This is a genomic window from Actinokineospora sp. UV203 (assembly GCF_056323665.1).
In genome coordinates this window covers 2,949,853-3,007,523 of the sequence record NZ_CM150484.1, presented here as the reverse complement: position 1 = coordinate 3,007,523, position 57,671 = coordinate 2,949,853, and the positions used below count along the sequence as shown (strand labels likewise).

Sequence of the window (57,671 nt, the reverse complement as noted above, 5' to 3'; positions counted from 1 at the left end):
CTGGGGGATCTGGGGCGGCGGGAGGAGGCGCTGGCCGCGATCACCGAAGCGGTCACCATGCGGCGTCAACTCGCCGCGGACCGCCCGGACGCGTTCCTGCCCGACCTCGCCACGAGCCTGAACAACCTGTCGAACCACCTGGGGGATCTGGGGCGGCGGGAAGAGGCGCTGGCCGCGATCACCGAAGCGGTCACCATGCGGCGTCAACTCGCCGCGGACCGCCCGGACGCGTTCCTGCCCAACCTTGCGACGAGCCTGAACAACCTGTCGAACCACCTGGGGGGTCTGGGTCGGCGGGAAGAGGCGCTGGCCGCGATCACCGAAGCGATCACCACCTACCGTCAACTCGCCTCGGACCGCCCGGACGCGTTCCTGCCCGACCTCGCCACGAGCCTGAACAACCTGTCAAACCACCTGGGGGACATGGGGCGGCGGGAGGAGGCGCTGGTCGCGATCACCGAAGCGGTCACCACCTGCCGTCAACTCGCCGTGGACCGCCCGGACGCGTTCCTCCCGGACCTCGCGATGAGCCTGAACAACCTGTCGATCCGTCTGGGGGGTCTGGGTCGGCGGGAAGAGGCGCTGGCCCCGATCACCGAAGCGATCACCATGCGGCGTCAACTTGCCGTGGACCGCCCGGACGCGTTCCTGCCCGACCTCGCGGCGAGCCTGAACAACCTGTCGGTCCGTCTGGGGGATCTGGGGCGGCGGGAGGACGCGCTGGCCGCGATCACCGACGCGGTCTCCATCCGGCGTCAACTTGCCGTGGACCGCCCGGACGCGTTCCTGCCCGACCTCGCGATGAGCCTGAACAACCTGTCGGTCGATCTGGGGGGTCTGGGGCGGCGGGAGGAGGCGCTGGCCGCGATCACCGAAGCCGTCACCACCTGCCGTCAACTCGCCTCGGACCGCCCGGACGCGTTCCTGCCGGACCTCGCCACGAGCCTGAGCAACCTGTCGAATCACCTGGGGGATCTGGGGCGGCGGGAGGAGGCGCTGGCCGCGATCACCGAAGCGGTCACCATGCGGCGTCAACTCGCCGCGGACCGCCCGGACGCGTTCCTGCCCGACCTCGCGACGAGCCTGAACAACCTGTCGAACCACCTGGGGGATCTGGGGCGGCGGGAGGAGGCGCTGACCGCGATCACCGAAGCGATCACCATCGGGCGTCAACTCGCCGCGAAGCATCCAGCGGTTCATCAACCTGAACTGGACCGATCGCTGGCTGTACGCGAATGGCTGCAAAAGATGTGACGCTCTGCGGAAGGCGCTTCAGGCGCTGGTACGCACGCTCATCGGCAGAACAGGACGTTCGCGTCATGGCACTTTGCGGGAGCCGACCGGGGTGATCCCGATGGCCGACCCATGTCCGCGGAAAGCGCGGACCGGGTCGGCCGTCCTTGTTCTGGAGGCGACCCCCAGACCCCCCACGGTGCGATCGGTGACTGTTCCAGCCATGCGGAAGTCAGCGAGTCTGAGGGTCGTTCGCTGTCATGGGCGCATCGCTGGACCGCGCCCTGTTCGAGGCGACAACACCATCCGCCGCAGAGGACATCGAGAAACGCGCACACGCCGGGATCGACACGTTCCTCCGCGCCTACCGATAGCGAAGGCCCTGTCATCGGCGCGTCTGAACAAGGAGGAAGCGATGCGGAGTGAGGCCATGGGGCAGCTGGATGTCCTGGTCGGATCGTGGCGGACGACAATGCGGAACGCGTGGTTCCTGGAGCCCGCCGACCAGGAGGTAGCAGGTTCGGCGACGGGCGAGTGGCTCCGCGACGCGTTTGTGGTCTTTCGCTGGACGATGGAGGGCGATGTCGGAAAAGCCACGAGTGAGATGGTCTTGGTTCTCGGTCGCAGCGACGCGCAGGACGCCTACACAGCCCTCTACCACGACGAACGAGGTGTCAGCCGGGTCTTCGCCATGACCTTCGACGGCTCGCAGTGGACCCTGAGTCGCGAGGACCCCGACATGTTCCAGCGGTTCATCGCCGACGTCGGGCCCGACCGGATCACTGGCCGCTGGGAGGCGTCCGAGGATCAGGGATCGAGCTGGCGCAAGGACTTCGACCTCATCTTCGAGCGGGCGTAGCAGCGCTGGGTGCGTCTCCCACCGCGGCGGTCATCTTGTCAGCCGAAGCTGTCGTGGTCGGCCAGGACTTCGCCGATCACACGTTGGTTGATGGCGGCCCGTTCGTGGTCGTTGTCGATGCACGCGGCAAGAGTCAGCAGGGCCTTCCACAGCGCCCAGCCCCGAGCGCGTGCCCAGGTGCCCTTGTCCAGGTCGACCACTTCTCGGAATGCCTGCCTGCCTGCACCGGAGAACATCGTCCAGGCGATCACCAGGTCGCAGGCCGGGTCGCCGACACCACACGTGCCGAAGTCGATGACGGCCCTCAGCTTTCCCGCTGCGACCAGGAGGTTTCCGGAGGCGATGTCGCCGTGGAACCACACCGGCGCCTCAGTGCGCTCGGTGGCCAGGGCGTCCTCCCAGACAACGGCGGCCCGAGCTGTGTCGACGTGGCCGGTGAGTGCGTTCAGGCAACGCCGGGTCTCCTCGTCATAGTGGGCAGGCGAGGCACCCCGGTGCCAGCTGTGCGCCCCGGCGAGCGGGCCATCGGTGGTGTCGCAGCGCTGGAGGACGCGAAGAAACTCGGCCACCGAGATCGCGAACTGCGACATGTCGTCGATGCGTGTCCGATCGGCCGTCTGGCCAGGTACCCAACCGCGCACGGACCACGGGAAGGGATATCCCTCGCCGGGGACGCCCTCAGCCAGGATGACGGGGATTGTGATCGGCAGTGCGGGCGCGAGCCGGGGCAACCAGTGGTTCTCCTTCGCCACAGCCGGGACGTAACCGGCGGCGGTGGGCAGCCGCACCGTCATGTCGTCTCCGAGGCGGTAGGTCCGGTTGTCCCAGCCGTCAACTTCGACCGGGGTCACCGCCAGGTTGCTCCACTGCGGAAACTGGGCGGCGATCAGACGCTTCACGAGAGCCGCATCGATTCCAGCGCGGCCGTCCGCAGGAGCTGAACCCATGCCGCGATCATCGCGTTCCGACCTCGCTTACGACATCGAGTTATCCGCCGGACAAGGAGCCGGCTGGCTTACGTGAATTGAGGCCGGGTGGCCGAGGGCTCTCACAGCTGCCGGACGCGCAGTACGCCGGTCAGCATCGGGAGCGTGAACTCGGCGCTGGTGGTCTCCGGTCGGCTCGCGAGGAAAGCGCGTATCCGGCCGAGGGTGGCCACTTGTTCCTGTTCCGGCATGACCAGCACCCCAGCGCGCGTCGCGATTGTCGCGACGAGGGAGTCAGCGGTGCGACGCTGCCCGTGTGGGAACTCGGCCTGCTCCGGCGAGCCGAACCGGGCGACGAGGCCGCCGTCGGGAACGTGCAGGCCTGCTGTCGCGGTGCGCCAGCTGCTGAGCGTGTCACGCGGGCCGATGGCCGCGCTTCCGCTGACCCGCTCGAGTTCGGCAACCCAGTCGACCCGGTCGTCCATGACGTTCCACAAGCCGGCCAGGATGCCGCCAGGCGCCAGGACCCTGGCTATCTCGGGCCCCGCGACGGCCAGGTCGAACCAGTGCAGGGCGTTCCCGGCCAGCACGGCATCCACGGACGCGTCCGGCAGCGGTATCGCCTCGGCATTACCCGGCAGGGCACGGATAGCAGGCAGCGCGCGTCGCAGCTCGGTCAGCATCGCCGGGTCGGGCTCGACCGCGATGACGTCGGCGCCCAGCGCGACCAGCGTGCCAGTCAGCTTGCCGGTTCCGGCCCCGAGGTCGAGCACTCGCGGGCCGGGCGCGGGCTCCAACGCCCACCGCACCGCGTCCGGCGCGTAGTCCGGGCGGTGCTCGGCGTAGGCGACCGCCGCCACGCCGAACGAGGAGGCATGACGTAGCCGCGCGTCCTGTTCCATACGGTCGACGCTACTGATCCGCGAGTACAGCCGTGATGAGATCAGCGGCCCGATCAACGCCGTGCCCAGTTCATCACTGAATCGCCGATCAATATCGGAATCGTTGGATTGGGCTTCCAGCCGGGCTGTGAGAAGAGCGGTGTTGTTGTCGGACGGTCAAGCGCCGGCGGTGGTTCGTGGTCAGTTGACCAGCTCCGTCGGTCGACAGGAGGGATCACCGAGATCCGTCGCTGGTAGCCGACGGGTTCACCAACTGGGAGATCGCAGGCCAACTGGGGATCGCGCAGCGCGCCGTCGACACCCACGTCCGGGGCATCCCGACCAAGTCGGATTTCACGAGGCGAGCCCAGATCGCCACACGCGTCGCCGACCGCCGCCCGGACTCCGATGAGGACTCGAGGCCGCGGCGCGAGGCCTCGCACACCGACTCAGGCGCTGGGCACGATCTCCGCTCCGCGCAGGACGAGTAGGTCCACGACGAAGCAGGCGGGCTCGCCATCGACCGTGCGCCCGAGCCAGGTCGGGTATGCGCCGTCGCCCCAGCCGGAGGTGAACTGGAGGAGACCCGCGCCGGTCGCCGGGTCGATGATCTCGGCGGGCAGGTCCGCGATCCCATCCCAGTCGGACACCGCCTGCTCGGACAGCTCCGCCAGCGCGGGGCCTGCGGCGACGTCGAAGAAACACGCCATGCCGCTGTCGACACCAAAACCGTGGAACTCGCCGTCACCGAGCATGAGCGGGTCGGCGGACGCGGTCAGCGCGGGCTCCCAGGACGCGACCGGCGCGTCGACCACGGTCAGCCGCGCCGCCGCGACCCTGGTGTGGTCGGGCTGGTCGACGAACCGGATCACCGCCAGGTCCACCGGGTAATTGCCGGGTGCGAGGACGGTCATGAACGGCTTCACCCCGTCGAGCCAACCCGGATCGGCTGCCGCCAGTTGCCCGGACACCAGCCGTGTTACCCCAGCGCGATGGACGTCCGTGATCACGGTGCTATCGCTGTCCGGCAGTGCATAGCGCACGCCGGGCGTGAAGAACGCGGCTGGATCGCCGGGAGGCAGGGGAACCGGCGGCCGCCACGGTGGCGCCGTTGCCGGATCTACGACCGCATCGACCTGCCGCACGCCGACCGGGCCGAGGCCGAACAGGCTCGACCACTCGCCGAACGGCGGGACCGGAACCACGAGCGTGGCGGGGTCGCCCTGGGCTTGTGTCGCCCGCATCCCGCCACCGTCGCCGTTCGGGGCGACCTCATGCTCCACCCGGCCGGAGCGGCAGTTCCGGATGTGTTCCTGGCCCGCGCGCCGGTCGAACTCGGCCTGCTCCGCCGAGTGGTAGGTCCAAAGCCGGACGTCGGTGACGAACAACCCTCCCTCCGGGATCAGCCGGCACTCCGTGTCGTGCACGCGCCTGCCCTGCTCATCGAATCGCCACGCGCGCACGTACCGCTGCGCTCCCGCCCATTCGACCAGGGCCAGCGCACGGTCGCCGACCGCCGCCACGGCGGCCACCGCGAACTGATCTCCCGCTACGTGGCGACGCCGCGCCTCCTCGACACCGATGCGTCCTACGAGCGCCCTTGCGCCCGGGTCGTACCCCTCGCAGTAGACGAGGTCCACAGTGATCTCTTCAGGCATGACACCGACGGTAACAACATGACACGACAGTTCAATTTCGGCTCAGAGGGTGAGGACGACCTTGCCGCGGGCGTGGCCTTCCTCGATGTAGCGAATGGCATTCGCGGCCTCGCCCAAGGGATATGAGCGGTCGATGACCGCGGTGAGGTCGCCCGCCTCGATGTGTGCGGCCAGCACGTCAAGGTCGGCGCTGGTCTCCTTGGAGATGAAGCCGCGCAGGCGTTGGCCGACGAACGGGGACAGCAGGGCCGCGCGCAGGGAGCGGCCGATGCCGCCGGTCCACTTGCCTGCCGCTTCGCCGCCGACGATGACCAGTGTTCCCTTGGGCTTGAGGACGGGCCGCAGGCGCGACAGCGGGCGGTTGCCCGCGATGTCGAGGATGAGGTCGTAGCGGCGGGGGCCTTCGGTGAAGTCCTCGCGGGTGTAGTCGATGACGTGGTCGGCGCCGATCGAGCGGACCAGGTCGGTCTTCGTGGTGCTGCAGACGCCGGTCACCTCGGCGCCGAAGGCCTTGGCCAGCTGCACGGCGAACGTGCCCACTCCGCCTGCCGCGCCGATCACCAGAACATGGTGTCCCGCCTTGACTTCACCCGCGTCGCGCAGGACCTGCAGCGCGGTCCAGCCGGAGATGGGGACCGCGGCCGCCTGGTCGAAGGTGAGGCTCGCGGGTTTGAGCGCCAGACGGTCCTCGCGGGCGGTCGCGTACTCGGCGAAGGAGCCCTCGCAGGCGCCGAAGACCTCGTCGCCCGGCTTGAGCCGGGTGACGTTCTTGCCGACCGCCTCGACCCGACCGGCGACGTCCCGTCCGCGGGTGGGCACCTTCGGCTTGCGTAAGCCGAAGCCGAGAATCCTGAGCAGATAAGGCATCCCGGTCATCAGGTGCCACACGCCCGGGTCGACACCGGCGGCGCGCACGGCGAGGAGCACCTCGTTGTCACCCGCCACCGGACGGTCGATGTCGCGCAGTGCCAACACATCCGCTGAGCCGTAGGTGTCCTGAACGATCGCCTTCATGGCGTTTCTCCTTCTGGGTACTGGAACACGTCGTCGAGCGGGACGCCGAACACCTTGGCGATCTGGAAAGCCATCTCAAGGGACGGCGAGTAGCGGCTCTGTTCGATGGCGATGACGGTCTGGCGGGTGACGCCGACGCGCTTGGCCAGCTCGGCCTGCGTCATCTCCCCGTGCGCGAAGCGCAGGGCGCGGATCGCGTTGGTGACCTTGGTCGACTTCACCATGTCTGGAAACCCTGGCGGTAGGCGGCGAGCTTGGCCATGGACCCGAGGATCGCGGACAGCACGAACCCGAGCTGGATCGCGTTGGCGATCCAGAAGTGGTTCCACTCGGCCATCGACATGACCAGCGCGGCCACCGCGCCGATGACAACGAACGACGTGCCGATGTGGTCGCCGAACCGGGCGATCTCGCGGTCGCGCTGGTCCTTCTGGTCGGCACCGTCACGCGACGCCGTCGAGACGACGATGTTCAGCACGATCGTCGCCAGGATCGCGCCGCCGATGGTCCACAGCATCGTCGATATGTAGGGCACGTCGGCGAGTGGAATGTCGCCCGCCCGCCCGAGAACGGTGGTCAGGTAGACCGCGTACGCGGCGACCGTGACCACCAGCATGATCCACGCGCGTTTCTCTTCGAACGCCACAGCAGCTCCCGATGTAAAGCAAAGTTGACATGAATGAACGTAAAGCAGAACTGACTCCATGTCAAAATTTCTTTACTTCGATCCGGTTCACTCGCCCCTGGCCGGGTGGGTCAGCCGGACGTATGCTCGCGCGGTCGGGGCCCATTGTCGGGATGCCCGGGAGCTGCCATGAGACGTCTCGCGTTCGTTCTTTCGACTATCGCGCTGCTGGTCGGCGCCGCGCCGGCCGCCCTGGCCGACGCGCCGGTCCGGGTGCGGGTGCTGACCTGTTCGGACGGCACGACGTTCACCGGCGAGCAGGTCCGCTTCGGCGCCGGCGCGCCTCCCCGGACCTGGCAGAACGTCGTCACCGGCGAGGACCCGGTCGCGTTCGTCTTCTTCGCCTCCGCCGTCACCGCGCCCGACGGGACCGTGGTCGAGAACGTGACCTGGGACCACAGCCAGGGGGTCGACCGAAACCGTGACCTGGTGACATGCGGGTTCGTCATCCCCGAAGGTCCGTTCACCGGCTACGCGGCCGATTTCGTCGGCTACTTCATCGGGGCGTGAGCCCTACTCGCAGCCGACTCCGTCCTTGTCGTGGTCCAGGCCGTAGATGTCGCTGCCGATGACCTGGACCGGTCCGCGCACATAGGCCGGGCCGTTGCCGCTGCCGCCCGCGCAGTCCACGTCGGAGGAGACGGGGACGCAGCCGGAGTAGTTCTTGTCGCAGGTGCTCGCCGCGGTCGTGGGCGCGGGCTTGGGCGGTGCGGGCGCGACGGTCGTGGTGCGCCGGGTCGTGGTGACCGGCGCCTTCGTCGGAGCCGGAACCGGAGGCGGCGGGGGAGCGGCCTCGGTGGTGACCGGGGGAGGAGTCGTAGTAGTCGTCGAGGTGGTGGTCGTCGTCGTTGTCGTTGTGGTGCTTGAGGTTGTGGTCGTGGTGAGCACCGTGTCGCTCGCCGTGGGGGCGTCCTCGCCGCTGCCCGCGATGACGGCGATGAGGGTGATCACGCCGAGGACGCCGCCGACGACCCACCCCACGCCGTGGTTCGACTTGGCCTTGTTCGGCATGGGAGCGCGCATCGGCGGAACGGCGGGAGACGCCGGATCGAGCGGGCGCGTCGGCGCGACCGGGACCCGCGGCGTGGTGCGGGTTGTCGGGGCCAGTGGGACGCCGTCGGTGTGGCGCGGGAGGTGGAGCTCCAGTTCGATGCCACGCTTGCCGAGGTGGACCAGGGCTTCGCAGCCGGGGCGCGCGCCGCGCGCGGACACGGACCGCAGGAACGGCGCGTACCGCTGCGACATCGCGTAGGTCAGCTCGCCGACGCGCGAGCCGTCCAGTCGCACCTCGATGGCCTGGTGGCCTTGGTACTTCCCGGATCCGATGGTGCACCAGGCCAGCTCGACTGCGACCCGCCGCGGCACGTCGCCGTGCACCGGGTAGCGCGCAAGGATGTGCTGGTGGTGTTCCTCGCGGGTGACGGTCACGGGCACGGCGGGCTCGAACATGTGCAGGCCTGCCGACGAGTTCTCGATCAAAGCGGTCGCCTCTTCGGGCCGAAGGTGCGCGCGGACAGGCCGCGCCTCGTGGTGTGCGCCGGGGGCGCCCCCGCCTGCCCTTGCTTCGCGGTCAGGGCAACGAATCCGTGCCCGGCCGACGGTTGTTCATCGGTCAACGAACCGATTCGTTACGGTCAGTCCGTGAATGGACACTGACCGATGCGCGACACGAGGAATCGGGATGGAGTCGGGATGCGGATTGTGGTCACCACGACCGGAACGGCCGAGGACGCCGACCGGCTGGCCGACGGTGTGGTCGGGGAGCGACTCGCGGCCTGCGTGCAGATCGTCGGGCCGGTGCGCAGTGTGTACCGCTGGGAGGGTGCGGTCCAGCACGACCAGGAATGGCAGTGCTGGATCAAGACCGCGGCCGACCGCGTCGACGCGCTCACCGAGTGGATCAAGGCCCACCATCCGTACGACGTTCCCGAAGTAGTCACCCTGCCGGTGCTCGGAGGCAGCGCCGACTACCTGTCCTGGGTCGCCGCCGAGACCCGTCCGGGATGACCGAAACGGCCGGGCCTCCTTGGCGGAGGCCCGGCCGTCCTGGTGCGGCTGCGTTATCGGGGCTTCGGGAGCCAGACCGTCCAGTCGTACCAGTCGGTGCCCGGTGCCGGTGCGGGAGCCGGAGCGGGCGCGGGTGCGGGGGCAGGCGCCGGAGCGGGAGCCGGGGCTGGTGCGGGGGCAGGCGCCGGTGCCGGTGCGGGAGTCGGGGCTGGTGCGGGAGCCGGTGCGGGGGCGGGCGCCGGTGCGGGGGCAGGTCCCGGGGCGGGCGCGGGTGCGGGAGCCGGGGCACCGGGGACGCCGGGCGCCGGTGCGGGGGCAGGCGGCGGGGCTGGGAGCTGGGGGTTGGGGAGTCCACCGCCCGGCGTGCCGGGGACCGGGGGGCTGATCGGCAGCTGCGGGCTGCCCGGGTTCTGCGTCGCCGCCACGGGGGACGGGGCGGGCAGCGCCAGGACGCCGGGGTCGGACTTGCGGGAGTCGGGCTTCGCCGGGACCTGCGGAATCGCGGTGACCCCGTTGGCGTACGTGGCGGCCCAGGTCAGCACTGTGTTGACGTACTCCTGGGAGTGGTTGTACCGGAAGACGGCCTTCGCGGCCTGGCTCGGGTCGGACAGGTCCATCCCGCCCGAACAGAGGTAGCGGCCCGCGGACACCGCCGCGTCGTAGACGTTGTGGGGGTCGGCGAGACCGTCGCCGGTGGCGTCGGCGCCGTAGCGCGCCCAGGTCGCCGGGATGAACTGCATCGGGCCGACGGCCCGGTCCCAGGTCCGGTCGCCGTCGTGGGCGCCGCCGTCGGTGTCGCGGATCGCGGCGAATCCGTTGCCGTTCAACGCCGGTCCGAGAATGGGGGAGACCGTCTTGCCGTCGCTGTCGACCTGTCCGCCGCGGGCGTGGCCGGACTCGATCCGCCCGATGCTCGCCAGCAGCGACCACGTCATGCGGCAGCCCAGCTGCGTGGTCGACAGCAGCGACTCGGCGCGCAGGTACGCGCGAAGCACGCTCTCGGGGACTGCGGCGCCACCGACGGGCAGGGCGGCGAGGACGTCGAGCGGCACGACGGGCGCGGTGGGCGCGGCGGTCGTTGACGAGGGCAGCTTGCCGTTGACGGCGTACTCCTCGTCGGCCGCGAACGGGCCGACCGGCGTGACCGGCGCGATGTCACCGGACTTCCCGGCATCCTTTGTGGACAGTGGGGAGGTGCCGTCACTCGCGACCATGGCCAGCAGGACGGCCAGCGGGGTCGCCGCGGTCGCCAGTCCGGCCATCCGGTGTGGCCGCCGCGGCTTGCGCTGCTTCGCGGTCGTCACGGCTGGGGGCTTGCGATGCCTCGCCATCGAACACACCTTCCACGACGCCCGGTGACACCTGTCACCTGTGGGTAAGGAGACAGTGCCCGATGGCGAAGGGAAAATCACGAGGACTTGTCGCGCCCCCTGAATAGTTGGCGCTTGGGGAACAGGCCCTGGACCCGTGACTGTCGCGGACTGACAAAACTGGGCTAAGGCCGAATTTTCTCCGTCATGACCAGTTCACCCGACCGGAACCCGCGTGCGCACTTCACGACCGACAATGTGGACGTCTTGAGCACTGGGTGCTCCCCGGTGAGGCTGCCGACCAGCAGCTCGAGGTCCGGGTTGTGGCCGATCACGAGCACGGTCCTCACGTCGTCGAGTGAGCCCAGCAGGTCCAAAATCGCCTCGGCGCCCTCGCCGTAGAGCTGCTCCTCGAACCGGGCTTCCGGGACCGCGGGCAGCTCGGCGGAGACCAGGTCCCACGTCTGGCGCGTCCGGGTCGCGGGTGAGACCAGGGCGAGGTCGATGTCCGGGATGTGCTCGGCGAGCCAGCGGCCCACGGCGGGCGCGTCCGTCCGGCCGCGGTCGGCCAGTGGCCTGCGGTAGTCGGGCACACCCTCCGGCCATGCGGACTTCGCGTGTCGCAGGATCACCAGGCGCGGCATCGAGCCTCCTCGTCGTCTGGTCCTATCGAACCAGTCGGACTAGCGGGAGGGTGCGACCGCCCCGGTGGCGCCCTTCCTCATCCTCAGACCTGGCAGGGATTGTCCGTGTCCTGCTGGGGGTTCCGCGAGTGGCTCGCGTCACGTATGGTTCGGCGAAAGTGAAGTTGATTCACATACGCGGGAGTAGACGGATGCGGGCCACTCGCCGATCGATCATCGCCACCACGCTGGCAGCCCTCGCCGGAGCCCTCCTCGTCGGCGGGCTGCCCACCGCGCAGGCCGAACCGACGACTTACCTGGTCGGGCGGGGTATCTCCGACGTCACCGGGCCGGCGGCCGAGAACGGCATGATGGGGTACTCGAAGTTCGACCAGAAGACCACGGGCATCCACCAGCGCCAGCGCTCCCGCGCGTTCATCACCGTTGACCAGGCCACCGGCAAGCGCGTCGCCTACGTGAATGCCGACCTCGGCATGATCTTCCGCGCGGTCCAGGAAGGCGTGCTGGGCAAGCTGAAGTCCCGCTACGGCGACCTCTACACCCAGCAGAACGTCCTGCTCTCAGCCACCCACACGCACGCCGGGCCGGGTGGCTACTCGCACAACCTGGCGTACAACCTCGCCATCCTGGGCTTCCAGAAGCAGACCTTCGACGCGACTGTCGACGGCATCGTGGAGTCGGTGGTCGAGGCGCACGACGACCTCAAGCCCGGGACCATCAGCATCGGCCGAGGCGAGCTGACGAACGCGAGCGTGAACCGGTCGCGGGTGGCGTTCGAACAGAACCCGGAGTCGGACAAGGCCCAGTTCCCCAACGCGATCGACCCGTCGATGACGGTGCTGCGGTTCAAGCAGGGCGCGGCGGACGTCGGCGCGATCAGCTGGTTCGCCACCCACAACACGTCGATGACGAACATGAACACGCTGATCAGCGTGGACAACAAGGGGTACGCGGCTTATCAGTGGGAGCACGACCAGAAGGGCGTGCGGTACCTGGACAACCGCCCCGGCTTCGTCGCCGCGTTCCCCAACACCAACGCGGGCGACATGTCGCCGAACCTGAACCTGCGGCCCGGCTCCGGCCCCACCGAGGACGAGTTCGAGAACACCCGCATCATCGGCGAACGCCAGAACACCAAGGCGAACGAGATCTTCGACGGCCCGCAGACCCCGGTCAGCGGCGGAATCGACTACCGCATGCGGTTCGTCGACATGTCCGCGGTGCCGGTCGATGCCCGCTACACCACCCACGGCCGGCCCAGCCGCACCTGCCCCGGCGTGGTCGGCGCGTCGACCCTCGCGGGCAGCATCGAGGACGGGCCGGGGCTGCCCTTGGTCAGCGAGGGCATGGTCAACCCGATCGCCGCGCTGCTGGAACCGCTGGACGTCGAGGTCCCGCAGTGGGTCAAGGACTGCCAGTACCCGAAGGCGACCGCCGTCCCCACGGGCCTGGTGGAGGCGACACCGAATGTGCTGCCGCTGCAGATCGTGAAGCTGGGGCAGTTCCACCTGATCGCCGTGCCCGCGGAGGTCACCGTCGTCTCCGGGCTGCGGATGCGGCGCACGGTCGCCGAGGAGTTGGGTGTGCCGCTGGAGAACGTGCTGATCCAGGGCTACGCCAACGACTACAGCCAGTACGTGACAACGCCGGAGGAGTACGACAAGCAGCAGTACGAGGGCGGCTCCACCCTGTTCGGCCGCGACACTCTTCCCGCCTACCAGCAGGAGTTCGCCAAGCTCGCCCAGTCCCTCCGTTCCGCCGCGGCGTTGTCTCCGGGCGCCACCCCGACGAAGCCGCTCCTCGCCGAACTGAACCTGCAGACCGGTGTGGTGTTCGACGACAAGGGACTGTTCCAGAGCTTCGGGCAGGTGCTGACCGAGCCCGCGGCGGCCTACGAGCGCGGGCAGACCGTGACCACGAAGTTCGTGACCGGCCACCCGAAGAACAACCTCCGCCGCAACGGCACGTACCTGGAGGTCCAGCGCGAGACCGGCGGCCAGTGGAAACGAACCGCCGACGACGGCGACTGGTCGACCCGGTACCACTGGGCACGAGTCGGCCTGGCGAACTCGGAGGCGACGATCACTTGGACGATCCCGCCGAACACGCCGCCGGGGCGCTACCGGATCGTCCACCACGGTGACTGGAAGAGCGGCTGGACCGGCGAGATCACCCCGTTCACGGGCGCTTCGCGAACGTTCACGGTGAACTGAGCAGCAGGTCAGCGCGGGTTCGGGCCGGTCAGAGGGGGAGCGGCCGGGACCGCGGGCCGCGCCAGTTGCTGCGACTTCCAGAACTCCCGGGCGACCACCACGACCACCACCGTGTCCAACACCGCGAACACCGCCAAGCCCACCGAAGCCGTGCGCACCGCGCGGATGGCTTCGTAGGCGACGAGGGTGCTCAAGACCAGGCACGCCAACGGGTACACGCGGACCGCGCGCCGGTGCAGGGCGTAGGCCAAGGCGAGTTTCACGACGCCGTGCAGGAGCAGAAACACCACCGCGAACGTGCGGCCGCCCTCGGCCGCGCGGGTCAGGTCGTCGGCGATGGCGCCGCTGTGGTCGCCCAGCAGGTCGCGGCTGACGACCGCGTTGGCGATGCCGCTGATCACCGCGGGCGGCACCGCGGCCAGCAGCAGCGCACCCAGCACCTGCATGGCCCCGTCGAGGCTCTTGGCCAGCACGGCCAGGCTGAACAGGGCGGACCTGGTTCGCGTCACCCCATCAGCATGCCGTCGGTCGCGCTCTTGTGTCAGCTCAATCGACCCTTTGCTCAAGCACTTGCCCCGGCCAGTCGCCCACGGTGAACGTGCCCGACGGGGTGAACCCGTTGCGCGCGTAGTACTCGACCAGCCGACCGCCGCCGCCCGCCCAGCAGTCGACGCGCAGCAGGCCGATGCCGAGGGCGCGGGTCCGCGCGCGGACGAAGTCGAGCAGGTCGGAGCCGATGCCGCGGCCCGCGAGCCTGCGGGAGGTGATCAGGAACCGGATGTAGATCTCCGGCTCGTCGACCGGCGGAATCCACTCCGGGGGTTCGCCCAGCACCAAAGCGCCCGCGGGCACGCCGTCGGCCTCGGCCATCCACAGCAGCCCGCTCTCGGCCATCGACCGCACCCGCGCCACCCGCTCGGGCTGCGCCGACCACGGCTCGCTGCCCCACTGTTCGCTCTGGCCGCGCTCGACCATCCACGCCACCGCCTCGTCGAGGAAGGCGAGCATGGTGTCGGCGTCGGCGGGACCGCCGGGTCGGATCACCGCGACTCCTTTCGCTGGATGCTGTGCCGCGTCGGGGGAGCGGTCGTCGGGTCCTCGGGCCAGCGGTGCTTCGGATACCGCCCCCGCAGCTCCGCGCGCACCTGCGGGTAGCCGGTCGTCCAGAACCCGGCGAGGTCCCCCGTCACCGCGGTCGGCCTGCCCGCGGGCGACAGCAGCCGCAGGACGACGGGGACCCGCCCGTCGATCACCGTCGGGCTCTCGGTCCAGCCGAACACCTCCTGCACCTTCACCGGAAGCGCGGGCTGGTCGCCGCTGTAGTCGACCCGGACCTTCGAGCCCGACGGCACCTCGATCCGTTCCGGCACCAGCTCCTCCAGCCGGGTCGCCGCGGGCCAAGGCAGCAGGGTCCGCAGCGCGGCGGTCATGTCGATGCGACGCAGGTCGGCGCGGTTGCGGGCGTTGCCGATCCAGGTCTCGGCGGCGGCGAGCAGGGCGTTGTCGTCCACCGCGGGCCACGGGTCACCCAGCGTCCGACGCAGCAGGTCGAGCCGGGATCGCAACGCCAGGGCGCGGTCGTCGAAGCGCACCAGGCTGAGCCCCTGTTTGCGCAGCCCGTCCTGAATCGCGGCGCGCACGTCCTGCGCGGGCGGGTTCGCCAGCGGCCGCTCGTGCAGCACGATCGCGCCCAGGCGGCGGACCCGGCGTACCACCACGTCGTCGGCCCACACCACCTCGTCCACAGTGGACACCAACGCCGGTGCCGCGGTGACCGCGAGTTCCTCGTCGGCCCGTGCGGCGAGCCGGACGCGGCCGTGCGCGCTGCCCGGCACCCGGTCCGCCACCGCGACGGCGAGCCACTCCGGGTCGCCGAGCCCGCTGCCGGGCGGCAACTCGACGGCCGTGCCGCCCGCCATCAGGTACACGGCCGAGTCCTTGCCCCGCCTGCGGGCCAGCCGCTCGGGATGCGCGAGGGCGATGATCAGCGCCGGGTCCACCCGGCCGGACGACTTGCCCTCCACCAGCCGCGCGAGTCTGCCCGCTTCGCGGCGCCAGCGCTGCGACTTCGGTGTGCCGTCCCGAAGTGCGCGCAGACTGCTGTCCAGGTCGGTGCCGGCGGCGAGCGTGTCGTCGTCGAGCACGGCCACCACCTCGGCGGTCTCCCGCGCGCCGAACTGGGCCGCGCCGTCCAGCAGCGCTCGCGCGATCCGCGGGTGCAGGCCGAGCCGGGCGATCGACGTGCCGCGGGGCGTGACGGTCTCCCCGTCCAAGGCGCCCAACGCGCGCAACGTCTCCTGCGCCGCCGCCAGCGGACCCACCGGCGGCGCGTCCCACCAGCGCAGACCGCTCCCGTCCGGCGTGCCCCAACACGCGAGCTCCAAGGCCAGCCGGGTCAGGTCGGCGTTGCGGATCTCCGGCTCCGGGTAGCGCGGCAGCGTCGCGTGCTCGTGTTCCGGCCAGCACCGGTACACCCGCCCGGGCGCCTCACGGCCCGCCCGCCCGGCCCGCTGGTCGGCCACCGCCGCGGACACCCGCACCGTGATCAGACCCGCCATCCCGCGCCGGTGGTCCACCCGCGACACCCGGGACTGACCGGCGTCGACCACCACGCGCACCCCGGGGACCGTCAGACTCGACTCCGCGACCGCCGTCGACAGCACGACGCGGCGCCGCGGACCCGGCTTGAGGGCCGCGTCCTGTTCGGCGGTGGCCAGCCTGCCGTGCAGCGGGAGGACGTCCGCGTCGATGCCCGCGAGCGCGCCCGCGACCCGGCGGATCTCCGCCGCGCCGGGCAGGAACACCAGCACGTCACCATCCACTTCGGACAACGCCGTGCGGACCGCCCGCGCCACACACGCCTCGACGCGCTCCCCGCGCAGCGGCGGCATATACCGGTAGTCCACGGGAAACGTGCGCGCGTCCACCCGGATGATTGGGGCGTCACCGAGCAGCGCCGCCAGCTTCTCCTCGGCGACCGTCGCGCTCGTCGCCAGCAGCCGCAGGTCCGGCCGCAGCCCGTCGCGCGCGTCGAGCAGCAGCGCCAAGAGCAGGTCGGCGTCCAAGTGGCGCTCGTGGCACTCGTCGAGCAGCACGGTGTCCACACCGGACAGTTCGGGGTCGGACTGCAGGCGCCGCACCAGAAGCCCCGAGGTGACGACCTCGATCCGGGTGTCCTTCGACGTCTTCCGGTCGCCGCGGACCGCGTAGCCCACCGTGCGCCCCACCGGCTCACCCAGCAGGGCCGCCATCCGCGCGGCGGCGGCCCGCGCGGCCAGCCTGCGCGGCTCGGCGACGACCACCGTGCCGCCCGACTCGGCCAGGGCGAGCGGCACCAGGGTCGTCTTGCCGGTCCCCGGCGGCGCGACAAGCACCGCCGTGCCGTGAAGATCAACCAATCGGGTGATCTCCGGCAGGGCGGCGCGCACGGGCAGGTCCGGCAGCGTGGCCATACGCCCAGCTTCTCAGGTTGCACTCAGCGTGCGCAGGTAGCCTCCGCACTGTGACCAAGGCGTCCGCTCTGGACGGTATCGGCACTTTGCTCCGACTCGGGCTCGCCGCGGTGTGGCTGGTCTCCGGCTGGATCAAGGTCAGTGATCCCAACCAGACCTTCATCGCGGTTCAGGCCTACGACCTGCTGCCCAGCGCAATGGTGAGTGTCGTCGCCGCGGCGATGCCGTTCCTCGAGCTCGCGCTCGGCGTGCTGCTGCTCGTCGGGCTCGGCACGCGGCTGTCGGCGGCGCTGTCGATGCTGGTGCTGCTGGCGTTCATCGCCGCCGTGGCGCAGTCGTGGGCGCGTGGACTGAGCATCGACTGCGGCTGCTTCGGCGGTGGCGGTCCGGTGGCCGAGGGGCAGACGAAGTACCCGCAGGAGATCGCCCGGGACATCGGTTTCCTGGCGTTGGCGGTGTGGCTGGCGATCCGGCCCAGGACGTGGTTCTCCGTCGACGGCCGGTTCGGCGCGCGGAGCAGTGTGGAAGAGACGAGTTAGGAAGGTCGGACAGGTGGGTGGAGCGGAGCGCAGCGCTCGCAAGCGCAAGCAGCAGGGGACCGCCCCGGCGGCGGGCGCCAAGGCGGTAGCGGCGGCGAGAAGCGGCGGCGGCGACCGGAACAAGATCATCCTCGCGGTCGTGGCCGTGCTGGTCATCGCGGGCGCGGTCATCGGCGGGGTGATCTACACGAACAACCAGAAGAACGCCACCAAGGACAAGGCGATCGCCGTCCAGACGGTCCAGCTCGACGTCCCGGTGAAGCGGGCAGGCGGTGTCGTGGAGGTCGGCAAGGACGGGGCCAAGGCGACCCTCGACATCTACGAGGACTTCCTCTGCCCGGCGTGCGCGTCGTTCGAGGAGGCCTTCGGGCCCAAAATCGAGGAAAAGGTCAAGGACGGCACCCTCAAGGTCCGCTTCCACCTGCTCAACCTGCTGAACAACAGGTCCGACCCGGAGGGCTACTCCACCGACTCGGCCAACGCCGCGCTGCTCGCCGCCGACGAGGGCAAGTTCCTCTCGTTCCACAAGAGCCTGTTCAAAGACCAGCCCGCCGAGGGCGCCCGCGGGTGGACCAAGGACCAGCTGATCGAACTGGGCAAAGCCGTGGGCGTCACCTCGCAGGCGTTCGTCGACGGCGTCCGCTCGGGCAAGTACGACTCGCTGGTCAGCGAGGAGTACCAGAAGGCGCGCGCCGACGAGGCCCTGCAGCAGGAGTTCAACGGTCAGAAGGGTTTCGGCACCCCGACCATGGCCTCCGGCGGCAAGGCGATCGACACCGAAGACCCGAACTGGCTGACAAAGCTGACCGGCTGACCTAGCCCATCCCAGGCAGCGGCGCGTCGCCCTCGGTCCAGCGGACCAGGCGGCGCGCCTTGCCCGTCTCGGTGCGCGGCACGCTGCCCGGCTTGAGAACGCGGACGTCACACCCGATCCCCAGCCGCTCCCGCAGCGCCGCACCCAGATCAGCGCCCAGCGTCGACTCGGCCGACTCGACCATGGGCTCCACCGCGACCCGCAGCTCCGGCCGCGCGGCCTGGCGCCGGTCTTCGATGATCAGGTAGTGCGGGCTGACCCGGTCGTCGGCGAGCAGGACGGCCTCCACCTCGGTGGGGAAGACGTTGACCCCGCGCACGACCAACATGTCGTCGGTCCGGCCGAGAAGCTTCGACATCCGGCGCAGCGTCCTGGGGGAGTCCTTGACCGGCCCGGCCAGGGTGGCGACGTCACCGGTCCGGTAGCGCAGCAGCGGCATCCCGGTTTTGGTAAGCGTGGTGAACACCAACTCGCCCGGCGTCCCGTCCGGCACCGGGTTGCCGTCGCCGTCGAGGCACTCGACGAAGAAATGGTCCTCGGCGACGTTCAACATCCCCCCGGAATCCAGCGACTCAGCCGCCACACCCGGCCCGATGATCTCCGAAAGCCCATAGATGTCGAGCGCACGGATCCCCAGCAGGCGCTCGATCTGGACCCGCATCTCGTTCGTCCAGGGCTCCGCACCGTGCACGCCGACCCTGAGGCTCGTCGGCTCCACACCGGCGGCCACCATGGCCTCCCCGAGGTGGATCGCGTAGGAGGGGGTGCAGGTCAGGACGTCGGGGCGCAGGTCCTGGATCAGCCGGATCTGCCGGTCGGTCATCCCACCGGACACGGGCACGACCGTCGCGCCGAGCCGAATGCCGCCGTGGTGCACCCCGATACCCCCGGTGAACAACCCATACCCGTAGGCGTTGTGCACCACGCTGCGCCGGGTGGCGCCCGCGCCGCCCAGCGCCCGAGCCATCACGTCAGCCCAGATGCCCAGGTCAGCGGCGGTATAGGGGATCAGCGTGGGGCGGCCGCCGGTGCCCGAGGACCCGTGGACGCAGACGATCTCCTCGGCCTCCACCGCCCGCAACCCGTGCGGGTAGTGCTCCCAGAGGTCCCGCTTGCGCACGGTCGGCAACCTGGGCAGATCGTCGAGCCCGACCTCGGCCCCACCGCGCACCCCACAGTCCCGCAGCCGCTGGGCCTGCACACCACCCGCGGCCAGGAGCCGGTCGACCAGGTCCCCGAGCCGCCGCTGTTGCAGCTCCCGTCGACGGTCGAGGGTCATGCCTTCGGCATCTGCGTCCACCATAGGGACGACGCTGTCCAGTACGGTCACGATCACCGGTCTAACATCCCGGCCGCCCTGTGGGAAGACCCCCGATTTCAACCGGGGGAAACCTGTGGGGTAATCTGTTCACACACGCCAGGGAGCCCCCTCCCGAACGTGACTGACCTGGGGCTGTGGCGCAGCTGGTAGCGCATCACACTGGCAGTGTGAGGGTCAGGGGTTCGAGTCCCCTCAGCTCCACAAGTGAATTGCTTTCAAGTTCGCCCGCTGACCTGTGAGAACAGGACCGGCGGGCGATCTTGTTTGTGCATCCCAAGTGGACGGTGGTGCACCTAAGTGGAGCAAAACTGGAGCACCGTCATGATCGGTGCGAAATAGGGTCACGGTTCTGCTCCAGGAGCTGGTCGCCGTCCGGGTGATGTTTCGGTAGGGATCTTCGGGCGGTCGCAGACCAGGGTGGGGTCGTGCCGGGTGGTGTTTGCGCACCGCACCCTGGTTCGTGCCGCAGCCAGCGTTCACAGCGGTGTCGCCGATAGATTATTCGGGGCTCGGTATCGAAATGTGCCGTCCGGCAGATGCCAAAGGCTACTGGCCCTGACCGGAAACTGGCGGAGGCACGTTCTACCAACTCGATGGCGCGACCGTCGCGGCCGGGCAGGGCGGTCGATGGAGGCCGCGCGATCGCTACCGACCGCGCGCTCCAGTGGATGGTCGAAGGTGTACTGATGTGTCACGCCAATTGAACGCTGGTGGGCGGGGACGCGTCCCTGCCCACCAGCCTGAGCGGCGCCAATCCTCCCATGTGGGTTCGGTGGAACCAAAGCTGTTCGCGAGTTGGCCCGACGCCCGCCAGCGCGGCGGCATGACCACGGAGCACGCCTGGCGCGCTGGATCCGCTGCACCGGGCGAGCCGGCTGACACGTGTGCCATGGGGGGTCTGGTCATCCCGCGAGGACCCGGCGGTCAGGGGTCTCGCCGCCGAGCTCAAAGCGCAGACCGTGTCGATGGGTGCGGGCGGCGCCGAGCTGGTCTACCGGCGCCAGGTGCTTCCGGAAGTGCTCACGTTCCTCGGCAAGGACGACCTACGAGTCGGCGACGGGGTATTGACACGGACGCTGACGACGAAGAGGTCGGATCTATAAGGGCAACGATTTCGAAGAGACGCTTGCAACTCGGACCCGACACGGATATACATCTCCTCGATACATCAGATGTTTCCGGGAGGATGTCGCGTGAAGCTGCTTCGAGTGGGACCGGCCGGGGAGGAACGGCCCGCTGTCCTGGACGGGTCGGGTGGGCTGCTCGACCTGTCCGGGATCGTCTCCGACATCGACGGGGAGTTCCTCGCCGATGGCGGCGTCGACCGCGTCCGTGCCGCCGCCAGGGCCGGGGGATTGTCGGTGCTGCCGCGGGGTCTGAGGATCGGCGCTCCAGTCGCGCGGCCGGGGAAGATCGTGTGTGTCGGGCTGAACTACTCCGACCACGCCGAGGAGACCGGCGCGGAGAAGCCTACCGAACCGGTGCTGTTCATGAAGGCGCCCAACACGGTGATCGGACCCGACGACCAGGTCCTGGTCCCGCGCGCCAGCGCCAAGACCGACTGGGAAGTCGAACTCGCGGTCGTCATCGGCGAGACCGCCCGCTATCTGACCGGCCACGCGGATGCCCTGGCCCGCGTGGCCGGTTACGCCATCTCCAACGACGTCTCCGAGCGCGAGTTCCAGCTCGAACGCGGCGGCCAGTGGGACAAGGGCAAGTCCTGCGAGACGTTCAACCCGCTGGGTCCGTGGCTGGTCACCGCCGACGAGGTCGGCGATCCCCAGTCGCTGGGCATGCGCCTGTGGGTCAACGGCACGCTGAGGCAGGACGGCAACAGCAAGAACATGATCTTCGCCGTGGCCGAGATCGTCCGGTACGTCTCCCAGTTCATGGTCCTCGAACCCGGCGATGTGATCAACACGGGCACGCCTGCCGGTGTCGCGCTCGGTCTGCCCGACCCGAAGCCGTACCTGCGCGCGGGCGACGTGGTCGAGGTCGAGATCGACGGACTCGGGCGGCAGCGCCAGGAAGTGGGCCAGGCATGACCGCGAGAATCACCAGCTTGCGCACGCACGACATCCGGTTCCCGACCTCGTTGGAGCTTGACGGCTCGGACGCGATGAACCCCGATCCGGACTACTCCGCGGCCTACGTCGTCATCGGCACCGACGCGCCGGACGGCCTGGAGGGCCACGGGTTCGCCTTCACCATCGGCCGGGGCAACGACATCCAGACCGCCGCCATCCGCGCACTGGAGTCCTATGTGGTCGGGCAGCGGCTCGACAACATGCTCGATGACCTCGGTGCCGTGTGGAAGGCCATGGTGCACGACTCGCAGCTGCGCTGGCTGGGCCCGGAGAAGGGCGTCATGCACATGGCGGTCTCCGCGGTGATCAACGCGCTGTGGGACCTCAAGGCCAAGCGGGCGGGCAAGCCGGTGTGGGAGGTGCTGGCCGATTCGACCCCCGAGCAGCTGGTGGACCTGGTCGACTTCCGTTACCTGACCGACGCGCTCACCCGCGACGAGGCGCTGCAGATACTGCGCGCCGCCGAGCCCGGCCGCGCGGAGCGCAAGGCGAAGCTGCTGGCCGAGGGCTACCCGGCTTACACGACCTCGCCCGGCTGGCTCGGCTACGACGACGCCAAGCTGCGCAGGCTCTGCGCGGAGGCCGTGGCCGACGGGTTCACCCAGATCAAGCTGAAGGTCGGCGCCGACCTGGGCGACGACGTCCGCCGCATGCGCATCGCCCGGGAGACCGTCGGCCCGGACATCCGCATCGCGATCGACGCCAACCAACGCTGGGACGTCGGCGCGGCCGTCACCTGGGTCCAGGCGCTCGCCGAGTTCGACCCGTGGTGGGTCGAGGAGCCGACGAGCCCGGACGACGTGCTCGGCCACGCGACCATCGCCCGCGCCATCGCGCCGGTCAGGGTCGCCACCGGCGAGCACGTGCAGAACCGGGTGGTCTTCAAGCAACTCCTGCAATCCGGGGCGATCTCGTTCCTGCAGCTCGACGCGGCCCGGGTCGCCGGGGTGAACGAGAACGTCGCCATCCTGCTGCTCGCCGCCAAGTTCGGTGTGCCGGTCTGCCCGCACGCCGGCGGGGTCGGGCTGTGCGAGCTGGTCCAGCACCTGTCGATGTTCGACTTCGTCGCGGTGTCCGGTTCGCTGCAGGACCGGGTGATCGAGTACGTCGACCACCTGCATGAGCACTTCGTCGACCCGGTCCGGATCGAGGACGGGCACTACGTCACCCCGACGGCACCCGGATTCGGGGCGACGATGCACCCTCGGACACTGGTCCGGTTCGCCTACCCCGACGGTCCCGTATGGACAGACCAGCTGCGGAGGAGCGCCTCATGAGCGATGAACTGGCGGGCCTGCGGGCCATCGTCACCGGCGGCGGCTCCGGCATCGGCCTGGCCGCAGCGCACCTGCTCGCGAAGCGCGGCGCCACCGTCGCCTGTCTTGACCTCGACCCCTCGGGTGTCCCGGAGCCGCTGCTCGGACTGCGGGGCGACGTCGCGGACTCCGCGTCAGTCGACACCGCGGTCGCCGAAGCCGCGCGTGTGCTGGGCGGCATCGACATCGTGGTCAACAACGCCGGCATCGGCGCGCAGGGCACCGTCGAGTCCAACACCGACGACGAGTGGCGGCGGGTCTTCGAGGTCAACGTCCTCGGCATCGTCCGGGTCAGCCGGGCCGCCCTGCCGCATCTGCGCAGGTCGACCGCTGCGGCGATCGTCAACACCTGCTCGATCGCGGCGACCGCAGGCCTGCCCAACCGGGCGCTGTACAGCGCCAGCAAGGGCGCGGTGCAGTCGCTGACCCTGGCGATGGCGGCCGACCACGTCGCGGAGGGCATCCGCGTCAACTGTGTCAACCCGGGCACCGCGGACACCCCGTGGGTGCGCAGGCTGCTCGACGCCGCCGACGACCCGGACGGTGAACTGCGGGCGCTCCAAGCCCGCCAACCGATGGGCCGACTGGTCAGCGCCGACGAGGTCGCCGCCGCCATCGCCTATCTCGCCAGTCCCCTCGCCGCCTCGACCACGGGCACCGTGCTCGCCGTCGACGGTGGCATGCACGGTCTGCGGCTGCGCCCGAAGAGTCAGCCCACCCCTAACCACCTGAGATAGAGGAACACCATGAAGATCACGTCTACCACGCTCGGTGCCGTCGCCGCGGCCGCTCTCGTGCTCGGCCTGAGCGCGTGCAGCAAGGATTCCACGGGTGCGCCCGCCGCTCCCGCCGAAGGCGGTGGCATCGGCGTCGACCTGCCGCGCGCGGACTCCGACTTCTGGAACGCCTACGGCGGCTACATCCCGGCCAAGGCGAAGGACCTCGGGCTGACGCTGACCGCGACCACCAACTCCACCAACGACGTGCAGAAGCTCATCGGCAACGTCGACAACCTGACCGCCCAGGGCGCCAAGGCCCTGGTCATCGCCCCGCAGGACACCGGCGCCATCGGCCCCAAGCTCGACGAACTCGCGGGCAAGGGCATCCCGGTCATCAGCGTCGACACCCGGCCGGACGCGGGCAAGTTCTACATGGTCGTGCGCGCCGACAACCGCGCCTACGGCACCAAGGCGTGCGAGTTCCTCGGCGAGAAGCTCGGCGGCAAGGGCAAGGTCATCGAGTTCCAGGGCGCCCTGTCCTCGATCAACGGCCGCGACCGGTCCGAGGCGTTCAAGGAGTGCATGACCAAGAAGTTCCCGGGCATCACCGTGTTCGAGGAGCCGACGGAGTGGGAGGGCACCAAGGCGCAGGCCGCCCTGGAGACCCGGCTGTCGACCGACCCGGACATCAAGGGCGTCTACATGCAGGCGGGCGGGGTCTTCCTCGACCCGACGCTGCAGGTGCTCAAGCAGCGCGGCCTGCTGGTCCCGCCGACCGACCCCAAACACATCTTCATCGTCTCCAACGACGGCATCGCCCAGGAGTTCGACGCGATCCGCAAGGGCGAGATCGACGCGACCGTGTCGCAGCCCGCGGACCTCTACGCCGAGTTCGGCCTCTACTGGGCCAAGCAGGCGATGAGCGGCGTGACGCCCAAGGTCGGCCCGACCGACCACGGCAGCACCGTCATCGAGGTCCCGGGTGGATTCGAGGACCAGATCCCCGCGCCCCTGGTGACCAAGGACAACGTGGACGACCCTGCACTCTGGGGCAACAAGAAGTAGCGGGGACAGGACAAGAGGAGTCCGTGATGGACGGTGCGCAGGCACCACCGGTCGTCGAGGCGGTCGGGATCGCCAAGCGGTTTGGCCCGACGGTCGCGCTCGCCGACGGGAACCTGTCGGTGCGGGCAGGGGAGACCCACGCTCTGGTCGGCCGCAACGGCGCGGGCAAGTCGACCCTGGTCGGCGTGCTCACCGGGCTGCACCGGCCGGACGCGGGGGAGGTCCGGTTCGCCGGGGAATCCGCGCCCGCGCCGGGCGACCGGGCCGCGTGGCGGGAGCGGGTGGCGTGCGTCTACCAGCGGCCCTCGGTGGTGAAGGAGCTGACTGTCGCGGAGAACCTCTTCCTCGGCAGGCAGCCGCGCGGCCGGTTCGGCCTGCTCTCCCCGGGCAGGCTGCGCCGCGAGGCGGCCGACCTGTTGGAGGCGTGGGCGGTGCCGGTCTCCCCGGACCTGGCCGCCCGCGACCTCACCGTCGAGCAGCGCCAGTTGGTCGAGATCGCCGGGGCGCTCTCGCTGGGCGCGCGGTTCGTCATCCTCGACGAGCCGACCGCCCAGCTGGAGGCCAAGGCGATCCACCGGCTGTTCGACCGGCTGCGCGATCTGCGGGAGCAGGGGGTGACGTTCCTGTTCATCTCCCACCACCTGCCCGAGATCTACGAGATCTGCCAGCGGGTGACGGTCTTCCGCGACGCCCGGCACATCGTCACCGCGCCGGTGGCCGAGCTCGGCCACGACAAGCTGGTCGAGGCGATGATCGGCGAGGCCCGCGGCCTGGTCCAGGCCGGGGTGGACCGGCCGGCGGTGGCCGCGGACGCGGAGAAAGTCCTGGAATTGACCGGGGTCGGTGTCCCGGGGTTCGTGCAGTCGGTCGACCTTTCGGTGCGCCGCGGCGAGATTGTGGGCGTCGCGGGCTCGGCGGCCAGCGGCAAGCGGCAACTGGCCGAGGCGATCGCCGGGCTGCGGGCCCGCACCGGCGAGATCCGGGTGACCGGCCGCGCGATCAAGGCCGGTCAGGTGCCCGCTGCGCTGCGCGGTGGTGTCGGCTACCTGCCGGGCGACCGCAACGTCGACGGATTCGTGCCCGGTCTGTCGGTCGCGGAGAACGCGACGATGACCATCGCGGGCAAGCTCGGGCCCGGGGGTCTCGTGCTGCCGAAGGTCCGCGACGGCCGGGCGAGCACGATGATCGCCGAACTCGACGTGCACACCGCGGGCCCGCACCAGCCGGTCGGCGAGCTGTCCGGCGGCAACGCGCAGAAAGTCGTCATGGCGCGGGCGCTGGCGTCGGACCCGGAGGTGCTGGTGCTCGTGCAGCCCACCGCCGGGGTCGACGTGCGGTCGAAGGAATCGCTGCTGGGGGCGGTGGACGAGCAGACCCGGTCGCGGCGCGGCGCACTGCTGGTGTCCGACGAGCTCGATGACCTGCGGGTGTGCGACCGGGTCGTGGTCATGGTCGGTGGGCGCGTCGTGGGCGAGCACCCCAGGGGTTGGAACGAGGCCGAACTGGTGGCCGAGATCGAAGGAATTGGTGAGTCCGGTGTCTGAGTCCACCTTGGTGTCCACTGAGGCTCCCCCGCGGCCGACACCGCCGGGCAGGCCCGCGAACCGGCTGCGCTTGGCGCGGCTGCGTGACTTCGCGCTGATCCCGCCGATCATCGCGCTGCTGGTCTACGGGTACACACTCAAGCCCGACATCTTCCTCACCCACTCGTACCTGGTCGACTCGGTGCTGAAGTACCAGGCCGTGCTGGCGATGGTGGTGCTGGCCGAGGCGCTGGTGCTCATCGTCGGGAAGTTCGACCTGTCGCTGGAGTCGATCGTCGGCATCGCGCCCGCGGTCGCGATCTTCCTGGTCGTCGGCAACACCTCCGTGCTGGGCGCGCCATGGCCGACCTGGACCGTGCTGCCGGTCGCACTGGTGTTCGGCGGGCTGATCGGGGCGTTCAACGGGCTGCTGATCGTGCGGTTCAAGCTGTCGGCGTTCATCGTCACACTGGCGATGCTGATCTTCCTGCGCGGACTGCAGCTGACCCTGGTCGGCGGCGCGACCATCTCGAACCTGGCCAAGCGGGTGCCGGTGATCGACTACCTGGGCAACGTCCGCATCCTGACCCTGCCGCTGTCCATCTGGATCGTGGTCGTGCTGTTCGCCGTCGGCATCGTCGTGCTCGGCTACACCCGGGTCGGCCGCTCGCTCTACGCCGTCGGCGGCAACCCCGACGCGGCGCGGGCCGCGGGCATCCGGGTGGAGCGGGTCATCTGGATGACGCTGATCGTGGCAGGCCTGCTCGCCGCGCTCGCCGGGCTGATGATGTCGGCGCAGCTGGCGTCGGTCGCGGCCAACCAGGGCGAGGGCATGATCTTCATGGTGTTCGCCGCGGCGGTCATCGGCGGCATCAGCCTCGACGGCGGCAAGGGCTCGCTCTTCGGCGCGCTGTGCGGCGTGGTGCTGCTCGGCCTGATCCGCAGCGTGCTGACCCTGGCCCAGGTGGCGCCCGACCAGATCGAGGCCGTCTACGGCTTGGTCATCCTCGTCGCGCTCGTCCTGGCGCGGCTGACCAGCGGAAAGGCACAGGACTAGCGGTGGAGCGAATCGCCCTGCACACCCGGCTCAAGCCCGGCGCCGAAGCGGAGTACGAGCGGGTCCACGCGGTGATCCCGGCCGACCTGGACGCCGCCCTGCGCGACGCGGGAGTCCACACCTGGCGCATCTGGCGCGACGGGCTCGCCCTGTTCCACGTGGTCGAGGTCGAGGACTACCAGGCGATGCGGCGGGCACTGGCCGACCATCCGGCGAACGTGCCGTGGCAGGCGCGGATGGCCTCGCTGCTGGACGTGCCGGACGACTATTCCGGTGGCGACCGCGGGGTCTCGCTGGTGTGGGAGCTGCCGTGAAGTCGGCGCGGCTGGGCGGTTCTAAGGTCGAGGTGACCGGCCTCGGCTTCGGCGGGGCGGGCATCGGCAACCTGTTCACCGCCGTGTCCGACTCCGACGCGCGGGGTGCGGTGGACGCGGCGTGGGCGGCGGGGGTGCGGTATTTCGACACGGCGCCGCACTACGGCCTAGGACTGTCCGAGCGGCGGTTGGGAGCCGCTCTGGGCGACCGCCCGCGGTCGGAGTACGTCATCTCGACCAAGGTCGGCCGGATCCTGGAGCCCGCGGCGGGCAGCCGCGACGACGAGGGCTTCGACGTGCCCGCGGACTACCGCAGGCGCTGGGACTTCAGCGCCGACGGCGTGCACCGGTCCATTGAGGACAGTCTGGTTCGGCTCGGGATCGATCGGATCGACATCGTCCTGCTGCACGATCCCGACAACCATTGGGCGCAGGCGGCGGGCGAGGCCTACCCTGCCTTGCACGACCTGCGCTCGCAGGGGGTCGTCGGCGCTATCGGCGTGGGTATGAACCAGTGGGAACTGCCCGCGCGGTTCGTCGCCGAGACCGACATCGATGTGGTGATGCTCGCAGGCCGGTACACGTTGCTCGACCGGTCGGCGGCCCCGAAACTGCTCCCGTTGTGTGTCAACCGGGGGGTCTCGGTGATCGCGGCCGGTGTGTTCAACAGTGGTGTGCTGGCCACCGACACACCCGGCGCGACCTACGACTACGCACCGGTTCCCGAGCCGATCCGGGCCCGCGCCGCCCGGATGGCCGAGATCTGCCGGGCGCGCGGGGTGCGTCTGCCGCAGGCGGCGATCGCCTTCGCCGCCCGGCACCCGGCGGTCGCCTCGGTCATCGTCGGCGCCCGGTCGGCGGACCAGTTCGCCCGCAACGCTTCCCTCTACACCACCCCGGTGCCCGCCGACCTGTGGGACGACCTGCCATGACCGTCGACGCGCACCACCACTTGTGGGACCCGGCCGTGCGGACCTACCCCTGGATGATCGGGCCCGCGCTCGATCCGATTCGCCGGGCGTACACAGTGGACGATCTCGCGGCCGTCATGGCGGGGCCGACCGTGCTGGTGCAGACGGTGCCGTCCGTGGCGGAGACCGCGGAGTTTTTGGCGGTGGCTCGCGGTTCGGATGGCTTGATCGCGGGTGTGGTCGGGTGGGTGGACTTGGCGGGCGAGCTGGTGGTGCCCACCGACGACCTGCTGGTCGGCGTGCGCCACCAGGTCGAGGACGAACCCGACCTGCGGTGGCTGCTGCGGCCCGCGGTGCTGGCGTCGTTGCGGGCGTTGGGAATGCCGTACGACTTGCTGGTCCGAGGGCCGCAGCGGGGGGCCGCATTAGAGTGCGTGCGAGAGCTGGACACGGTCTCGTTCGTGCTCGACCACGCCGGGAAGCCGGAGATCGCCGCGGGGGAGTGGGAGCCCTGGGCCTCGTGGATCGGTGAGATGGCCGCGTGCCCGAACGTGGTGTGCAAGCTGTCCGGGCTCACCACACAGGCGCCGTGGGCGGGGTGGACGGTGGCGCAGGTGCTGCCTTATGCCGCCCGCGTGCTTGAGGTGTTCGGGGCACAGCGGGTGATGTTCGGCTCCGACTGGCCGGTGTGCGACCTGGCGGGCGGCTACCCGGGCGTGCGGGCGGTGACGGACGCCGCGCTCGCGGGTTGTGCGGCCCACGAGCGCGCGGCTGTCCTGGGTGGGACAGCCCGGCGCGTCTACGGGCTCAGCGAATGAACTCGGGAAAGCCCACGGTGTGTCGTCAGTCCTGTTCGAGGGCGTATTCCGCCGACCCCAGGGCGTTGCGGAGCCACTGCTCCACCCCGGCCACGTGCACCGTCGCCCACGCCCTGGCGACCTCCGGCTGGCGGGACGCGATGGCCTCGCAGATGGCGTCGTGTTGTTCGCGGGTGCGGCGGACCGCGCCCTCCTGCGTCAGGCCCCGCCAGATGCGGGCGCGGGCGGTCGGGCCGGACAGGCCGTCGATGAGGGAGCACAGGACCGTGTTGCCCGAGCCGGCGGCGATACGGCTGTGGAACTTGAGGTCGTTCGCGACCAGCGCCTCGACCGTCGGGTCCTCGTCGAGTTCGTCGAGGATCGCGCGGAGTTCGGCGATGTCGGCGTCGGTCATGGTCTTGGCGGCCATGGCTGTCGCGGCGGGTTCCAGGATGCGGCGGACTTCGAGGAACTGCAGGACGGTGTCGTCCTGGTGGAAGTCGACCATGAACCCCAAGGTGTCGAGCAGCAGGTCGGGCTCGAGGCTGGTGACGTACGTGCCGTCACCCTGGCGCACGTGCAGGACCCTGATCAGCGACAGCGCCTTGACGGCCTCCCGCAGGGAACTGCGGGACAGGCCGAGGCGCTCGGCGAGGTCGGCTTCCTTCGGCAGGCGGGAGCCGGGGCCGAGTTCGCCGTCGACGATCATCGCCTTGATTTTTTCGATGGCTTCGTCGGTGACTGGCACGGCAACTCCTCCTACGGACATCCGATGTTTCGTAGGATAGCCGCGAGTGGCCTGAGATGTGGAAAGGTTCGCCGATGAGGGTCGCCCTCTTCATCACCTGCTTCAACGACACGCTGTTCCCCGCGACCGGCCAAGCCGTCGTCCGCGTGCTGGAACGGCTGGGGCACGAGGTGGTGTTCCCGCAGGCCCAGACGTGTTGCGGGCAGATGCACTTCAATACCGGCTACCAGCGTGAGTGCGTGCCGCTGGTCCGGTCTTTCATCGACACCTTCGCCGACGCCGACGTCGTGGTGGCCCCCTCCGCGTCTTGTGTGGGGATGGTCCGGGACTTCTACGGGCGTGTCGCGGAGGTGGCGGGGGACCGCGGGCTGGCGGACGCGGTGGCCGAGACGGTGCCGCGGGTGCACGAGTTCACCGAGTTCCTCGTGGACATCGCCGGGGTGACCGACGTCGGCGCCTACTTCCCGCACCGGGTGACCTACCACCCGACCTGCCACGGCCTGCGGCTGCTGAAGCTCGGCGACCGGCCCCAAGCCCTCCTGCGCGCCGTGGAGGGCATCGAGTTGGTGGACTTGCCGGGTGCGACCGAGTGCTGCGGGTTCGGCGGCACGTTCGCGCTGAAGAACTCCGACGTCTCGGTGGACATGGGCGCCGACAAGGTCGCCCATGTGCTGGCCACGGGCGCGGAGGTGCTGACGGCGGCGGACAACTCGTGCCTGATGCACGTCGGCGGCATGCTGTCCCGCTCGCGATCCTCGGTTCGCGTCATGCACCTCGCGGAGATTCTGGCTGGTGAGCGCGCATGACCGGGACTTGGCTGGGCATGCCGCCGTTCCCCGTGGCGGCCCGTGCGGCCCTCGGCGACACCCAGTTGCGCGCCAACCTGCGCAACGCGACCGGGACGATCCGCGGCAAGCGGGCGGCCGTGGTCGCCGAACGCGCGGACTGGGAGGCGCTGCGGGTCGCGGGGAAAGAGATCAAAGACCGGACCCTGCACAACCTCGACACCTACCTCGAGGAGCTCGAACGCAACGTCACCGCGGCAGGCGGTGTCGTGCACTGGGCGCGGGACGCGGCTGAGGCGAACCGGATCGTGATCGACCGGGTCCGGGCGGCGGAGGCCGACGAGGTGGTCAAGGTGAAGTCCATGGCCACCCAGGAGATCGAGCTCAACGAGGCGCTGGCGGAGGCCGGGATCGCCGCCTACGAGACCGACCTCGCCGAGCTGATCGTGCAACTGGGACACGACCGGCCGTCGCACATCCTGGTGCCCGCCATCCACCGCAACCGCTCGGAGATCAGGGACATCTTCCTCCGCGAGATGCCCGGCGTGACCGACGCGCTCACCGACGACCCAGCCGAGCTGGCCGCCGCGGCCCGCGCGCACCTGCGGCGCAAGTTCCTCACCGCCAAGGTCGCCGTCTCCGGCGCCAACTTCGCCGTCGCCGACTCCGGCACCCTCGTCGTGGTGGAGTCCGAAGGCAACGGCCGGATGTGCCTGACCCTGCCCCAGGTGCTGATCAGCGTGGTCGGGATCGAGAAGCTGGTCCCGACCTGGCAGGACCTCGAAGTGATGCTGCAGCTGCTGCCACGCTCGTCGACCGGCGAGCGGATGAACCCGTACACCTCGACCTGGACCGGCGTGACACCCGGCGACGGGCCGCGGGAGTTCCACCTGATCCTGCTCGACAACGGCCGCACCGACGCCCTCGCCGACGACATCGGCCGACAGGCGCTGCGGTGCATCCGGTGCTCGGCGTGCCTCAACGTCTGCCCGGTCTACGAGCGGACCGGTGGCCACGCCTACGGCTCGGTGTATCCCGGCCCCATCGGGGCCATCCTCACGCCGCAGCTGCGAGGCGTCACCGCGGACGAAGTCTCGCCGACCCTGCCGTTCGCCTCGACCCTGTGTGGCGCCTGCTATGAGGTCTGCCCGGTGCTGATCGACATCCCGCAGGCACTCGTCCATCTCCGCGCGAAAGTTGTGGACGCCAAGCGCGGCAAGCCTTCCGTTGAACGGGCCGCCATGCGGGTGGCGCAGTGGATCTTCGCCGACGCGCGCAGGCTGCGCGTCGCCCAGCGCTTGGGCGCTGTCGGCGGCCGAGTGCTGGGCCCCCGGGGCCGCATCGGCAGGCTTCCCGGGCCGCTGAGGGGCTGGACGGGCACCCGCGACACCGCGACCCCGCCCCGGCGGTCGTTCCGATCCTGGTGGGAGTCCCGATGACCGCGCGCGACGAGATCCTGGGCCGCATCCGCTCCGCGTTGTCCACTGTGGACAAGGCGGAGACAGTCGTGTCCCGGGACTACGAGCAGGCGATCGAGGGCGACCTCATCGAGCTGTTCGCCGAACGGGTGGCCGACTACCGGGCGACCGTCGTCCGCACCAAGCCCGACGCGCTCCCCGACGCCATCGCCGAGCAGCTCGCCCACTTCGGCATCACCTCGGTCGTCACGCCCGCCGACCTGCCGACGCACTGGGTTCCGCGGGCGGTAGTGGACTCCCCGCCACTGTCGGTGCCCGCCCTCGACACCACCGACGGCGTCGTCACCGCCTGCGCGGTCGGCATCGCCGAGACCGGCACCATCGTGCTCGACGCGGGCGCGGGGCAGGGCAGGCGCGCCCTCACCCTGGTTCCGGACTTCCACTTGTGTGTGGTGCGAGCGGACCAGATCGTCGGCACCGTCCCCGAGGCGATCGCCCGCCTCGACGGCACCCGGCCCCTGACGTGGATCAGCGGCCCGTCGGCCACCAGCGACATCGAGTTGAACCGGGTCGAGGGCGTCCACGGTCCCCGCACCCTGGTCGTCCTCATCGTCGGCTAACTCAACGCGGGGTTGACAGGGTCGTCCACGCGGTGGGTGAACCAAATGATGTAACCGGAGAACGGAAGTGCTCGGTGGTTCGGTCCCGAATGGACGGCGAGCCCGCACCCAAGGTGTCGGGCACTATGTCGGGTTCCTCGCCGACCAAGATCGCGCGGTCCTGGACCCATCGGTACCGGTCGATGTGCTCGATCATCTCGACGTTGTAGTCGGTAGTCAGGAACGTCTCGCGCGCACCGCCGTCCGGCATCGGCAGGTAGCCGACGAAGTCGGGGTCACACGTACTGGCCGCGCTTGAGCTCGGGGTCTCGTGCCAGTAGTGGTCGACGTCTCAGTCCTCGCGCCGATCACGAGGTCGTAGAGGCCTTCCTCGATGATTTCCTGGAAGCATGAAGTCGGCCAGCAGGAACTCGTCCATGTTGCGCAGCGTCGCTCACCGGCACGTGTGCCGTCCGGGCGTGTTTGACCACTCTCGTTTGAGGGAGCGTTGGTGGTCGAAGTCGAAGTCCTCCAACGACTTTCGTGACGGGAACCGGGCGCCGCGGATGCCGAGGTCGGCGGCCGCGGGCAGTCCGACCCGGTAGACATTGTCCTCCACCTGAGTCCAAAACCTGCGGGGGTCGTTGTCACCGACCAGGGAATCCAGTTCCGACACGATGTCCTCGACCAGCTGGTCAAGGCCGGCGCCGTCGGTGGTGCGGTAGTCCTCGGGGCAGGTGGACACGCCACCGCCGTCGGTCCACCGGATGCCCTCGGTGTCCTTGATAGCGGTGAGGGTGAGCTCACCGTCGGCCTCGTCCATGGTGACGATCAGCTCGGTGGCGCCGGGGAACGGTCCGGACACCCAGTAGGCGACCCGCGGCAGGCGAGCGCGGCGCATCGCCACTGCCGCGGTGTCGCCGAGGTCGTGGGCGGCGCCTGCGACCGCACCAGGTCGAGGAACTCGCCTACCGCCCGCGCTCCTCCTTCGACTTCGGCGAACACGCCCGCCGAGTCGTTGCCCACGTGCCCCGCCAGGCCGAGAGTGCGGGCCAGCCCGTGGACAAAGGGCCGGAAGCCGACCCCCTGCACCACGCCGCTGACCCGCACCGCCATTCGACCTGTCGCTCCACTCGATCAGTGTCCGCCCGCCGAGCCACCAGGTCGACCCGAAAGCGCGGCGGTGATTCCCGACGCCGGGTGAAGCGGTGCTTGCCCGGAATCTGGTTACTTCCTTCGCGTGGTCACCGCAGGGTGAGGCCGAACAGGTGCATACGGCTTTGGCTGGGCAGGCGAACGGAGGTCAGTTGCTTGGTCCCCGTGACCGAGATCGTCTGGTGGAGCAGCCGGACCCGCAGCGAGTGGTCGCCTGCCGCCCCGTGGCGGTGGGTCGTCTGCACGGCGACGAGTTCACCGTAGTCGGCGGCCCGTCCCCAATCGGACAGGTTCAGGGTGGCCGTTGTGGTGGTGCCATCGGAGTAGGTGAAGGTCACCGTGCCGGAGGCGTTGCCTTGGGTGGCGACCGCGAGAACGTGCAGTTGGGTGTACGTGCCCGCGGGAACCTGGATCGTCTGTCCATTCGGGACGATGTTGTTCTTTTGGCCGTCGGCGTAGCCGGGCATCGTCCAGTTGACACCACCCGAGACGAACAAGCCTGGGGTGGGCATTTCCTCGGCCGGGAAGGTGTAGCCCGAGGTGTCGAGGTCGCCGTCGGTGGGAGCGGACTGCCATGAGATGCCGTCGTTGTTCAGCAGCGACCCGATGGACAGCGGCGTGCCGCCTGCCGCGGGCGGCAGACCCCAGGATGCCTTGGTCGGCGTGGCCACCGGCGCGATCACCAGGGCCGGGTTCGTGCCCGAGGTCGTGATCAGGGCCTCCTGCCCCGCGGCCAGGGTGATCTCCAGGTCGCCGTCGGGCCGCTGCGTCCACGCGATCGGGCCAGGTGTCTGCCCGGCCGGTTGCACGCTGTACGGCCCCGGCATCCCGCCTGGCCGCACCCGGCACGGCTCACCGGCCCGGCTGCGGACCCTGATGAACTCCGTGACACCCGCGCGGCGGCGGGCGCTGATCTGGAACGCGCCCTCGGTGACGACGTTGTGGAGAGTCACGTCGGCCCACGCGGTCGGCACGGCCGGGAACACCCGGATCACGTCGCCCCAGCTTTGCACGAGCATGTCGTGCATGGTCTGCGCGCCCGCGAGCGGCGTCTCGATCACCGGGCCGGTCTCGGCGTACATGGTGTTCTGCTTGACGTAGCCGCTGATCAGCTTGTTCAGCTGGGTCAGGGCCGAGTTCCCGTTGCCCAGCAAGGCATACATCGATCCGGAACCGGTGAAGCTGTAGCCCTGCAGCGCGCCGGTCAGGCTCTGCCAGTGGGCCACCGATTTGATCAGCAGGTCCCGGTTGGCGGGCACGGTCACGTCCAGCTCGTAGAGCGGGTAGAACCACAGCAGATGCGAGAAGTGCCGGTGCGAGGACGTGAGTTGCTTGTCCTTGCCGATCCACAGCCCCTGGCTGGCGTCCTGCGGCGGCGGGGTGAGGTGGGTGAGCACGTCCTGCCACTTGGCCGCCAGCGGATCGTTGACGCCGAGGCGGTCGGCGGCGGCGAGCAGGGTGCGGCAGCCCCAGTGGATCAGGGCTAGGTCGTAGTTGCAGTCGCTGGTGTTGGCGTACTCCGGCGAGTACGTGGTGGGCAGGTGGTAGACGCCCGAGGTGTCCTTGGTGAGGAAGTGCAGATAGAAGTTGATCGCCTTGCGCAGCCGGGGGAACAGGATGTCCCGAAGCAGGTCCTCGTCCATGGTGTGCCGGTACGCCAGCCACACGTTGTGCAGCGCCCAGGTCAGGTTGCCCGCCTCGCATACCGGCGAGGTGGTGCCGGGCACGGAGGCGACCGCCGTTTTGAGGTCCTCCTGGCTGGTCCGGGCGAGCACCAGCGAGTCGCCGCGGTAGGCCGCAGGAGTGTTCGCGATCAGGCTCGCCTCGTTGGCCGTGATCGCGGCCCGCAGCGAGTCCAGCTCGGTGTGGTCGGTGGCGTTGATCAGCCAGTACTCCAACTGCACATTGAGGTTCCACCACACCGCGGGCCACGGCGTCGGCTCCAGCCACGGGCCGGTCGTGGCGATGGTCGGCCGGTCGGCGCGGGTGGCGCTGGCGACCTTGTAGAGCTGCGTCCAGTAGAAGCTCATCAGCTTGGTGTCGGGAACGGACACGAAACTGCGCGGGTAGAAGGCGTTCCACCACGAGCGGTGGTCGACGGCGAGCTGGTCGAGAGTGCCCGTCGCGGCCATGGTCGCCGCGGCGGTGGTGCTCGCCGAGTGGTCGGTGGCACTGTGCGCGACGGTGCACAGCAGGGTCGCGGTGACGCCGTCGGCCTCGGTGCGCCGGGTCCAGCGGGTCTCGGTGCGGCCGCCGCAGGCCAGGTCCTGCACGCAGGTGCCGCCGGTGGCGTTCGTGGTGGTGACGGCAGCGGGATTCGACAGCAGGTCGGCCGGTCGCTGCGTCGGGTAGAACTGCTCGCGGGGGCTGACCGCGGCCTGCGAGGTGAACGTCCACGTCGCGGTCTCGGTGCCGCTCACCGGCACGGCCGCGACTGCCAGCAAGTCCTTGCGGGCGTGGACGAACGCCCGGATCGACAGCACGCCGCTGGTGGTCGTCACGAAGCCGCTCAGCTCAGCGTTCCACAGCGAGAGCCGCAGATCGACACCGGTCACGGTTCCCGTCGTCTGCAGGGTCACGTACCCGATCGGCAGCCGGGCACCGCCCCACAGCGGCCCGCCCGGGGTCTGGTGGTCACGCACCCGGCTGTCCCCGAGGACAAATGCGAGCCGGTTGGTGCCCGACCGCTGGTACACGCTCGCGCCCAGCCCGCCATTGCCAAGGAACGGCCCTTCATAGAAGGACTTGGGAACCGATTGCCACACCAGGTCGAGGGCGCCGAGGAAGTCCCTCCACCCGGTGCCCGCGGCCAGCCGGTCGTCGAGCACGGCCCCGGCGGCGAACGCCGGTGTGGCGCCTGACATCGCTATCGGCAGCGCGGCGGCGCCTGCCGCGGCAAGCGACCAGGAGAGGATCGAGCGGCGCGAGATCTGGTTTGACATGGCGACTCCGTCGCATTCATCCAATGTTCACGGGGGTGAACATGGTATTGACGTGAACTGAGCGGAGTGAGTGTTAAATAGATCGGACCTTTTCGCAAGGGTCAGTTTGGCCCGGGAAGTAGTCCGGCTCTCTGCGGCGATCCGACGGTGTGCGCAATGTTGCGCGAAACAGTCACCGGAGGAACATTCCCTTGCGGTGCTCCCGCGCAGACTAGTGCCTACCGCCGCGGCGGCGCCAACAAGCGGTGGAGCCGCTCCTGGCCCGCGCGTGGTGGCCCCCGACGGGTGCGCGGGCCACCACGCGATGATGCTTAAATTTGCTTATGTGATGTTGACTACTGCTTATTAGATGGCGAGTATGTGCATTTACGAGCATCTGTTGCTTCCTTGTTTCCCTGCGAACCAAGGAAGCGTCGTGTCGGACATCTCGCGAAGGTCCCTGTTCGGCGGTGCTCTCGCCACCGGCGCGGTCGCCTTGGGGGTGGGGTCCTTCCCCGCCGCCGCCACCGCCCAGGCCCGCGGGCTGCGCGGTCGACCCAGGTGCGTGCGGGCACCGCCGAGCCGCTCGCCGCCGGGCTCGACGTGCCGACTCCTCCCCGCAGTGCGCGTCCCGATGTTCCTCGACAGCTACGGCCAATGTGAGCAGCACCTGACGCAGCGACTCCGCGACGGCATCCTTGTGGATGGCCCGGACCTGGTCGGCGGCCATGTCGAGGTACTGCCGCAGGACGCCGTCGAAGACCACGGACCGTTCCCGCCACTTTGCGTACTCCCGGTAACTTCCCCAGAGTTCCTTGCATCTTTACCAGATTCGGACGCGAACTCCGGGTGGATGGACCTGCCGTGAGGGTACAACGGTCCGGAGTTCCGGCAACTCCAGTTAGATCTGTCTCATGTGGACCCAGAATTTTTGGGTTCGCGAGCGACGGGCACCGTCGCGAGGTCGCTTTCGTCGATCCATTCGATGGTGGCGACGATGTGCGCGCCGAGCTTCGCCTGTCGGGCCTCGTTGACCGCACGGTTGCGTGCATGCACGACCAGGGTGGGCCACGGTTGGGCAAAGTCGAGTGCGGTTTCGTCGCTTGGATGTTCGGCCGAGTACATCGGACCGTCGGGCTCGACTCGCCAGAGCTCGAAGTAGAGCGTCACCTGGTTGTGGTTGGCCAAGTCGTCGATGACATTGACGAGTCGGGTGGATGGACAAGCCGGCCGGCCGTCGTGAGCGCTTGTCTGAAGGTCGGCGGTCAGCCATGGCAGCACGGGGTGCCTGGCGCCGAGATCGGTCAGCGTGCGTCGCAATACGACGGGCTCGGACCAGTCAGGTGGGTCATGCCGGGCGAGGCCGGCCTGGTAGGCGCGTTGCACGGCTGGCAGGGCGTGGTGGACTCGTCGGCGGCCGAGCGCGCCGGCTGCCCATTCCCGCACGGTGTTGTGCTCGCTGTCGAGCAGTTCGGTCAGTGCCTGGTTGGCGCGGTGATCGTCGAGTTCTTCGACGATGTCGATGGCGCACAGTTGTCCGTACCGGTTCAGTGTCGGCAAGGCACGCAGCAGCGGTGCGACGATGTCGGTGTCGCGGCCTCGGTGGATCAGCTCTGCCTGAGCGTCTTCGGCCTGGTCGGCCGGGTGGGCGCCGAGTTGGCGGATCAGCTGCCGAAGTTCGTCGGCCTCGCCACTGTCGATGACGTGTCTCCGTTCTGCTTGTCCGGCGTGTTCAGTGCCGGCGGCGGTATGCGTCGCGGCACCATTATCGGTCCGGCGTCGAGCATGTTTCACGCGTTATCGTCGGCTCGCACGCTGGTGCGGTCAGGTGTCGGTGTCCGTCGTGGAGTCGACGTAGGCTGCGATGCCCGGGTGGTCGACGGTGGCGGTGTAGCGGTAGGCGCCGGCGATGGACAGGCCGAACAGGTCGCACAAGACGCGTGCGTCACCGCCGGTGGCCTGTGCTTCGTCCATGATGCGGTCCTGTCGGACAAGTTGTGGGTTCATGCCGAGGCGTTTGTGGATCCAGTACAGGGTGGCCGCGCCGGTGTGGGTGGCGATCCGGTAGTGGATGAACAGGTGCGGGTTGACCGTGTTGGGCCAGCGCGTCTCGCGGTGGTCGAGGTATGCCCGCAGCCGTCGGCGCACTGGTTGCGCGAGGGGAATGATTCGGTCGCCGAGGTGAAGCCGGCCGTCTCGGATGTCGGTGAGGAGCAGCGCGCAGAGTTGCCCGGAGCTCAGCGCGTGGAAGGCGATCATCGCTGCCATCGCGGCGGTGGTGACGTCATCGGAGTTGAGCGCGGCATCCAGCACGGTGAGGTCGACCGCCTGGGGCGCGGGTTTGTCCAGCCGCGGGCCGCGAATTCTGTTGGCCGGGTTGCAGAAGATCACCTTCTGGCCTTTGAGGACTGTGAAGATCGAACGCAGGCCCTGCAGCGCAATGGATCGTGGGACACCGCTGGCGGGCAGGGCGTCCAGGACATCGTCTCGGGTGATCTCGCGCAGCGAATCATGCTCGCGCGCCCAGGTGCGCAGGATCGGCAGCGCGAACCCGAGCTGGCTGCGCATTGTCTTGGGCGATCGGGGATGACGGCGTGGCGGTGTGGTGCTGCCGTGCAGCATCACACCGTACCAACCCGGCAAGTGAATATCTTTCAATTTCGCCCGCTGACCTGTGAGAACAGGACCGGCGGGCGATCTTGTTTGTCCGTCCCAAGGGGACAGTAGGCACCGAACTGGAGCACCGTCATGATCGGCGCGAAATAGGGTCAGGACTTTGCTCCAGGAGTAGTCGCCCGACCGGGTGCTCTAGGCACGCTTCTTTGGATGACCGCGTCTTCAAACCATGCGTCCAACTCGCATGGCCCGGGTCATCAGTTTGGAGCTAGTCGCGCGTGTCTTGCCTGGAGAAGGGCGCTTGCTCCACCACTTGCGTCGCCGCGCAGCCCAGGTAACAAGCGAAACACGTCGCGCGAAGCGGCGTGGGATGAATTATCCGTACGGGCCTGATTGAACGCTTGGACTAACGACGGTGCCGCCTCCACACCTGTCGACCGTTTGCTAGTAGCCGCGAGGCGCGTCGACTCGGACTTTCGAAGGGCTCAGATTGGCTGCCGTAGTAGTCGTCGGTGTGGAGGGCTGCCGGCAGTGGCGTCAGACATGCGCGGGGATGATTTGCGCTTCATGTAGGACGAGCAGGTCCACGACGAAGCAGGCGATCTCGCCCTTCGCTGTGCGGCCGATCCAGGTCGGGTAGGCGCCGTCGCCCCACCCGGAGTGGAACTGGACGAGGCTCGCTCCCGTTGCCGGGTCGATGATTTCGGCGTCCAGATCCGCTGTCCCGTCCCAGTTGGACATGGCTTGGTCGAATTGCTCGGCCAGTGCGGGGCCGGCGGTGACGTCGAAGAAACATGCCGTGCCGCTGTCGACACCGAAACCGTGGAACTCGCCGTCCCCGAGCAGCAACGGGTCGGCGGACGCGGTCAGGGCGGGCTCCCATGAGGCGACCGGTGCGTCGATCACGGCCAGGCGTGCCGCCGCCACCCTGGTGTGGTCGGGTTGGTCGACGAACTGGATCACCGCCAGGTCCACGGGGTAGACGCCGGGGGCGAGGACGGTGGTGAACGGTTTCACTCCGTCGAGCCAGCCGGGGTCGGCGGCCGCTAACTGCCCGGACACCAATCGTGCCAGCCCGGCGCGGTGGGTGCTGGTGATCACGGTTCCGGCACTGTTCGGCAGCGAGTATCGCGTGCCGGGCCTGAAGAACGCCGTCAGATCGCCGGGAAGCAGGGGAATCGGAGGTCCCCACGGTGGAGCAGTGGCCGGACCGACGACCTCGTCGACCTGTCGCACGTCGATCGCGCCGAGGCCGAACAGGCTCGACCATTCGCCGAATGCCGGGACGGCGACGACGAGCGTCGCCGGGTCGACCTGGGTTTGCATCGCCCGCATCCCGCCGCCATCGCCCGCAGGTGCGTCCTCGTGCTCCACTCGGCCGGAGCGCAGGTTGCGGATGCGCTGTTGTCCTGCGCGGCGGTCGAACTCGGCCTGCTCGGCCGTGTGGTAGGTCCAGTGCCGGATATCGGTGACGAACAATCCGCCTTCCGGCACCAGGCGGCCTTCCGCGTGGTGTACGCGCCTGCCCTGCTCGTCGAAGCGCCATGCGCGCACGAATCGCTGCGTTCCCGCCCACTCGACCAGGGCCAGGACACGCCCGTCGCCCGCCGCCGCGGCGGCCACGGCGAACTGCTCTCCCGCCGCGTGTCGACGCCGCGCCTCCACGACACCGATGCGTCCGACCAGGGGGCTTGACCCCGGATGTTGGACACGGGGTTATGCGGCTTGATTCAGCGTAGCCGGTGTCGGGTGGCGGCTGTTCTCGTAGTCGATCGGGGACATCTGTCCGAGGTGGGAGTGGCGTCGTCGGGTGTTGTAGCGGTGCAGCCAGCCGAAGGCGGCCAGCCGCGCATCGCGTTCGCTGGCCCAGTTCTGTGCGCCTTGCAGGGTTTCGCGTTTGAACGAGGCGTTGAGGCTTTCCGCGGCGGCGTTGTCCGCCGAGCTGCCGACCGCGCCCATGGACTGGATCACCCCGGCCTGATGGCAGGCCTCGGCGAAGGCCCGAGAGGTGTATTGGGCTCCGTGGTCGGCGTGGAAGATCGCCCCGGCCAGGCTGCCCCGGGTGCGCTGGGCCGCCCGTAGTGCGTCGATGACCAGCTCGGTGCGCATGTGATCGGCGATGGCCCACCCGGCCAGCCTGCGCGAGCACAGGTCCATCACGGTCGCCAGGTAGCAGAACGTGCCGTCGGCGATCGGTAGGTAGGTGATGTCGCCGACGTACCTGGTGTTCGGCGTTTCGGCGGTGAAGTCCCGTCCGAGCAGGTCCGGCGCCTTGGCCACGGCGGGGTCGCCGATGGTGGTGCGATGTCGGCGGCGCAGCCGCAGACCGGCCAGGCCGATACCGCGCATGACCCGGGCGACCCGCTTGTGGTTGACCTGGTGCCCTGCCTCGCGCAACTCGGCGGTGACCCGGGGGACACCGTAGGTGCCCGCCGAGTCACGGTGAATCGTGCGGATGCGCGCGGCCAACCGATCGTCGGCGGTGGCGCGGGCCGCGCGGTCGGGCGCGGTGGCTTTCCAGTGGTAATAGCTGGACCGGGCGATCCCGATGACCTGACATAACCGCTTCACGCCGTAAAGGCGCTGATGGTCGGCGACGAACTGGAAGCGGTTCACCAGCGCGTCTCCCCGGCGAAATACTTGGCCGCCTTGCGCAGGATGTCGCGTTCCTCCTCCAGTTCGCGGATCCGCTTGCGCAGCAAGGTGTTCTCGTTGTCCGCCGAACCCGACGGCGACACCGTCGCCGTCGCCGGTGCTCCGGTGCGCTGCCCGTCATCGAGCCGAATCCAGCTGCGCAGCGTCTCGTGGTTGATCCCGAGGTCCTCGGCCACGGACTTGATCGTCGCGCCCGGCCGAGACCGGTACAACGCGACCGCCTCGGCCTTGAACTCCGGCGGATAGTGCTTCATCACCATCTGTGCGGGACTCCTGTCCACCCGGACCGTCAGGATCCAAGTGTCCAACATCCGGGGTCAAGGCCCCAGCGCCCGTGCGGCAGGGTCATACCCCTCGCAGTAGACGAGGTCCACAGTGATCCGTTCAGGCATGGCGCCAACAGTAACCACCCGCCACGACAGCCGGATCGAATCGGGGATCCTGTCCCATTCCGCACGTTTCCTCATGTCGGCCAGCGGCGCTGGGGTGTACGCGGGGGGCGGTTGATTCGGTGATTGGTCCGCCCTGGTGAATGTCGGTGGGGGTCGTCACAACCGGGTCACATGGATTGGGCCGTTCGGCGGAAGCGAGACCTTGGTGTGATCTGGTTTGGTCTGTTCTGACACGTGCGGCGGTCGGTTGATCACCACCCGGCGGCGGCGTGCGGAACTGGGGAGTTCACACATGCGTTCGTCGCGTCCGCGCGGCTTGTTTTCGCGCGCCTTGATCGTGTTTTTGTTGCTGGCGATGGTGTTGGTGGGTGTGCCAGCGGGGCCGCCGATCAGCAACGGGCAGTGGCCTGGGTTGGCGGGTTTCCTTGGCTGGCTTGGTGATTTGTTGCCCGAGCCCGCTCAGGCGCAGGCGGCTCCTGCTGCCCCGGTGGTCGTTGCCGCTCAGCCGCAGCCGCCGAAGGAACCGGCGAAGCGGGTCAAGGAGTTGGCGGAGCGGCGCACGGCGCATGCCCGTGTGTGGGCGATGTCGGACGGCACGTTCGAGGCTGAGGTGGCTTCGGAGCCGGAGGCGTATCGCGACAGCACGGGTGTGTGGCGTGAGATCGACACCACCGTGCGCGAGCAGGCCCACGATGGGTTCCGGTTTGCCAGTGACCGCAACGGTTTCGTCTCCCGATTCGGTGACAAGTCGGACAGGTTGGTGCGGTTCGAGTTCGCGGGCCGTCATGTCGCGATGGGTGTGGTGTCGGAGTCGAAGGCCTTGTCCCCGAAGGTCGACGGCTCGAAGGTCACCTACCCGGGTGTGTTCGATGCCGCGGATGTCTTGTACCAGGTGACTGGTGAGGCGTTGAAGGAATCGATCGTCCTGGCGCGGGCGCCGAAGGACGCCACGTACCGGTTCACGTTGCAGGTGGGTGGTGTGACGGCGCGGGCGCAGTCGGATGGGTCGATCGGGTTCTTCGGCAACGAGAACGTTGATGGTCCGCCACTGTTCGTGATGCCGCGGCCGTTCATGATCGACTCGCGGGATGATGTGAAGTCGCCGCACGGCAAGGTGTTCTCCGACAAGGTCACCCAGACCGTGGAGCAGCAGGGCGCGAACATCACGATCACGGTGAAGGCCGATGCGGGGTGGCTGGCGGCGAAGGAGCGCCAGTTCCCGGTGGTGATCGACCCGACGATCAAGGTGGAGCCGACCCCGACGACGGGGCAGGACGCGCAGATCTGGTCGGACACCCCGACCCGCGCGGATGGTCTGGATTACCGGTTGTCGGTGGGCACGGACCCGTGGGGCAAGGCCCGGTCGTTGCTGAAGTTCGACACCTCGGTCGTCCCTGCGGGCACTTCGCTGTCGAGCGCGAAGGTGAAGGTGTACTACGACAACGAACTGCACACCAGCGCGAACAATGTGACCGTGGAGGCTCGGCGGGTGACGCAGTCGTGGGCTGAGGACACGGTCACCTGGAACTCGATCAACACCGCGTTCGCTGAGGCCGGGTTGTCCACTGTGGTCAAGGCGGCGAACACCGCGCATGTGTGGCACGAGTTGGATGTGCGCAACATCGCCCAGTCGTGGGTGTCGGGTTCGCAACCGAACCACGGTGTGATGCTCAAAGCCATTGATGAAACCCTTGGCAGGGGTGGGGCGGTGTATCAGGGTGCGGAGTACGCCTACAACGGTGAGACCGCGAACCGCCCGAAACTGCTGCTCGCCTACGGGCGCCCGAGCATTGATTTGCAGCCGCCGTCGATGTTCACCGCGACCGGCGCCGAGCTCTCCTGGCCGTCCTATGTGGATCCGAACCCGTCGGACCCGAATGATGACATTGTCGAGTTGCAGGTGCACCGCACGGTGTATCAGACGTTCACCCCGTCGCGGTACACGCTGATCGCACCGTTGGCCCCGACTGTGACGTCGTATGCGGACACGACGGCGAAGCCGACCCCGTCGGATTCGCCGGACCCGTATGGCAACGCCTACTACTACATGGTCGCGGCGAAGACCCGTGACGGGCAGCTGATCCCCGGCCCGACCCAGTTGGCGCGGTTGCCGAAGGCCGGGTTGGTGACGAAGGTGTTCACCGGCAGTGCCGCGGACACCACCCTCGCCTCCAACCAGGCCACAACGAACCTCGACAGCTTCGGTGGTCAGCCGTGGATGATGGTGGGCAACAACTCCACCACCTACGGCAACACCCGCGCCGTGGCCCGCTTCGACGGCATCCACACCGCGCTCCCGGCGGGGGCACGGATCCTCGACGCCGATTTCACCATGTGGGGCTTCTACTCCTCCGGCTCCGGTGTCACCTTCGACGCGCACGCGTTGACGAAGGGGTTCGTGGAGAACCAGGCCACCTGGAGCCGGGCGTCGACCGCGACGGCGTGGACCGCGCCGGGCGGTGACTTCGGCCCCGCCCTGGACAACGTGGTCGGCATCTCCAACGATCCGCGCATGCACATCTGGGAGAACTCCGCGGTCGTGCAGGGCTGGGTGGACAACCCCGCTTCGAACCACGGGTACCTCATCAAGGTCCGCAGCGAAGCCGGCACCGCCAAGCAGCGGGTGTTGTTGCTCAACGGTGAAGCCCCGGAACCGCTGCTGCGCCCGAGCTTGACCGTCACCTACACCGCCCCGACCGCGGAGCTGACCTATTACGCGGCGGAGACCCCGCAGGTGCGGATGGTCTCCGGTGAGCAGCAGATCGTGCCGGTGTCGATCACCAACACCACCACCAGCACCTGGTCCGCGGCCACCGAGACGTTGTCCTACAAGTGGACCCTCCCGGACGGCACCGACGTCACCGGGGCGAACCGGTTGGACACGGCGCTGCCGTCGGATGTGGCGCCGGGGCAGACCGTGACGGTGCAGGCGAACGTGAAGACCACGCTGCAGAACACCGAGGGCAACAAACGTGAGGCCCAGGTCGTCAACTGGGATCTGCGGAACAAGAGCACCGGAACCTGGATGTCCGCCATGGGTGGGCCGCCGGCGTTGCCGCAGAACGTGTCGGTGGAGGACCCGACGTCGGATCAGATCGGGTTGGAGAAGTTCTATGCCTACACAGGAAAAGCCACCGGCGCGGGCAGCAACCTGTTGGTCAACCAGTACGCGGGTAACGCGGTCTTCTCCTACGACGCGTTCTCCAACCCCGGCCGCGGCCTGACCACGTTCCTCCGGTTGACCTACAACTCCCTCGACACCACGACGACGACGACCGGCTACGGCTGGTCGGTGGCTGCTGCGGGCCTCGTCAGGTTGGGCACGTCGTTGGAGTTGCACCCGAAGGGCCAGGACTACCCGACCCGGGTCACCCTCCCGGACGGTGACGGCACCAGCCACGTGTTCATCCTCGACAAGCACGGCTCCACGGACCCCGCGCAGTGGACATACACCAGCCCCAAGGGTGTGCACCTGTACCTGCAGCGCGACAACGGGTCCGATCTGTCGCGCAAGTGGAAGATGACCCGCCCCGATCGCACCGAGTTCTGGTTCGACGACGAGGGCTGGCTCACCGCGGTGCGGGACCGCAACGGCAACGAGCAGACCTTCACCTACACGCTGCGCAAGTCCAACAACCAGCCGCGCAAGTTCCTCGCCTACGTCACCGACCCGGCCGGGCGGCAGTCGATGACCTTGGACTACTACACCAAGGCCGACACGCAGAACCCGAAGATCATCGACCAGGTGAAGTCCATCAAGGACATCTCCGGCCGCACCCTGACCTTCGCCTACAGCGACAAGGGCCTGCTCGTCGACCTGGTCGACGGCGCCGGGTCATCGCAGCCGAAGGCGTTCCATTTCGACTACGACGCCACCCAGGGCAACAGGAACGTCAAACTGGTCAAGGTCACCGACCCGCGCGGCAACCCCACCAACCTGTCTTACTTCACCGCACCGGTGGACCCCAAGGACAAGTGGAAGCTGCAGACCATCACCGACCGCCTCGGGTATGCCACCAACTTCTCCTATGTGGACCCCGACGGCCCGCAGGGCGGTGACATCGAGACCACCGTCACCGACGCGGAGAACCACACCACCAAGTACCGGATGGACGGGTTCGGCCGCCCGTACAAGTCGACCAACGCCAAGAACGAGACCACCACCCTGGCGTGGGACGGTGACCATAACGTCACCTCGCTGACCGAGGCCAACGGGGCGGTCTCCACCTGGACCTATGACCAGAACACCGGTTTCCCGTTGCAGATCCGTGACGCCGAAGCGGTCGCCAACAACACCCCGGCCACGATCCTCGGGTACCAAACTTCACTGAATGGGCATGTCGGGGAACTGACGTCGAAGACCAGCCCCGAGGGCCGCAAGTGGGTGTTCGGTTACGACCCCAAGGGCAACCTGACCACGGTCACCGACCCCAAGGGCGTGCCCACCACGGCAGTGCCGGACGACTACCAGAGCGTCTACGCCTACGACGGTGTCGGCCAGATGACTACGGCGACCGACGCGAACGGCAACATCACTACTTTCGGTGACTTCGACGCCACCGGGTCGCCGAAACGCACCACCGACGCCTACAACAAGTCCTCCACGATGGTCATGGACGCCCGCGGCCTACCGACGTCGGTGACCGACGCCCGCGGCAAGACCACGACCGCCACCTACGACACCTTCGGCCGCCCATTGGAGACTCGGGCGCCGAAGGATCAGGCGGCAGGGGAGTACATCCTCACCCCGGCCCCGGTCTACGACGCGAACGACAACGTCACCCAGGTCACCGTGGCCAACGGTGCGGTGTCGACCGCGGTGTACGACAAGGCCGACCAGGTCACCTCCGCGACCGCGCCGAAGGACACCCCGACCGGCCCGGTGCGGACGACGGCGCTGACCTACGACAAGGTCGGCAACCTGCTCACCGACACCCGACCCCTGGGCACGCTGACCACAGGTGACCCGAACGATTACATCACCCGCAACACCTACGACCCGATCTACCAGCTCACCGAGACCGTCAACGCCGCCAGCCACAAGATCACCTACAGCTACGACAACGTCGGCAACGTCATCACCGTGGTGGACCCGCGCAAGAACGCCACGGCCGACGCGAACGACTACACCACGAAGGTCACTTACGACCGCAACCACCGAGCCCGCACAACCACCGATGCGCAGGGGAACGTCACGAAGGTCGACTTCGACCGGGACAATAACACTGTCGCCACCACTGACGCCGAGAACAACGTGACCACCCTCGTATATGACGAGCGGTCGACGCTGATCGAGGCGCGTGTCCCGCACAAGACGGGTGTCACTCGGACGACCCGGTTCGAGTACGACGAGGTCGGGAACAAGACCAAGACAGTCACCCCGCGCGGGGTCGAGACCACCGACGACCCGGACGACTTCGTCGCCCAAACGGTGTACGACAAGCTCAACCGGCCGATCGAGCAGTTGACCCCGTTCGACAAGGACGACCCGGTCATCAAGACCCCGGACAAGACCACCTACACCTACGACGAGGTCGGGCGGATGACGGAGACGTCCACGCCGCCGTCCGGATCGCAGACCAACCGGATCGTCACCAAGACCGACTACTTCGACAACGGGTGGGTGCGCTCGTCGACAGACCCGTGGGACATCGCCACCACCTACGACTACAACCCCGTGGGTCAGCAGACCCGCCGCACGCTGAGCAGCGCGGGTGGTTCGTCGAACCGGACCATGACGTGGGACTACTTCCCCGACGGCAAACTCAAGTCCCGCTCCGATGACGGTGTCCCGGTCGGTAAATCGGTCGCGCTCAACGACAACGCCGACACCGCGAACACCACGATCATCGGCACCTGGGACATCCGCACCATCGGCACCGGATACAACGCGTTCAACCACCGCTCCACCCCTGCCGGCGACGGGTCGGCCAAGTTCATCTGGACCCCCGTGCTGCCCGCCGAGGGCACCTACGAGGTGTTCGTCAAATACGCCGCAGGCATCTCCACCGATGCGGCCACCAACGCCCCCTACACCGTCGACACCGGCACCACCCAGACCACGGTCGCGGTGGACCAGAAAACCAACGGCGGCACCTGGGTCAGCCTCGGCTCCCACCAACTGCCCGCGGGCAACACCGCCCGGGTCACCCTGACCAACCAGGCCAACGGTGTGGTCTACGCCGACGCGGTCAAATTCGTCCGCGACAACACCAGCGACCCGGACACCGAAGCCAAAGTGTTCACCCACACCTACGACGCCAACGCCAACCTGCTCTCCCTCACCGACACCAGCCCCGGCACCAAGGTCGACGCCTACGCGATGACCTACAACGGAATCAACCAGCTCACCAAGGTCGAAGAGAAACTCGCCGCGGTCGTGAAGAACACCACCCTGTTCTCCTACAACGAAAACGGTGCCCCCCTCACCCGCGACCACGACCGGCAGGACTCGCTGTTCGAGTACGACCCCCGCGACCTGCTCGCCAAGGTCACCAACACCGAAACCGGTGGCACGGGCAAGGTCACCACCTTCGGCTACACCGGGCGCGGGCAGGTACTCAAGGAGACCAAGTCCAACGGCAACACCGTCGACTACGCGTACAACCTCGACGGGTCGCTGGCCTCGCAGATCGAGAAGAAGACCGGCGGCACCCTGGTCGCCCAGCACCTGATCGACTACACCGCAAACGGCCACCGCGCCCGCGACGCCGCCAAGATCCAAAACGCCGACAACGCCGCGTCCTATCTGGACCACATCTACGAGTACGGGTACGACCCGCGCGAACGCCTGATCGGGCTGACCAAGAAGGCCGCCTCTAACGGTGTCGTGCTGGAGACCGAGACGTACAAGTACGACGGCAACAACAACGTCGTCGACCAGACGGTCGATAACAAGCAGACCCAGTTCACCTACAACCGCAACCGGCTCACCAGCGCCACCGCGGGCGGGCAGACCAGCCGCTACAACTACGACCCCTTCGGCCGCCTCGACACCGTCACCGCTGGTGGACAGATCATGGAGCAGAACCTGTACGACGGGTTCGACCGAACCACCACCCACAAGAAACACGACGGCACGTCGCTGGTGTCGACCACCTACGTCTACGACCCGCTGGACCGGGCATCGTCCAAGACCGACAAGGCCGGGACCGCGTCGGCGAAGACCACCGACTTCGCCTATCTCGGTCTCACCGACAAGGTCGTCTCCGAGGAGATTGCGGGCCAACTCGAGCGCACCTACCAGTACGACGCGTTCGGGCGTCGGTTGACGCAGATCAAGAAGGACACTGATGGCGCTGGGCCAAAGGTCGCTGAGGACTCGTTCTACGGCTACAACCCGCATACCGATGTCGAGACGTTGACTAAGGACAACGGCGACACTCGAGCCACCTACGGGTATACCGCCTACGGATCCAACGATGAGCAGGCGTTTACGGGCATCGATAAGCCCGATGCGCAGCAGCCGGGCAAGGAACCGTTCAACTTCTACCGCTACAACGGCAAGCGTTACGAGCCAGCCTCTGGCGGTTACGACATGGGTTTCCGCGACTACAGCCCCGGCATCAACCGCTTCAACGTCCGGGACACCTACAACGGTGCGCTCTCCGACCTCAACCTCGGCAGCGACCCCTGGAATAGCAACCGATACGCCTTCACTGGTGGAAATCCGATCAGCGGCGTCGAACTCGATGGCCATGCCTTCTGCGCTGATGACCAGTGTCGCCACACGTGTTCGGCAGGATGCAGTGCACAGGACGCGACGGTGCTCGATAACCAGATGACTGAGGCGCGAGCGGCGGACACTGCTTACGCGGCCGAAGTCGCTGAGGCGAACAAGGTTCCTGGCCGGAAACCGCTTTCGCAGATCGCGAGAAACAGCGCGTCGGACGATCCGGGCGGGGCGATCAATTGGAAGCCAGGCCTCGATAGCATCTTCATCTGGTTCAACTCGCGAGTGAACTCGCAGCGCATTACCGCGACTGAAGGTGCGATGCTGGATCGGCTGTCGGACGCTGAGCTGCTCGAGTTCCGTGAGACTTCCCGTCAGGCGAAGTGGTTGGGCGAGCAGATGTTCGCTCATGACACGCAGACTGATGGCGCAGGGGACGCTTTCCGTCACGCCTATTGGAATGCGATGCTCTCGAGGCGTTTCGGTGCCGAATGGACAGAGCGGTACACAACCGCACACGAGGGACTGCCAGGCGGAAACCTGCCTCTTTCTGAGGCTATGGATCTGCACAACAACGACCTTGGTCGACGTATTGCTGCTGAGAACCCCAACGCGCACGGTGCCGCACTGGCGAACCTGGTGCACAACGCCATCAAGGACGGCCGGGGCGTAGTCGTGCAGGATGGTAAGCTCTCGTACAGCTCCGTAGATCCGAAACGTTTGGTTTCGGTCGACTGGGAGTCATTCCATTCCGGCGGAGCAGGATTAGGGCACTGGTATGCGGGTGAATATGGGTATCGGTGATTCAGGACTAGGTGTGTTCGCTGGACTCTGGAGCGCGGTGCGAAATGTCCTCGCAGGGTTCTCAATAGCAATCCTTGCTGGCTGCGGGACGGGTGATTCCGTAGAAGTAGAGAACGATCCAGGTCTGGACGAGGAGTTGGCCAAGGTGCAGACTCTCAATCGTGCGTCGCGGCTTAGGGACCTGGTTCCTGGTGACTGGGACAAGGTGTACGCATTCGACATGGATGCGACGACCAGGGACTCGGTCGAAGATCAGGTCGGCCGCGATGTGGACATGCCGGAGATTTACCTAAGTAAGGGTACGATTCTGGTTTTTACCGCGAAGGGTGAAGTCGTCCGCGCTTCCGCGCTGTATAAGGTCTACTTCGCCAATCAGGCCGGCGGAACCGATGTCGTTGTGGAATACAACTCCACAACAGGTCGTCTCGTTCTAAAGTAAGTTGTGCCGAAGAGATACCCAGTGGAGGTTTCATCGTGGTGGAGCTGGCTTGTCAGCTGCTGGTTTGCTGGCGACCACACCTCGCGGTGAGGTTTGAGCACGTCGATGAGCATGGATCGATCAAAGCAAGGCGCTGATGGTGGTCCGACACGTCGCGGTTGGCGTCTCGGACCACCGTCATGGGGCGAGCGCTCGCCCTGATTGCGGCATCCACGACATGGTGGTACGCGGCGCACAAATCGCGCTCGGCTATATGTTCTCGTGTCATGCATCGGACCGTGGTGGACTGTTCATCGGAATCGTGCTGATCCCGATGACCTTGGGTGGCCTGCGCGTGGCTGACCTGGGTGGCAGCTCGGCTGGTCCATGCGCAGATGCGGCGAGACTGGGCAAGGGCGCTCTTGGCCTTGATCGGGGCCGTGCTCGTTGCGGCCGTGCTGTCGTGGGGATACGCGTCGCTTCTTCGTCTCCTATTTCGCCGACTCCCATGCGCTGGGGCGCTTTTGCGCTACGCCACCCGCCGGGTGGCCGAGCTGGCTCCCAACTCCGTGAGATCCATCGCGTTGTCCACTGACGCGCCCATCCTCGGGGCGACGTGGCCCGGGGACAGGGCAACGTCCGCCGCACGCGAACACATCCAGGTCCTCGGTTCGAGCCTCGCATCGTCACGGCCGCGTGGCCCTTGAGATCGGCTTGCCACGAGCAATGCCGCGTGCGAGTGTCGGCTACCTCTGGCTTCGTAGTAGCGGCGGGAGTACGCTGATGAGATGAAGTATCCACGTTGGTCCAGTAGCGACGTAACCGTTGTGTCGCAGGAACTTACGCGTGCGGTCGACGAGTCTCACACTGAATGCGGTGGAGAAAAACTGGAGCACGGCAAGGAGTTGAACGTCGTGGAACTGCATGTAGCAGCACCGAACGGCAGTCAACGGTACTGGATGTCCTGGGGCGCTTGGGTTTCCGCTGGTGAGAGTCCTTTGTGGATCACACTGGCAGTGTGAGGGTCAGGGGTTCGAGTCCCCTCAGCTCCACAAGTGAATTGCTTTCAATATCGCCCGCTGACCTGTGTGAACAGGTTCGGCGGGCGATCTTGTTTGTGCATCCCAAGTGGACAGTGGTGCACCTAAGTGGAGCAAAACTGGAGCACGGTCATGATCGGTGCGAAATAGGGTCAACAGTTTGCTCCAGGTGCTGTACCCGGATTGGGTGACCTTCGCGAACAACCTCGTCGGTGCGGATCGCCGCCTCAGCTCGGGGACCGGCGAGCATCGCCGCAAACGTTCGCACCCGGCTCTGCGGGTGTATTTGAGGCAGCGCCGTGTCGACCTTCGACCTCCCGTGCGGCTTCACTGGTGCCGCCTAGTACCAGCGGAGCCAGCGCTGGTTCTGCTTATGCCTGCGGCGGCCATAACCGCCGGAGGCATGGGCCGGGGGATCAGGGGCACGGAGGGCCGACGCTCTGGCTGCGCACATCAGCGCGTGCGGGCTCCATGAGGAGGCAGGCTCAGCCGGCCGCGGTCCGAGTGCGACGGGCGTAGGCGCGAGCGGCGCGGGCGCGGTCGCCGCAGCGGACCGAGCACCAGTGGCGGCGCCCGGCTCGGAGCAGATAGCGGTTGCAGGGGGCGGAGCCGCAGGCCGTCAGGCGTTCGGCGTCGGGGCCGGTGACCAGGTCGGCGGCGTTGGCGGCCAGGAGACCGAGGGCGTGGTCGACGATCTGGTCGGTGGGGTGGGGAGTGGTCCGGTGCAGGCCGCGGGTGGGGTCCCAGTTGAGGGGGGAAGCGGTAGGGACTCGGGTGAGCGCGTCATTGACGGCGGCCAGGGCTCCGGCGGGGGGCGGGTGACCGCCGACGTGCGCGGCGAGCAGGACCCGTACTTGTTCGCGTAGGGACCGCGTCCGTGCCGCACAGATTTCCTGCATTCCGGCGTCCGCGGGGGCCAAGTCGTGGTCGACCAGCCACAGGTTGGCGCCGGTAGGCGTGCCGAGGAGGTCGATGAATTGCCCGCCGGGCAGGGCGATGGCGCTGTTGGCGAAGTCGAGTGCGGCGTACTGCCCGGCACCTGGCGCGGGTGGCAGGACGGGGTCGAGGCTCTCGGCGGTCTCGCTCACAGTGCTCATGGTACAGCTTGCTTTCATCCGTGATGAACCCCTAGTCTCACGGATATCCGCTATGCCATCCGTGAGGAGTTTCTTCCGTGACCACCGCCCACCAGTTCCCCGTCCACGTCTTCGGCGGTCCGACCGCCCTCATCGAGTACGGCGGTCTGCGCTTCCTGACCGACCCGACCTTCGACGCCCCCGGCACGTACGACTCGGGCCTGACTAAGACCGCTGCCGCCTCCGCCGCGCCCGCCGACCTCGGCCGTATCGACGTGGTCCTGCTGTCGCACGACGAGCACGACGACAACCTCGACACCTCCGGCCGGGCGCTGCTCGCCGACGTCCCGCTCACCCTCACCACCCCTGGCGGCGCGACGCGGCTGGGCGGCACCGCCCGCGGGCTGAAGGACTGGGAGGCGATCGAACTGGACCGTCCCGGGGGCGGCACGATCACGGTGACAGGTGTGCCCGCGCTGCACGGCCCCGGTAGGCGCGAGGATCTCGAACCGATCGTCGGCCAGGTCGTCGGTTTCGTCCTGACCGGCGATGGTCTCCCGACGGTCTACCTCAGCGGTGACAACGCCCAACTGGGCGTGGTCCAGGAGATCGCCGAGCGGTTCGGCCCGGTGGACACCGCCGTCCTGTTCGCGGGCGCGGTCCGCACGTCTGTGCTCGACCGCCAACTGCTCACCTTCGACAGTGCTCAGACCGCCGAGGTGGCCCGGATCCTCGGCGCACGCCGGATCGTCCCCGTTCACTTCGACAGTTGGGCCCACTTCACCGAGGGCCGCGACGAGTTGGCGGCCGCGTTCACCGCCGCGGGTTTGATGGACCGCGTCGAGATGGGCTGACCGTCCAGCCCTGTTCCGCTGTGGTGCGCCGCATCCCTGCGTAGAGCCAACCGATGACGCCACCAGGGTTCTCGGCGAGCCGGCTGAGCTCGCCGGTCAGGAACCGGGGTCGTCGGTCCAGAGGTACCGCTGCACGGTGCGGCTCTCGTCGGCGGTGACGCACCGGGGCTCGGTGCTCTCGGCGTGGGTGTCGAGGCCCTGGACCCGGACGTTGAGCTGGCCCTTCCACGGCGCCAGGAAGGCGATCCGGGTGCCGTTCGGCGAAATCGTCGCACCGGTTCGCGTGGGTGGTGCGAGGAACTTCTCCACCGGGATACCAAGGATGACCTGGTCGCCGACGTTCGGGACGGTGGGGACGATGCCGCGCCCCAAGTCGCCGACATGCGGGGACGTGCGAGTGTCCAGCACGGCGGCGACCAACATGCCGCGCAGCCCGATCGGCAGGCTGTTGAGCACGACGAGCCGCTCGCGGAAATGGCGACGTTGACCGTCCCGTAGCCGTTGGCAACAGAAAGTGGCCCACGTCGAGGACGTGGGCCACTCCCGATCATCCGATTAGAAGGTCGCCACGTTCAGCAGCTGCTCCTTGATGCCGTCCGGGTCCTGGCCCGGCCAGATCCAGTCCGTCGTGCCCGCGGACTGAAGAGCGGACTTCACCGAAGCGGGCGAGGCTCCTGGGTGCGTCGCCTTGTACAGGGCCGCGCCTCCGGCCACGTGGGGGCTCGCCATGGACGTGCCCGAGATCGTGTTGTAGCCGCCGCCCTTCCAAGTGGAGTTGATACACACACCCGGCGCGATCAAATCGACATCGGCGCCGAAGTTGGAGAAGTTGGCCAGCGTGTCGTCCTCGTCGGCACGGCAGGTCGACCCGGCGAGTCCACCGGACTTGCCGTCGAAGTCGGCCAGGGCGCTGACGGTGATCACCTCGTCATAAGCGGCGGGCACGAAACCCTTCGAGTCGACGTAGCTGTTGCCCGCGGCCACCACGTAGGTGACCCCGGCCGCGACCGACGCGCAGATGGCCTTGTGCATCGCGTCGTTGTTGCTGTTGCCGCAGTTGCCGTCGTCGGACCCGCCCCCGCCCAGTGACATGTTGGCGACCTCGATCTTGTCAGCGTTCGCGGTCACGTAGTCGATCCCGCAGACGACCGCCGACCAGGTACCGGAACCGCGACTGTCGAGCACCCGCACCGGCCAGACCCGCGCACCGGGAGCCATCCCGACGACCCCGGAGGAGTTGTCGATCGCGCCGACCGTTCCGGCGACGTGCGTGCCGTGCCCGTTGCCGTCGTCGGCGCTCTTGCCGGTGGAGCAGTTCTTGGCGCCCGCGGTGTAGACGTTGAGATCGGGGTGATCGAGGTCGATACCGGTGTCGATGACCGCCACGTCGACATCGACGCGGGTGTCCACACCGTTGATCGCGGCGGTCGCGCTCTTGTCCGCTTCGGCCCGATCGATGCCGGTCGGCAGCGACTGCGCCGTCGTGTGCACGATCCCGTCCCGCTGGACGAAGCTCACCCGCCCGTCGCGCCCCAGCGCCGCGACGGCCCTGGCCGTCAGCCGCGCCGAATACCCGCGCAACGCGTGCGAGTACACGTGGTTCACCGCGGCGCCGTGAGCCGCCGCGTGCTCGCGAGCCACATCGCTCGCGGTCACCGTGTCGGCGAGCACGACGATGTACTGGTCGGTTGTCTCAAAGGATGATGCTTCAGCCGTCGCGGCGGTCACTGGTAAGACCGCGAACGCGAGAGCTGTGAGAGCCGTGCCATACGTTTTACGCATCAATGGCCCTTCTCTACGCAGGATGGGACTGCGACCTGGAAGTCGTCCACTATCAGCCGAACGCCGGACGACATCCCCGTCAACCGTCATGGAACAGTTGGACTAACCCCTGCGTCACCAGTCCCCACCCGAACGGCCTATACGCAGTATTTGCCAGATTCGGAACATGATTGTGGGAACAGTGGAGCAGGATAAGAGTCCGATGTGGTCACTTCGAGTACGTTCAGCGGCCGGGAAGCACCACTGATCAAGATGGTGGATTCGTTGCTGGACAATGGACTTTCGCCAGGCACGATCCCGCCGACCGTGCCGCCGGCGTGCCGAGTGCGAGCGTCACGTAAACCCAGCGCACCGAACGCCCCCTCGCAATCGCCGGGACCTCCAACCGGTGGTAGCCGCCCAATTCCCGATCTGGGGCACCTCATCGGTCGCGCGCGGGGTCGATGGCATCTTGTCGGGCGAGTCGGAGGAGTCGTTCCGCCGCTTCATTCGGTGCATGGAACCGTTGGACGGCGGTCGACCCGTGATCATCGAGTCGCGAGGTCCGCATGACGATCTCGACGCGACCCCAGCTTCCCGCCTACGAGGACCTTCCCGGCTGAGGTCGCGTTGATCCATCCGACGAAGTCGGCGAGTTGCTTGTCGGCGCATTTGGCGGTCTGCACCTGGTTGACGCGGTCCGCGTTGCAGGGCGTCGGACAGGTGAGCGAATTGTAGGGACCGGTTTGGGCGTGACCATTAACCGGTGCTCAGCGCTGACGGCGGTTTGGGGCGATGTGGGCGACCTTCGTGGAGGCTTCCAGTTGCCGGCGTAGCCGGTGGTTGTCCAGGGTGAGCCGCTGGATGTTGGCACCGGCCACTTCCAGGTTACCCGCCGGAGTTCCGGAGCAAGGTCCTCGACCTGCTCAACGCCGGCCGCACCGTCTCGCAGATCGCGCACGACCCGCAGATCAGCGACCAGACGATCTACACATGGCGCAGGCAGGCGCTCGTCGACGCCGGGCGGGAGCCGGGTCTGACCTCGGTGGAGAAGGCCGAACTGGCCTCGGCCCGACGCCGGATCGCCGAACTGGAGACCGAGCTGGCGATCCACCAGCGTGCCACCGAGCTACTCAAGGAGGCGGTGCGCCCAAAAGCCCGGTTCGCCGCGATCGCGGCGATGGCCCGGGAAGGGCTGCCGATCCAGACTGCCTGCCGGATCCTGGGAGTGTCTGAGTCGGGGCTGCACGCCTGGCGCGGCAGGGCTCCGTCGGCCCGCTCGGTGCGGCACGCCTGGCTGACCGACCTCATCAGGCAGGTCCACGCCGCCTCCAACGGGGTCTACGGCGCCCGGCGGGTCCACGCCGAGTTGACGCTGGGTCGTGGCATCGTGGTGAGCCACGGCGCGGTCG

General features: G+C 68.4%; 48 protein-coding genes, 1 tRNA gene and 2 pseudogenes (2 of these 51 only partly in view). 26 read left to right on the top strand and 25 right to left on the bottom strand.

The annotated features are described in order from the left end of the window. Both ACUZ2Y_RS14010 and ACUZ2Y_RS14005 read left to right on the top strand, forming a co-directional pair. Positions 1 to 1,254 carry the 3' end of a tetratricopeptide repeat protein gene (locus ACUZ2Y_RS14010; protein ID WP_476330955.1) on the top strand. 2,442 nt of this gene lie to the left of the window's left edge, so only the last 1,254 of its 3,696 coding nucleotides appear in the window; its start codon lies beyond the left edge, outside the window; the stop codon is at positions 1,252 to 1,254. 394 nt (positions 1,255 to 1,648) lie between these two features. Then, entirely contained in the window at positions 1,649 to 2,092 is a 444-nt protein-coding gene (locus ACUZ2Y_RS14005; RefSeq protein ID WP_476330952.1) for a hypothetical protein, read from the top strand. A 38-nt stretch (positions 2,093 to 2,130) separates the two neighbouring features. On the opposite strand, the gene ACUZ2Y_RS14000 is transcribed toward ACUZ2Y_RS14005, so the two are convergent. Both ACUZ2Y_RS14000 and ACUZ2Y_RS13995 read right to left on the bottom strand, forming a co-directional pair. Beyond that, positions 2,131 to 2,991: an aminoglycoside phosphotransferase family protein gene (locus ACUZ2Y_RS14000; RefSeq protein WP_476330949.1), complete on the bottom strand. Its 861-nt coding sequence runs from the start codon at positions 2,989 to 2,991 to the stop codon at positions 2,131 to 2,133. Positions 2,992 to 3,140: 149 nt separating this feature from the next. Next, positions 3,141 to 3,920, bottom strand: coding sequence for a class I SAM-dependent methyltransferase (locus tag ACUZ2Y_RS13995; RefSeq protein ID WP_476330946.1), 780 nt, complete (start codon positions 3,918 to 3,920; stop codon positions 3,141 to 3,143). Positions 3,921 to 4,150: 230 nt separating this feature from the next. Here ACUZ2Y_RS13995 and ACUZ2Y_RS13990 point away from each other — a divergent pair, with 230 nt between their 5' ends. Next, entirely contained in the window at positions 4,151 to 4,390 is a 240-nt protein-coding gene (locus tag ACUZ2Y_RS13990) for a helix-turn-helix domain-containing protein (protein WP_476331794.1), read from the top strand. Here the strand turns inward: ACUZ2Y_RS13990 and ACUZ2Y_RS13985 are convergent. From ACUZ2Y_RS13985 to ACUZ2Y_RS13970, 4 genes are read right to left on the bottom strand one after another with little or no spacing between them, the layout of a single operon-like run. Beyond that, positions 4,349 to 5,557 (bottom strand): DUF4241 domain-containing protein, encoded by a 1,209-nt coding sequence (locus ACUZ2Y_RS13985; protein WP_476330943.1) that lies wholly within the window; start codon positions 5,555 to 5,557, stop codon positions 4,349 to 4,351. The genes ACUZ2Y_RS13990 and ACUZ2Y_RS13985 overlap by 42 nt on opposite strands. Positions 5,558 to 5,599: 42 nt before the next feature. Beyond that, the gene (locus ACUZ2Y_RS13980; RefSeq protein ID WP_476330940.1) at positions 5,600 to 6,571 is read right to left on the bottom strand and encodes an NAD(P)-dependent alcohol dehydrogenase; all 972 of its coding nucleotides are present in this window, start codon (positions 6,569 to 6,571) and stop codon (positions 5,600 to 5,602) included. Further along, a complete protein-coding gene (locus ACUZ2Y_RS13975; protein ID WP_476330937.1) occupies positions 6,568 to 6,795 on the bottom strand; it encodes a helix-turn-helix transcriptional regulator in 228 nt (75 codons plus the stop codon). Before ACUZ2Y_RS13975 ends, ACUZ2Y_RS13980 begins: the two co-directional genes overlap by 4 nt. Continuing rightward, a complete protein-coding gene (locus ACUZ2Y_RS13970) occupies positions 6,789 to 7,217 on the bottom strand; it encodes a hypothetical protein (RefSeq protein WP_476330934.1) in 429 nt (142 codons plus the stop codon). The genes ACUZ2Y_RS13975 and ACUZ2Y_RS13970 overlap by 7 nt, the downstream gene beginning before the upstream one ends. A 168-nt stretch (positions 7,218 to 7,385) precedes the next feature. Between ACUZ2Y_RS13970 and ACUZ2Y_RS13965 the strand changes: the two genes are divergently transcribed. Continuing rightward, positions 7,386 to 7,766: a hypothetical protein gene (locus ACUZ2Y_RS13965; protein WP_476330931.1), complete on the top strand. Its 381-nt coding sequence runs from the start codon at positions 7,386 to 7,388 to the stop codon at positions 7,764 to 7,766. A gap of 3 nt (positions 7,767 to 7,769) precedes the next feature. Here the strand turns inward: ACUZ2Y_RS13965 and ACUZ2Y_RS13960 are convergent, their stop codons facing one another. Then, positions 7,770 to 8,735, bottom strand: coding sequence for a hypothetical protein (locus tag ACUZ2Y_RS13960; protein WP_476330928.1), 966 nt, complete (start codon positions 8,733 to 8,735; stop codon positions 7,770 to 7,772). 213 nt (positions 8,736 to 8,948) lie between these two features. Between ACUZ2Y_RS13960 and cutA the strand changes: the two genes are divergently transcribed. Next, a complete protein-coding gene (gene cutA, locus ACUZ2Y_RS13955; RefSeq protein ID WP_476330925.1) occupies positions 8,949 to 9,263 on the top strand; it encodes a divalent-cation tolerance protein CutA in 315 nt (104 codons plus the stop codon). A gap of 53 nt (positions 9,264 to 9,316) precedes the next feature. On the opposite strand, the gene ACUZ2Y_RS13950 is transcribed toward cutA, so the two are convergent. Further along, positions 9,317 to 10,594 carry a lytic transglycosylase domain-containing protein gene (locus ACUZ2Y_RS13950; RefSeq protein WP_476330922.1) on the bottom strand — a complete coding sequence of 426 codons (1,278 nt, stop codon included), beginning with the start codon at positions 10,592 to 10,594 and terminating at the stop codon, positions 9,317 to 9,319. 164 nt (positions 10,595 to 10,758) lie between these two features. Beyond that, positions 10,759 to 11,217 carry a SixA phosphatase family protein gene (locus ACUZ2Y_RS13945; protein ID WP_476330919.1) on the bottom strand — a complete coding sequence of 153 codons (459 nt, stop codon included), beginning with the start codon at positions 11,215 to 11,217 and terminating at the stop codon, positions 10,759 to 10,761. A 191-nt stretch (positions 11,218 to 11,408) separates the two neighbouring features. Here ACUZ2Y_RS13945 and ACUZ2Y_RS13940 point away from each other — a divergent pair, with 191 nt between their 5' ends. Then, positions 11,409 to 13,430, top strand: a complete 2,022-nt coding sequence (locus ACUZ2Y_RS13940) for a neutral/alkaline ceramidase (protein ID WP_476330916.1) — start codon at positions 11,409 to 11,411, stop codon at positions 13,428 to 13,430. 8 nt (positions 13,431 to 13,438) lie between these two features. On the opposite strand, the gene ACUZ2Y_RS13935 is transcribed toward ACUZ2Y_RS13940, so the two are convergent. Genes ACUZ2Y_RS13935 through hrpB form a run of 3 tightly spaced genes read right to left on the bottom strand, consistent with a single transcriptional unit; the run spans position 13,439 to position 16,882 of the window. Then, entirely contained in the window at positions 13,439 to 13,939 is a 501-nt protein-coding gene (locus ACUZ2Y_RS13935) for a DUF2127 domain-containing protein (protein ID WP_476330913.1), read from the bottom strand. A 37-nt stretch (positions 13,940 to 13,976) separates the two neighbouring features. Then, the gene (locus tag ACUZ2Y_RS13930; protein WP_476331791.1) at positions 13,977 to 14,438 is read right to left on the bottom strand and encodes a GNAT family N-acetyltransferase; all 462 of its coding nucleotides are present in this window, start codon (positions 14,436 to 14,438) and stop codon (positions 13,977 to 13,979) included. A 32-nt stretch (positions 14,439 to 14,470) separates the two neighbouring features. Further along, positions 14,471 to 16,882, bottom strand: a complete 2,412-nt coding sequence (gene hrpB, locus ACUZ2Y_RS13925; protein WP_476330910.1) for an ATP-dependent helicase HrpB — start codon at positions 16,880 to 16,882, stop codon at positions 14,471 to 14,473. Between the two features lie 77 nt (positions 16,883 to 16,959). Here hrpB and ACUZ2Y_RS13920 point away from each other — a divergent pair, with 77 nt between their 5' ends. Both ACUZ2Y_RS13920 and ACUZ2Y_RS13915 read left to right on the top strand, forming a co-directional pair. Beyond that, the gene (locus tag ACUZ2Y_RS13920; RefSeq protein ID WP_476331788.1) at positions 16,960 to 17,421 is read left to right on the top strand and encodes a MauE/DoxX family redox-associated membrane protein; all 462 of its coding nucleotides are present in this window, start codon (positions 16,960 to 16,962) and stop codon (positions 17,419 to 17,421) included. Positions 17,422 to 17,434: 13 nt separating this feature from the next. After that, positions 17,435 to 18,235, top strand: coding sequence for a DsbA family protein (locus ACUZ2Y_RS13915; protein ID WP_476330907.1), 801 nt, complete (start codon positions 17,435 to 17,437; stop codon positions 18,233 to 18,235). Position 18,236: 1 nt separating this feature from the next. Here ACUZ2Y_RS13915 and ACUZ2Y_RS13910 read toward each other — a convergent pair whose 3' ends face one another. Next, entirely contained in the window at positions 18,237 to 19,538 is a 1,302-nt protein-coding gene (locus tag ACUZ2Y_RS13910) for a phenylacetate--CoA ligase family protein (RefSeq protein ID WP_476330904.1), read from the bottom strand. 146 nt (positions 19,539 to 19,684) lie between these two features. On the opposite strand from ACUZ2Y_RS13910, the gene ACUZ2Y_RS13905 reads away from it, so the two are divergent. From ACUZ2Y_RS13905 to ACUZ2Y_RS13855, 11 genes are all read left to right on the top strand, one after another. Further along, positions 19,685 to 19,757, top strand: a tRNA-Ala gene (locus ACUZ2Y_RS13905). Positions 19,758 to 20,440: 683 nt separating this feature from the next. Then, positions 20,441 to 20,659, top strand: a complete 219-nt coding sequence (locus tag ACUZ2Y_RS13900; RefSeq protein WP_476330902.1) for a hypothetical protein — start codon at positions 20,441 to 20,443, stop codon at positions 20,657 to 20,659. A 90-nt stretch (positions 20,660 to 20,749) separates the two neighbouring features. Then, on the top strand, positions 20,750 to 21,601 hold the full coding sequence (locus ACUZ2Y_RS13895) for a fumarylacetoacetate hydrolase family protein (protein WP_476330900.1): 852 nt from the start codon (positions 20,750 to 20,752) through the stop codon (positions 21,599 to 21,601). Further along, positions 21,598 to 22,920, top strand: coding sequence for an L-fuconate dehydratase (locus tag ACUZ2Y_RS13890; RefSeq protein ID WP_476330897.1), 1,323 nt, complete (start codon positions 21,598 to 21,600; stop codon positions 22,918 to 22,920). Before ACUZ2Y_RS13895 ends, ACUZ2Y_RS13890 begins: the two co-directional genes overlap by 4 nt. After that, a complete protein-coding gene (locus ACUZ2Y_RS13885) occupies positions 22,917 to 23,696 on the top strand; it encodes an SDR family NAD(P)-dependent oxidoreductase (protein ID WP_476330894.1) in 780 nt (259 codons plus the stop codon). The genes ACUZ2Y_RS13890 and ACUZ2Y_RS13885 overlap by 4 nt, the downstream gene beginning before the upstream one ends. 9 nt (positions 23,697 to 23,705) lie before the next feature. After that, positions 23,706 to 24,743, top strand: a complete 1,038-nt coding sequence (locus tag ACUZ2Y_RS13880) for a sugar ABC transporter substrate-binding protein (protein WP_476330891.1) — start codon at positions 23,706 to 23,708, stop codon at positions 24,741 to 24,743. 26 nt (positions 24,744 to 24,769) lie between these two features. After that, positions 24,770 to 26,287, top strand: coding sequence for a sugar ABC transporter ATP-binding protein (locus ACUZ2Y_RS13875; protein WP_476330888.1), 1,518 nt, complete (start codon positions 24,770 to 24,772; stop codon positions 26,285 to 26,287). Further along, positions 26,280 to 27,323, top strand: coding sequence for an ABC transporter permease (locus ACUZ2Y_RS13870; protein ID WP_476330885.1), 1,044 nt, complete (start codon positions 26,280 to 26,282; stop codon positions 27,321 to 27,323). The genes ACUZ2Y_RS13875 and ACUZ2Y_RS13870 overlap by 8 nt, the downstream gene beginning before the upstream one ends. Positions 27,324 to 27,334: 11 nt before the next feature. Next, positions 27,335 to 27,637, top strand: coding sequence for an L-rhamnose mutarotase (locus ACUZ2Y_RS13865; protein ID WP_476331785.1), 303 nt, complete (start codon positions 27,335 to 27,337; stop codon positions 27,635 to 27,637). Continuing rightward, the gene (locus ACUZ2Y_RS13860; RefSeq protein ID WP_476330882.1) at positions 27,634 to 28,569 is read left to right on the top strand and encodes an aldo/keto reductase; all 936 of its coding nucleotides are present in this window, start codon (positions 27,634 to 27,636) and stop codon (positions 28,567 to 28,569) included. Before ACUZ2Y_RS13865 ends, ACUZ2Y_RS13860 begins: the two co-directional genes overlap by 4 nt. Further along, positions 28,566 to 29,366, top strand: coding sequence for an amidohydrolase family protein (locus ACUZ2Y_RS13855; protein WP_476330879.1), 801 nt, complete (start codon positions 28,566 to 28,568; stop codon positions 29,364 to 29,366). The genes ACUZ2Y_RS13860 and ACUZ2Y_RS13855 overlap by 4 nt, the downstream gene beginning before the upstream one ends. 25 nt (positions 29,367 to 29,391) lie before the next feature. Here the strand turns inward: ACUZ2Y_RS13855 and ACUZ2Y_RS13850 are convergent, their stop codons facing one another. Further along, on the bottom strand, positions 29,392 to 30,093 hold the full coding sequence (locus ACUZ2Y_RS13850; RefSeq protein ID WP_476330876.1) for a FadR/GntR family transcriptional regulator: 702 nt from the start codon (positions 30,091 to 30,093) through the stop codon (positions 29,392 to 29,394). A 74-nt stretch (positions 30,094 to 30,167) separates the two neighbouring features. Between ACUZ2Y_RS13850 and ACUZ2Y_RS13845 the strand changes: the two genes are divergently transcribed. Genes ACUZ2Y_RS13845 through ACUZ2Y_RS13835 form a run of 3 tightly spaced genes read left to right on the top strand, consistent with a single transcriptional unit; the run spans position 30,168 to position 32,916 of the window. After that, positions 30,168 to 30,899 (top strand): (Fe-S)-binding protein, encoded by a 732-nt coding sequence (locus ACUZ2Y_RS13845; protein ID WP_476330874.1) that lies wholly within the window; start codon positions 30,168 to 30,170, stop codon positions 30,897 to 30,899. Further along, the gene (locus ACUZ2Y_RS13840; RefSeq protein WP_476330871.1) at positions 30,896 to 32,317 is read left to right on the top strand and encodes a LutB/LldF family L-lactate oxidation iron-sulfur protein; all 1,422 of its coding nucleotides are present in this window, start codon (positions 30,896 to 30,898) and stop codon (positions 32,315 to 32,317) included. The genes ACUZ2Y_RS13845 and ACUZ2Y_RS13840 overlap by 4 nt, the downstream gene beginning before the upstream one ends. Beyond that, a complete protein-coding gene (locus ACUZ2Y_RS13835; protein ID WP_476330869.1) occupies positions 32,314 to 32,916 on the top strand; it encodes a LutC/YkgG family protein in 603 nt (200 codons plus the stop codon). Before ACUZ2Y_RS13840 ends, ACUZ2Y_RS13835 begins: the two co-directional genes overlap by 4 nt. A 433-nt stretch (positions 32,917 to 33,349) precedes the next feature. Here ACUZ2Y_RS13835 and ACUZ2Y_RS13830 read toward each other — a convergent pair whose 3' ends face one another. From ACUZ2Y_RS13830 to ACUZ2Y_RS13795, 8 genes and pseudogenes are all read right to left on the bottom strand, one after another. Further along, entirely contained in the window at positions 33,350 to 33,796 is a 447-nt protein-coding gene (locus ACUZ2Y_RS13830) for a hypothetical protein (RefSeq protein WP_476330866.1), read from the bottom strand. Between the two features lie 29 nt (positions 33,797 to 33,825). Beyond that, a pseudogene (locus ACUZ2Y_RS13825) lies at positions 33,826 to 34,011 on the bottom strand (acylphosphatase); the annotation flags it as partial. 128 nt (positions 34,012 to 34,139) lie between these two features. Continuing rightward, complete coding sequence (locus ACUZ2Y_RS13820; protein ID WP_476330863.1) at positions 34,140 to 36,992, bottom strand: glycosyl hydrolase family 95 catalytic domain-containing protein; 2,853 nt, start codon at positions 36,990 to 36,992, stop codon at positions 34,140 to 34,142. An 891-nt stretch (positions 36,993 to 37,883) separates the two neighbouring features. Beyond that, positions 37,884 to 38,765 carry a HEAT repeat domain-containing protein gene (locus ACUZ2Y_RS13815; protein ID WP_476330860.1) on the bottom strand — a complete coding sequence of 294 codons (882 nt, stop codon included), beginning with the start codon at positions 38,763 to 38,765 and terminating at the stop codon, positions 37,884 to 37,886. A 30-nt stretch (positions 38,766 to 38,795) separates the two neighbouring features. Then, on the bottom strand, positions 38,796 to 39,539 hold the full coding sequence (locus tag ACUZ2Y_RS13810) for a hypothetical protein (protein ID WP_476330857.1): 744 nt from the start codon (positions 39,537 to 39,539) through the stop codon (positions 38,796 to 38,798). 585 nt (positions 39,540 to 40,124) lie between these two features. Beyond that, complete coding sequence (locus ACUZ2Y_RS13805; RefSeq protein WP_476330854.1) at positions 40,125 to 41,252, bottom strand: DUF4241 domain-containing protein; 1,128 nt, start codon at positions 41,250 to 41,252, stop codon at positions 40,125 to 40,127. A 51-nt stretch (positions 41,253 to 41,303) separates the two neighbouring features. After that, positions 41,304 to 42,502 (bottom strand): IS3 family transposase gene (locus tag ACUZ2Y_RS13800; RefSeq protein ID WP_476327507.1). Its coding sequence is split into 2 segments (ribosomal slippage): positions 41,304 to 42,220 and positions 42,220 to 42,502, totalling 1,200 coding nucleotides; the frame shifts between segments, so codons are not numbered across the junction. A gap of 288 nt (positions 42,503 to 42,790) precedes the next feature. Beyond that, positions 42,791 to 43,030, bottom strand: a complete 240-nt coding sequence (locus ACUZ2Y_RS13795; RefSeq protein ID WP_476330851.1) for a hypothetical protein — start codon at positions 43,028 to 43,030, stop codon at positions 42,791 to 42,793. Positions 43,031 to 43,079: 49 nt separating this feature from the next. On the opposite strand from ACUZ2Y_RS13795, the gene ACUZ2Y_RS13790 reads away from it, so the two are divergent. Together ACUZ2Y_RS13790 and ACUZ2Y_RS13785 are read left to right on the top strand one after the other, a co-directional pair. Then, entirely contained in the window at positions 43,080 to 51,110 is an 8,031-nt protein-coding gene (locus tag ACUZ2Y_RS13790) for a DNRLRE domain-containing protein (RefSeq protein ID WP_476330848.1), read from the top strand. A 13-nt stretch (positions 51,111 to 51,123) separates the two neighbouring features. Then, complete coding sequence (locus tag ACUZ2Y_RS13785; RefSeq protein WP_476330845.1) at positions 51,124 to 51,549, top strand: hypothetical protein; 426 nt, start codon at positions 51,124 to 51,126, stop codon at positions 51,547 to 51,549. Between the two features lie 1,504 nt (positions 51,550 to 53,053). Here the strand turns inward: ACUZ2Y_RS13785 and ACUZ2Y_RS13780 are convergent. Then, positions 53,054 to 53,656, bottom strand: a complete 603-nt coding sequence (locus tag ACUZ2Y_RS13780; protein WP_476330842.1) for an ABATE domain-containing protein — start codon at positions 53,654 to 53,656, stop codon at positions 53,054 to 53,056. A gap of 86 nt (positions 53,657 to 53,742) precedes the next feature. Here ACUZ2Y_RS13780 and ACUZ2Y_RS13775 point away from each other — a divergent pair, with 86 nt between their 5' ends. Then, entirely contained in the window at positions 53,743 to 54,498 is a 756-nt protein-coding gene (locus ACUZ2Y_RS13775; protein WP_476330840.1) for an MBL fold metallo-hydrolase, read from the top strand. Between the two features lie 96 nt (positions 54,499 to 54,594). Here ACUZ2Y_RS13775 and ACUZ2Y_RS13770 read toward each other — a convergent pair whose 3' ends face one another. Both ACUZ2Y_RS13770 and ACUZ2Y_RS13765 read right to left on the bottom strand, forming a co-directional pair. Then, positions 54,595 to 54,954, bottom strand: a complete 360-nt coding sequence (locus ACUZ2Y_RS13770; RefSeq protein WP_476330837.1) for a hypothetical protein — start codon at positions 54,952 to 54,954, stop codon at positions 54,595 to 54,597. A 99-nt stretch (positions 54,955 to 55,053) separates the two neighbouring features. After that, positions 55,054 to 56,226 (bottom strand): S8 family serine peptidase, encoded by a 1,173-nt coding sequence (locus ACUZ2Y_RS13765; RefSeq protein ID WP_476330834.1) that lies wholly within the window; start codon positions 56,224 to 56,226, stop codon positions 55,054 to 55,056. A 907-nt stretch (positions 56,227 to 57,133) separates the two neighbouring features. On the opposite strand from ACUZ2Y_RS13765, the pseudogene ACUZ2Y_RS13760 reads away from it, so the two are divergent. Continuing rightward, positions 57,134 to 57,671: pseudogene (locus ACUZ2Y_RS13760) on the top strand (IS3 family transposase); its annotated part runs 614 nt beyond the window's last position; the annotation flags it as partial.

Excerpts from the sequence above, each read along its gene's own strand:
- ACUZ2Y_RS14005 (WP_476330952.1), top strand. The coding sequence starts at position 1,649 with ATGCGGAGTGAGGCCATGGGGCAGCTGGATGTCCTGGTCGGATCGTGG.
- ACUZ2Y_RS13995 (WP_476330946.1), bottom strand. The coding sequence starts at position 3,920 with ATGGAACAGGACGCGCGGCTACGTCATGCCTCCTCGTTCGGCGTGGCG.
- ACUZ2Y_RS13985 (WP_476330943.1), bottom strand. The coding sequence starts at position 5,557 with ATGCCTGAAGAGATCACTGTGGACCTCGTCTACTGCGAGGGGTACGAC.
- ACUZ2Y_RS13980 (WP_476330940.1), bottom strand. The coding sequence starts at position 6,571 with ATGAAGGCGATCGTTCAGGACACCTACGGCTCAGCGGATGTGTTGGCA.
- ACUZ2Y_RS13975 (WP_476330937.1), bottom strand. The coding sequence starts at position 6,795 with ATGGTGAAGTCGACCAAGGTCACCAACGCGATCCGCGCCCTGCGCTTC.
- ACUZ2Y_RS13965 (WP_476330931.1), top strand. The coding sequence starts at position 7,386 with ATGAGACGTCTCGCGTTCGTTCTTTCGACTATCGCGCTGCTGGTCGGC.
- cutA (WP_476330925.1), top strand. The coding sequence starts at position 8,949 with ATGCGGATTGTGGTCACCACGACCGGAACGGCCGAGGACGCCGACCGG.
- ACUZ2Y_RS13950 (WP_476330922.1), bottom strand. The coding sequence starts at position 10,594 with ATGGCGAGGCATCGCAAGCCCCCAGCCGTGACGACCGCGAAGCAGCGC.
- ACUZ2Y_RS13945 (WP_476330919.1), bottom strand. The coding sequence starts at position 11,217 with ATGCCGCGCCTGGTGATCCTGCGACACGCGAAGTCCGCATGGCCGGAG.
- ACUZ2Y_RS13940 (WP_476330916.1), top strand. The coding sequence starts at position 11,409 with ATGCGGGCCACTCGCCGATCGATCATCGCCACCACGCTGGCAGCCCTC.
- ACUZ2Y_RS13930 (WP_476331791.1), bottom strand. The coding sequence starts at position 14,438 with ATGCTCGCCTTCCTCGACGAGGCGGTGGCGTGGATGGTCGAGCGCGGC.
- hrpB (WP_476330910.1), bottom strand. The coding sequence starts at position 16,882 with ATGGCCACGCTGCCGGACCTGCCCGTGCGCGCCGCCCTGCCGGAGATC.
- ACUZ2Y_RS13910 (WP_476330904.1), bottom strand. The coding sequence starts at position 19,538 with ATGGTGGACGCAGATGCCGAAGGCATGACCCTCGACCGTCGACGGGAG.
- ACUZ2Y_RS13890 (WP_476330897.1), top strand. The coding sequence starts at position 21,598 with ATGACCGCGAGAATCACCAGCTTGCGCACGCACGACATCCGGTTCCCG.
- ACUZ2Y_RS13885 (WP_476330894.1), top strand. The coding sequence starts at position 22,917 with ATGAGCGATGAACTGGCGGGCCTGCGGGCCATCGTCACCGGCGGCGGC.
- ACUZ2Y_RS13880 (WP_476330891.1), top strand. The coding sequence starts at position 23,706 with ATGAAGATCACGTCTACCACGCTCGGTGCCGTCGCCGCGGCCGCTCTC.
- ACUZ2Y_RS13875 (WP_476330888.1), top strand. The coding sequence starts at position 24,770 with ATGGACGGTGCGCAGGCACCACCGGTCGTCGAGGCGGTCGGGATCGCC.
- ACUZ2Y_RS13855 (WP_476330879.1), top strand. The coding sequence starts at position 28,566 with ATGACCGTCGACGCGCACCACCACTTGTGGGACCCGGCCGTGCGGACC.
- ACUZ2Y_RS13845 (WP_476330874.1), top strand. The coding sequence starts at position 30,168 with ATGAGGGTCGCCCTCTTCATCACCTGCTTCAACGACACGCTGTTCCCC.
- ACUZ2Y_RS13840 (WP_476330871.1), top strand. The coding sequence starts at position 30,896 with ATGACCGGGACTTGGCTGGGCATGCCGCCGTTCCCCGTGGCGGCCCGT.
- ACUZ2Y_RS13835 (WP_476330869.1), top strand. The coding sequence starts at position 32,314 with ATGACCGCGCGCGACGAGATCCTGGGCCGCATCCGCTCCGCGTTGTCC.
- ACUZ2Y_RS13830 (WP_476330866.1), bottom strand. The coding sequence starts at position 33,796 with ATGCGCCGCGCTCGCCTGCCGCGGGTCGCCTACTGGGTGTCCGGACCG.
- ACUZ2Y_RS13820 (WP_476330863.1), bottom strand. The coding sequence starts at position 36,992 with ATGTCAAACCAGATCTCGCGCCGCTCGATCCTCTCCTGGTCGCTTGCC.
- ACUZ2Y_RS13810 (WP_476330857.1), bottom strand. The coding sequence starts at position 39,539 with ATGCGCAGCCAGCTCGGGTTCGCGCTGCCGATCCTGCGCACCTGGGCG.